The sequence below is a fragment of the Gilliamella sp. wkB308 genome (assembly GCF_001690185.1).
GTDB lineage: Bacteria > Pseudomonadota > Gammaproteobacteria > Enterobacterales > Orbaceae > Gilliamella > Gilliamella apicola_I.
The window spans coordinates 115,343-168,517 of the sequence record NZ_LZGN01000034.1; the positions used below are offsets into that span (position 1 = coordinate 115,343).

The 53,175-nt window shown below is 36.3% G+C and carries 73 protein-coding genes and 3 pseudogenes (2 of these 76 only partly in view); 50 read left to right on the top strand and 26 right to left on the bottom strand.

Annotated features, from left to right (window positions below; genetic code table 11):
• A protein-coding gene (xseA, locus tag A9G10_RS05140) for an exodeoxyribonuclease VII large subunit (protein WP_065558540.1) crosses the window boundary here: on the top strand, positions 1–585 show its 3' portion. Its footprint begins 747 nt before the window's first position; 585 of the gene's 1,332 nt are visible here — the last part of the coding sequence; its start codon lies beyond the left edge, outside the window; the stop codon is at positions 583–585.
• A 177-nt stretch (positions 586–762) separates the two neighbouring features.
• Entirely contained in the window at positions 763–2,433 is a 1,671-nt protein-coding gene (locus tag A9G10_RS05145; protein WP_065558541.1) for a molecular chaperone HscC, read from the top strand.
• 76 nt (positions 2,434–2,509) lie between these two features.
• Here the strand turns inward: A9G10_RS05145 and A9G10_RS05150 are convergent, their stop codons facing one another.
• Together A9G10_RS05150 and A9G10_RS05155 are read right to left on the bottom strand one after the other, a co-directional pair.
• The gene (locus A9G10_RS05150; RefSeq protein WP_065558542.1) at positions 2,510–5,185 is read right to left on the bottom strand and encodes a J domain-containing protein; all 2,676 of its coding nucleotides are present in this window, start codon (positions 5,183–5,185) and stop codon (positions 2,510–2,512) included.
• On the bottom strand, positions 5,182–5,880 hold the full coding sequence (locus A9G10_RS05155; RefSeq protein WP_065558543.1) for a DUF1266 domain-containing protein: 699 nt from the start codon (positions 5,878–5,880) through the stop codon (positions 5,182–5,184). Before A9G10_RS05155 ends, A9G10_RS05150 begins: the two co-directional genes overlap by 4 nt.
• A 229-nt stretch (positions 5,881–6,109) precedes the next feature.
• Here A9G10_RS05155 and dolP point away from each other — a divergent pair, with 229 nt between their 5' ends.
• Complete coding sequence (gene dolP / locus A9G10_RS05160; protein ID WP_065558544.1) at positions 6,110–6,688, top strand: division/outer membrane stress-associated lipid-binding lipoprotein; 579 nt, start codon at positions 6,110–6,112, stop codon at positions 6,686–6,688.
• Positions 6,689–6,739: 51 nt separating this feature from the next.
• On the opposite strand, the gene csdE is transcribed toward dolP, so the two are convergent.
• The 5 genes from csdE to A9G10_RS05185 all read right to left on the bottom strand — a co-directional run bounded on the left by csdE (position 6,740) and on the right by A9G10_RS05185 (position 11,008).
• Positions 6,740–7,135, bottom strand: coding sequence for a cysteine desulfurase sulfur acceptor subunit CsdE (csdE, locus tag A9G10_RS05165; RefSeq protein ID WP_065558545.1), 396 nt, complete (start codon positions 7,133–7,135; stop codon positions 6,740–6,742).
• Positions 7,136–7,204: 69 nt separating this feature from the next.
• Positions 7,205–8,416, bottom strand: coding sequence for a cysteine desulfurase CsdA (csdA, locus tag A9G10_RS05170; protein ID WP_065558687.1), 1,212 nt, complete (start codon positions 8,414–8,416; stop codon positions 7,205–7,207).
• Complete coding sequence (locus A9G10_RS05175) at positions 8,385–9,263, bottom strand: U32 family peptidase (RefSeq protein WP_065558546.1); 879 nt, start codon at positions 9,261–9,263, stop codon at positions 8,385–8,387. The genes csdA and A9G10_RS05175 overlap by 32 nt, the downstream gene beginning before the upstream one ends.
• A gap of 158 nt (positions 9,264–9,421) precedes the next feature.
• Positions 9,422–10,417, bottom strand: a complete 996-nt coding sequence (gene ubiU, locus A9G10_RS05180; protein ID WP_065558688.1) for a ubiquinone anaerobic biosynthesis protein UbiU — start codon at positions 10,415–10,417, stop codon at positions 9,422–9,424.
• 279 nt (positions 10,418–10,696) lie between these two features.
• Complete coding sequence (locus A9G10_RS05185; protein WP_065558547.1) at positions 10,697–11,008, bottom strand: hypothetical protein; 312 nt, start codon at positions 11,006–11,008, stop codon at positions 10,697–10,699.
• Between the two features lie 392 nt (positions 11,009–11,400).
• Here A9G10_RS05185 and A9G10_RS05190 point away from each other — a divergent pair, with 392 nt between their 5' ends.
• Complete coding sequence (locus A9G10_RS05190; RefSeq protein WP_065558548.1) at positions 11,401–11,610, top strand: SymE family type I addiction module toxin; 210 nt, start codon at positions 11,401–11,403, stop codon at positions 11,608–11,610.
• Positions 11,611–11,692: 82 nt separating this feature from the next.
• Here the strand turns inward: A9G10_RS05190 and A9G10_RS05195 are convergent, their stop codons facing one another.
• Both A9G10_RS05195 and A9G10_RS12780 read right to left on the bottom strand, forming a co-directional pair.
• Positions 11,693–11,962: a hypothetical protein gene (locus A9G10_RS05195; RefSeq protein ID WP_065558549.1), complete on the bottom strand. Its 270-nt coding sequence runs from the start codon at positions 11,960–11,962 to the stop codon at positions 11,693–11,695.
• Complete coding sequence (locus tag A9G10_RS12780) at positions 11,949–12,110, bottom strand: hypothetical protein (protein ID WP_179855810.1); 162 nt, start codon at positions 12,108–12,110, stop codon at positions 11,949–11,951. Before A9G10_RS12780 ends, A9G10_RS05195 begins: the two co-directional genes overlap by 14 nt.
• A gap of 422 nt (positions 12,111–12,532) precedes the next feature.
• Between A9G10_RS12780 and A9G10_RS05200 the strand changes: the two genes are divergently transcribed.
• Positions 12,533–13,078, top strand: coding sequence for an RNA 2'-phosphotransferase (locus A9G10_RS05200; protein ID WP_065558550.1), 546 nt, complete (start codon positions 12,533–12,535; stop codon positions 13,076–13,078).
• On the opposite strand, the gene A9G10_RS05205 is transcribed toward A9G10_RS05200, so the two are convergent.
• Together A9G10_RS05205 and A9G10_RS05210 are read right to left on the bottom strand one after the other, a co-directional pair.
• Positions 13,075–13,473, bottom strand: a complete 399-nt coding sequence (locus A9G10_RS05205; RefSeq protein WP_065558551.1) for a hypothetical protein — start codon at positions 13,471–13,473, stop codon at positions 13,075–13,077. The two genes, A9G10_RS05200 and A9G10_RS05205, sit on opposite strands and share 4 nt — an antisense overlap.
• Before the next feature lie 23 nt (positions 13,474–13,496).
• Entirely contained in the window at positions 13,497–13,829 is a 333-nt protein-coding gene (locus A9G10_RS05210; protein WP_081299065.1) for a hypothetical protein, read from the bottom strand.
• Positions 13,830–14,032: 203 nt separating this feature from the next.
• Here A9G10_RS05210 and A9G10_RS12985 point away from each other — a divergent pair, with 203 nt between their 5' ends.
• Positions 14,033–14,167 (top strand): SymE family type I addiction module toxin, encoded by a 135-nt coding sequence (locus A9G10_RS12985; RefSeq protein ID WP_081299067.1) that lies wholly within the window; start codon positions 14,033–14,035, stop codon positions 14,165–14,167.
• Positions 14,168–14,611: 444 nt separating this feature from the next.
• Here A9G10_RS12985 and A9G10_RS05215 read toward each other — a convergent pair whose 3' ends face one another.
• From A9G10_RS05215 to A9G10_RS12990, 5 genes and pseudogenes are all read right to left on the bottom strand, one after another.
• Positions 14,612–14,848, bottom strand: coding sequence for a hypothetical protein (locus A9G10_RS05215; RefSeq protein WP_065558552.1), 237 nt, complete (start codon positions 14,846–14,848; stop codon positions 14,612–14,614).
• The gene (locus A9G10_RS05220; protein WP_065558553.1) at positions 14,848–15,195 is read right to left on the bottom strand and encodes a TNT domain-containing protein; all 348 of its coding nucleotides are present in this window, start codon (positions 15,193–15,195) and stop codon (positions 14,848–14,850) included. Before A9G10_RS05220 ends, A9G10_RS05215 begins: the two co-directional genes overlap by 1 nt.
• Before the next feature lie 39 nt (positions 15,196–15,234).
• Positions 15,235–15,387 carry a hypothetical protein gene (locus tag A9G10_RS12785; protein WP_179855811.1) on the bottom strand — a complete coding sequence of 51 codons (153 nt, stop codon included), beginning with the start codon at positions 15,385–15,387 and terminating at the stop codon, positions 15,235–15,237.
• A 97-nt stretch (positions 15,388–15,484) separates the two neighbouring features.
• Positions 15,485–15,634 carry a hypothetical protein gene (locus tag A9G10_RS12930; protein WP_257006721.1) on the bottom strand — a complete coding sequence of 50 codons (150 nt, stop codon included), beginning with the start codon at positions 15,632–15,634 and terminating at the stop codon, positions 15,485–15,487.
• A 78-nt stretch (positions 15,635–15,712) separates the two neighbouring features.
• Positions 15,713–15,817, bottom strand: a pseudogene (locus A9G10_RS12990) (VENN motif pre-toxin domain-containing protein); the annotation flags it as partial.
• A 367-nt stretch (positions 15,818–16,184) separates the two neighbouring features.
• Here A9G10_RS12990 and A9G10_RS12995 point away from each other — a divergent pair.
• Positions 16,185–16,304: pseudogene (locus A9G10_RS12995) on the top strand (SymE family type I addiction module toxin); the annotation flags it as partial.
• Positions 16,305–16,694: 390 nt separating this feature from the next.
• Here the strand turns inward: A9G10_RS12995 and A9G10_RS13000 are convergent.
• Both A9G10_RS13000 and A9G10_RS05230 read right to left on the bottom strand, forming a co-directional pair.
• Entirely contained in the window at positions 16,695–16,877 is a 183-nt protein-coding gene (locus A9G10_RS13000; protein ID WP_179855812.1) for an RNase A-like domain-containing protein, read from the bottom strand.
• A pseudogene (locus A9G10_RS05230) lies at positions 16,834–17,127 on the bottom strand (hypothetical protein); the annotation flags it as partial. The gene A9G10_RS13000 and the pseudogene A9G10_RS05230, both read right to left, overlap by 44 nt.
• 405 nt (positions 17,128–17,532) lie before the next feature.
• On the opposite strand from A9G10_RS05230, the gene suhB reads away from it, so the two are divergent.
• Positions 17,533–18,336: an inositol-1-monophosphatase gene (gene suhB, locus A9G10_RS05235; protein WP_065558556.1), complete on the top strand. Its 804-nt coding sequence runs from the start codon at positions 17,533–17,535 to the stop codon at positions 18,334–18,336.
• A 106-nt stretch (positions 18,337–18,442) separates the two neighbouring features.
• On the opposite strand, the gene A9G10_RS05240 is transcribed toward suhB, so the two are convergent.
• Entirely contained in the window at positions 18,443–18,769 is a 327-nt protein-coding gene (locus A9G10_RS05240; protein ID WP_081299091.1) for a winged helix-turn-helix transcriptional regulator, read from the bottom strand.
• Positions 18,770–19,009: 240 nt separating this feature from the next.
• On the opposite strand from A9G10_RS05240, the gene A9G10_RS05245 reads away from it, so the two are divergent.
• The gene (locus tag A9G10_RS05245; RefSeq protein WP_143425958.1) at positions 19,010–21,199 is read left to right on the top strand and encodes a heavy metal translocating P-type ATPase; all 2,190 of its coding nucleotides are present in this window, start codon (positions 19,010–19,012) and stop codon (positions 21,197–21,199) included.
• A 77-nt stretch (positions 21,200–21,276) separates the two neighbouring features.
• Here the strand turns inward: A9G10_RS05245 and tilS are convergent, their stop codons facing one another.
• Positions 21,277–22,560, bottom strand: a complete 1,284-nt coding sequence (tilS, locus tag A9G10_RS05250; RefSeq protein ID WP_065558690.1) for a tRNA lysidine(34) synthetase TilS — start codon at positions 22,558–22,560, stop codon at positions 21,277–21,279.
• 32 nt (positions 22,561–22,592) lie between these two features.
• Complete coding sequence (gene metC / locus A9G10_RS05255) at positions 22,593–23,810, bottom strand: cystathionine beta-lyase (RefSeq protein WP_065558559.1); 1,218 nt, start codon at positions 23,808–23,810, stop codon at positions 22,593–22,595.
• 77 nt (positions 23,811–23,887) lie between these two features.
• Here metC and A9G10_RS05260 point away from each other — a divergent pair, with 77 nt between their 5' ends.
• Positions 23,888–24,526, top strand: coding sequence for a 4'-phosphopantetheinyl transferase family protein (locus tag A9G10_RS05260; RefSeq protein ID WP_065558560.1), 639 nt, complete (start codon positions 23,888–23,890; stop codon positions 24,524–24,526).
• 51 nt (positions 24,527–24,577) lie between these two features.
• Here the strand turns inward: A9G10_RS05260 and ftnA are convergent, their stop codons facing one another.
• The gene (gene ftnA, locus A9G10_RS05265; RefSeq protein ID WP_065558561.1) at positions 24,578–25,096 is read right to left on the bottom strand and encodes a non-heme ferritin; all 519 of its coding nucleotides are present in this window, start codon (positions 25,094–25,096) and stop codon (positions 24,578–24,580) included.
• A 107-nt stretch (positions 25,097–25,203) separates the two neighbouring features.
• Positions 25,204–25,977, bottom strand: a complete 774-nt coding sequence (locus A9G10_RS05270) for a tyrosine-protein phosphatase (protein WP_065558562.1) — start codon at positions 25,975–25,977, stop codon at positions 25,204–25,206.
• Positions 25,978–26,072: 95 nt separating this feature from the next.
• Between A9G10_RS05270 and pepB the strand changes: the two genes are divergently transcribed.
• Together pepB and A9G10_RS05280 are read left to right on the top strand one after the other, a co-directional pair.
• Positions 26,073–27,365 carry an aminopeptidase PepB gene (gene pepB / locus A9G10_RS05275; protein ID WP_179855815.1) on the top strand — a complete coding sequence of 431 codons (1,293 nt, stop codon included), beginning with the start codon at positions 26,073–26,075 and terminating at the stop codon, positions 27,363–27,365.
• Between the two features lie 153 nt (positions 27,366–27,518).
• Positions 27,519–28,124, top strand: a complete 606-nt coding sequence (locus A9G10_RS05280; RefSeq protein ID WP_065558564.1) for a tetratricopeptide repeat protein — start codon at positions 27,519–27,521, stop codon at positions 28,122–28,124.
• A gap of 107 nt (positions 28,125–28,231) precedes the next feature.
• On the opposite strand, the gene A9G10_RS05285 is transcribed toward A9G10_RS05280, so the two are convergent.
• Positions 28,232–28,795 (bottom strand): peptidylprolyl isomerase, encoded by a 564-nt coding sequence (locus A9G10_RS05285; RefSeq protein ID WP_065558565.1) that lies wholly within the window; start codon positions 28,793–28,795, stop codon positions 28,232–28,234.
• Positions 28,796–29,106: 311 nt separating this feature from the next.
• Here A9G10_RS05285 and A9G10_RS05290 point away from each other — a divergent pair, with 311 nt between their 5' ends.
• The 3 genes from A9G10_RS05290 (at position 29,107) to robA (ending at position 31,468) form a co-directional block, all read left to right on the top strand.
• Positions 29,107–29,778, top strand: coding sequence for a phosphoribosyltransferase family protein (locus A9G10_RS05290; RefSeq protein ID WP_065558566.1), 672 nt, complete (start codon positions 29,107–29,109; stop codon positions 29,776–29,778).
• A gap of 105 nt (positions 29,779–29,883) precedes the next feature.
• On the top strand, positions 29,884–30,459 hold the full coding sequence (gene nfuA, locus A9G10_RS05295; RefSeq protein ID WP_065558691.1) for a Fe-S biogenesis protein NfuA: 576 nt from the start codon (positions 29,884–29,886) through the stop codon (positions 30,457–30,459).
• A gap of 94 nt (positions 30,460–30,553) precedes the next feature.
• Positions 30,554–31,468 carry an MDR efflux pump AcrAB transcriptional activator RobA gene (robA, locus tag A9G10_RS05300; protein WP_065558567.1) on the top strand — a complete coding sequence of 305 codons (915 nt, stop codon included), beginning with the start codon at positions 30,554–30,556 and terminating at the stop codon, positions 31,466–31,468.
• A 61-nt stretch (positions 31,469–31,529) separates the two neighbouring features.
• Here the strand turns inward: robA and trpR are convergent, their stop codons facing one another.
• Positions 31,530–31,811, bottom strand: a complete 282-nt coding sequence (gene trpR / locus A9G10_RS05305) for a trp operon repressor (RefSeq protein ID WP_218837341.1) — start codon at positions 31,809–31,811, stop codon at positions 31,530–31,532.
• Between the two features lie 11 nt (positions 31,812–31,822).
• The gene (gene sltY / locus A9G10_RS05310; protein ID WP_065558569.1) at positions 31,823–33,760 is read right to left on the bottom strand and encodes a murein transglycosylase; all 1,938 of its coding nucleotides are present in this window, start codon (positions 33,758–33,760) and stop codon (positions 31,823–31,825) included.
• A gap of 163 nt (positions 33,761–33,923) precedes the next feature.
• Here sltY and iscR point away from each other — a divergent pair, with 163 nt between their 5' ends.
• The 35 genes from iscR to rplQ form a co-directional block, all read left to right on the top strand.
• Positions 33,924–34,373 (top strand): Fe-S cluster assembly transcriptional regulator IscR, encoded by a 450-nt coding sequence (gene iscR, locus A9G10_RS05315; protein WP_065558570.1) that lies wholly within the window; start codon positions 33,924–33,926, stop codon positions 34,371–34,373.
• 54 nt (positions 34,374–34,427) lie between these two features.
• Complete coding sequence (locus A9G10_RS05320) at positions 34,428–35,642, top strand: IscS subfamily cysteine desulfurase (protein WP_065558571.1); 1,215 nt, start codon at positions 34,428–34,430, stop codon at positions 35,640–35,642.
• A 15-nt stretch (positions 35,643–35,657) separates the two neighbouring features.
• Entirely contained in the window at positions 35,658–36,044 is a 387-nt protein-coding gene (gene iscU, locus A9G10_RS05325) for a Fe-S cluster assembly scaffold IscU (RefSeq protein ID WP_065558572.1), read from the top strand.
• A complete protein-coding gene (gene iscA / locus A9G10_RS05330) occupies positions 36,044–36,367 on the top strand; it encodes an iron-sulfur cluster assembly protein IscA (RefSeq protein ID WP_065558573.1) in 324 nt (107 codons plus the stop codon). The genes iscU and iscA overlap by 1 nt, the downstream gene beginning before the upstream one ends.
• A gap of 14 nt (positions 36,368–36,381) precedes the next feature.
• Positions 36,382–36,900, top strand: coding sequence for a Fe-S protein assembly co-chaperone HscB (hscB, locus tag A9G10_RS05335; RefSeq protein ID WP_065558574.1), 519 nt, complete (start codon positions 36,382–36,384; stop codon positions 36,898–36,900).
• 37 nt (positions 36,901–36,937) lie between these two features.
• Entirely contained in the window at positions 36,938–38,797 is a 1,860-nt protein-coding gene (gene hscA / locus A9G10_RS05340; RefSeq protein WP_065558575.1) for a Fe-S protein assembly chaperone HscA, read from the top strand.
• A gap of 14 nt (positions 38,798–38,811) precedes the next feature.
• Positions 38,812–39,150, top strand: coding sequence for an ISC system 2Fe-2S type ferredoxin (fdx, locus tag A9G10_RS05345; protein ID WP_065558576.1), 339 nt, complete (start codon positions 38,812–38,814; stop codon positions 39,148–39,150).
• A gap of 383 nt (positions 39,151–39,533) precedes the next feature.
• Positions 39,534–39,845 carry a 30S ribosomal protein S10 gene (rpsJ, locus tag A9G10_RS05350; protein WP_006120582.1) on the top strand — a complete coding sequence of 104 codons (312 nt, stop codon included), beginning with the start codon at positions 39,534–39,536 and terminating at the stop codon, positions 39,843–39,845.
• A 31-nt stretch (positions 39,846–39,876) separates the two neighbouring features.
• The gene (gene rplC, locus A9G10_RS05355) at positions 39,877–40,503 is read left to right on the top strand and encodes a 50S ribosomal protein L3 (RefSeq protein ID WP_065558577.1); all 627 of its coding nucleotides are present in this window, start codon (positions 39,877–39,879) and stop codon (positions 40,501–40,503) included.
• A gap of 16 nt (positions 40,504–40,519) precedes the next feature.
• Positions 40,520–41,122, top strand: a complete 603-nt coding sequence (rplD, locus tag A9G10_RS05360) for a 50S ribosomal protein L4 (RefSeq protein WP_065558578.1) — start codon at positions 40,520–40,522, stop codon at positions 41,120–41,122.
• The gene (gene rplW / locus A9G10_RS05365; RefSeq protein WP_065558579.1) at positions 41,119–41,421 is read left to right on the top strand and encodes a 50S ribosomal protein L23; all 303 of its coding nucleotides are present in this window, start codon (positions 41,119–41,121) and stop codon (positions 41,419–41,421) included. Before rplD ends, rplW begins: the two co-directional genes overlap by 4 nt.
• 18 nt (positions 41,422–41,439) lie before the next feature.
• The gene (gene rplB / locus A9G10_RS05370; protein WP_065558580.1) at positions 41,440–42,264 is read left to right on the top strand and encodes a 50S ribosomal protein L2; all 825 of its coding nucleotides are present in this window, start codon (positions 41,440–41,442) and stop codon (positions 42,262–42,264) included.
• Positions 42,265–42,283: 19 nt separating this feature from the next.
• A complete protein-coding gene (gene rpsS, locus A9G10_RS05375; RefSeq protein WP_065558581.1) occupies positions 42,284–42,562 on the top strand; it encodes a 30S ribosomal protein S19 in 279 nt (92 codons plus the stop codon).
• Between the two features lie 13 nt (positions 42,563–42,575).
• Positions 42,576–42,908: a 50S ribosomal protein L22 gene (gene rplV / locus A9G10_RS05380; RefSeq protein WP_034884235.1), complete on the top strand. Its 333-nt coding sequence runs from the start codon at positions 42,576–42,578 to the stop codon at positions 42,906–42,908.
• A 14-nt stretch (positions 42,909–42,922) separates the two neighbouring features.
• On the top strand, positions 42,923–43,660 hold the full coding sequence (gene rpsC, locus A9G10_RS05385) for a 30S ribosomal protein S3 (RefSeq protein ID WP_065558582.1): 738 nt from the start codon (positions 42,923–42,925) through the stop codon (positions 43,658–43,660).
• Between the two features lie 12 nt (positions 43,661–43,672).
• Positions 43,673–44,083 carry a 50S ribosomal protein L16 gene (gene rplP / locus A9G10_RS05390; protein ID WP_025314389.1) on the top strand — a complete coding sequence of 137 codons (411 nt, stop codon included), beginning with the start codon at positions 43,673–43,675 and terminating at the stop codon, positions 44,081–44,083.
• Positions 44,084–44,275: a 50S ribosomal protein L29 gene (gene rpmC / locus A9G10_RS05395; protein WP_034902373.1), complete on the top strand. Its 192-nt coding sequence runs from the start codon at positions 44,084–44,086 to the stop codon at positions 44,273–44,275. It begins immediately after the preceding gene.
• 1 nt (position 44,276) lies between these two features.
• Positions 44,277–44,537: a 30S ribosomal protein S17 gene (gene rpsQ, locus A9G10_RS05400; protein ID WP_025314391.1), complete on the top strand. Its 261-nt coding sequence runs from the start codon at positions 44,277–44,279 to the stop codon at positions 44,535–44,537.
• Between the two features lie 196 nt (positions 44,538–44,733).
• Positions 44,734–45,105 carry a 50S ribosomal protein L14 gene (gene rplN / locus A9G10_RS05405; RefSeq protein WP_025314392.1) on the top strand — a complete coding sequence of 124 codons (372 nt, stop codon included), beginning with the start codon at positions 44,734–44,736 and terminating at the stop codon, positions 45,103–45,105.
• 10 nt (positions 45,106–45,115) lie between these two features.
• Positions 45,116–45,430 (top strand): 50S ribosomal protein L24, encoded by a 315-nt coding sequence (gene rplX, locus A9G10_RS05410; protein WP_065558583.1) that lies wholly within the window; start codon positions 45,116–45,118, stop codon positions 45,428–45,430.
• 17 nt (positions 45,431–45,447) lie between these two features.
• On the top strand, positions 45,448–45,987 hold the full coding sequence (rplE, locus tag A9G10_RS05415; RefSeq protein WP_065558584.1) for a 50S ribosomal protein L5: 540 nt from the start codon (positions 45,448–45,450) through the stop codon (positions 45,985–45,987).
• A gap of 11 nt (positions 45,988–45,998) precedes the next feature.
• The gene (gene rpsN / locus A9G10_RS05420) at positions 45,999–46,304 is read left to right on the top strand and encodes a 30S ribosomal protein S14 (RefSeq protein ID WP_025314395.1); all 306 of its coding nucleotides are present in this window, start codon (positions 45,999–46,001) and stop codon (positions 46,302–46,304) included.
• A gap of 17 nt (positions 46,305–46,321) precedes the next feature.
• The gene (gene rpsH, locus A9G10_RS05425; RefSeq protein WP_065558585.1) at positions 46,322–46,714 is read left to right on the top strand and encodes a 30S ribosomal protein S8; all 393 of its coding nucleotides are present in this window, start codon (positions 46,322–46,324) and stop codon (positions 46,712–46,714) included.
• A gap of 11 nt (positions 46,715–46,725) precedes the next feature.
• Complete coding sequence (gene rplF, locus A9G10_RS05430) at positions 46,726–47,259, top strand: 50S ribosomal protein L6 (protein WP_065558586.1); 534 nt, start codon at positions 46,726–46,728, stop codon at positions 47,257–47,259.
• Between the two features lie 9 nt (positions 47,260–47,268).
• On the top strand, positions 47,269–47,622 hold the full coding sequence (rplR, locus tag A9G10_RS05435; protein WP_025314398.1) for a 50S ribosomal protein L18: 354 nt from the start codon (positions 47,269–47,271) through the stop codon (positions 47,620–47,622).
• Between the two features lie 14 nt (positions 47,623–47,636).
• Entirely contained in the window at positions 47,637–48,137 is a 501-nt protein-coding gene (gene rpsE, locus A9G10_RS05440) for a 30S ribosomal protein S5 (RefSeq protein ID WP_025314399.1), read from the top strand.
• A gap of 6 nt (positions 48,138–48,143) precedes the next feature.
• The gene (gene rpmD, locus A9G10_RS05445) at positions 48,144–48,323 is read left to right on the top strand and encodes a 50S ribosomal protein L30 (protein WP_065558587.1); all 180 of its coding nucleotides are present in this window, start codon (positions 48,144–48,146) and stop codon (positions 48,321–48,323) included.
• Between the two features lie 5 nt (positions 48,324–48,328).
• Complete coding sequence (rplO, locus tag A9G10_RS05450) at positions 48,329–48,763, top strand: 50S ribosomal protein L15 (RefSeq protein WP_065558588.1); 435 nt, start codon at positions 48,329–48,331, stop codon at positions 48,761–48,763.
• Between the two features lie 8 nt (positions 48,764–48,771).
• Complete coding sequence (secY, locus tag A9G10_RS05455; protein ID WP_065558589.1) at positions 48,772–50,112, top strand: preprotein translocase subunit SecY; 1,341 nt, start codon at positions 48,772–48,774, stop codon at positions 50,110–50,112.
• A 26-nt stretch (positions 50,113–50,138) separates the two neighbouring features.
• The gene (gene rpmJ, locus A9G10_RS05460) at positions 50,139–50,252 is read left to right on the top strand and encodes a 50S ribosomal protein L36 (RefSeq protein WP_025314403.1); all 114 of its coding nucleotides are present in this window, start codon (positions 50,139–50,141) and stop codon (positions 50,250–50,252) included.
• Between the two features lie 170 nt (positions 50,253–50,422).
• Entirely contained in the window at positions 50,423–50,779 is a 357-nt protein-coding gene (rpsM, locus tag A9G10_RS05465) for a 30S ribosomal protein S13 (protein ID WP_065558590.1), read from the top strand.
• A 15-nt stretch (positions 50,780–50,794) separates the two neighbouring features.
• Complete coding sequence (rpsK, locus tag A9G10_RS05470; protein WP_034948028.1) at positions 50,795–51,184, top strand: 30S ribosomal protein S11; 390 nt, start codon at positions 50,795–50,797, stop codon at positions 51,182–51,184.
• Between the two features lie 43 nt (positions 51,185–51,227).
• Complete coding sequence (gene rpsD, locus A9G10_RS05475) at positions 51,228–51,848, top strand: 30S ribosomal protein S4 (protein ID WP_065558591.1); 621 nt, start codon at positions 51,228–51,230, stop codon at positions 51,846–51,848.
• A 25-nt stretch (positions 51,849–51,873) separates the two neighbouring features.
• On the top strand, positions 51,874–52,863 hold the full coding sequence (locus tag A9G10_RS05480) for a DNA-directed RNA polymerase subunit alpha (RefSeq protein WP_065558592.1): 990 nt from the start codon (positions 51,874–51,876) through the stop codon (positions 52,861–52,863).
• 29 nt (positions 52,864–52,892) lie between these two features.
• Positions 52,893–53,175: the 5' portion of a 50S ribosomal protein L17 gene (rplQ, locus tag A9G10_RS05485; RefSeq protein ID WP_065558593.1), read on the top strand. Its footprint extends 104 nt past the window's final position; the window shows 283 of its 387 coding nt (coding positions 1–283); the start codon lies at positions 52,893–52,895; its stop codon lies beyond the right edge, outside the window.

Consider the following 53,175-nt stretch of genomic DNA (forward strand, 5'->3'; position numbering starts at 1 on the left):
GCAGCGACACCTTCCGCTGCCGCAGAGCTTGTTAGTCATGACAATAAAGAACAGATTCGGCGAATTCTGATACAAGAACAACATTTATCGATGGCGATGGATTATTACTTAACAAGACAACGCGAAATATTGAATAAATGGTTTCATCGACTTCAGGGGGAACATCCCCAAGCAAAGTTATCTCAACAATTAAATCGACTCATTACTTATCGACATGCGTTATATGAAAATATTCAACAATATTTGCTTAAACTAACTAATCAATATAATCGATTAGATAGAAAGTTATTGAGTGTTTCGCCAGAATATCACATCACGTTTTATGGTCAGACCTTATATCAAAAGCAACAGCAACTGATTAATATGATTAAACAAAAATTAGCAATGTCGCAACATCAATTTGTTTTACAAACCTCACAACTTAATAACTTAAGTCCGCTGGCAACGTTAGAGCGAGGTTATTCAATTACCACTAACCAACAGGATGATGTGATTTGTAACAGTCAACAAGTGAAAGTGGGTGAATGTATCACGACAAAGTTAAAAGAAGGGATTTTAGTCAGTCAAGTTACTGAGGTGAAATAAAATAATTAATTATTACGATAAAAATCATATTACTAATCTTCAATTTTATACAATAAACATACTGATTATTTTAATCAAATAAAATTGTCATTAAAATAGTAATACAGTATATAATACTGCGTTAAAAATTTTTTTTATAACTAATAATATTTAAGTACATAAGAGAATAGACGATTTATGCATCCCCCAATAGGTATTGATTTAGGTACAACAAACAGCTTAATTTGTGTTTGGCAAGATAGTAAACCGACGCTGATTCCCAACGCAATTGGAGAAGTGGTAACACCATCAGCAATAAGTATTGATGAAGATGGCTCCATTTTAGTTGGTCGAGCAGCGTTATCACGATTAACAACTCATCCCAATCAAAGTGCATCAGCATTTAAACGTTTTTTAGGATCGAATAAAGTTTTTGAATTAGGCGATAAGAAGTTTACGCCAACAGAACTTTCTGCAATTGTCCTAAAATCCTTAAAAGCTGATGCTGAAGCTTTTCTAAAACAAAACATTCATGATGTGGTGATTTCTGTCCCTGCTTATTTTAATGATGAGCAGCGCAAACAAACCCGTTTTGCAGCTGAACTTGCTGGATTAAACGCGGTACGTTTAATTAATGAACCAACTGCAGCGTCTATGGCGTATGGCTTGCATGATGAACAATCCGGTAATACATTAGTTTTTGATTTGGGTGGGGGGACATTTGATGTCACCGTACTTGAATACGCCATGCCAATTATCGAAGTCCATGCTTCGGCGGGCGATAATTATTTAGGTGGAGAAGATTTTACTCATGATATTGTTAAAGCTTGCTTAAGTGAATGGAATATTAAACAGCAAGATGTTTCAGCCGATGATTATGCCAGATTACTTGATTTAGCTGAACAGTTAAAATGCAAGTTAAACGGCGAACAGATGCAACATTTAACTTGGTTTTGGCAGGATAAAGAGTGGCAATTTGAGCTTAACGAAAATCGAGCTAAAATGATTTGGTTGCCATTATTAAATCGCCTTAGAGCACCAATCGAGCAAGCGTTAAGTGATGCCCGGTTGAAGCCGAATCAACTTGAACATATTGTGTTAGTGGGTGGTTCGTCTCAATTGGGCGTTGTGCGTGAACTGGTCACCAAATTATTTGGCAAATTACCTTATCGCCATATTAATCCGACTACTATTGTGGCACAAGGTGCTGCAGTTCAAGCAGCTTGTCGATTACGTAATAAAGATGTGGAAGAAGTTATTTTGACCGATGTTTGTCCCTACACATTAGGTATTGAAAGTGCGTCGGATAATGTTCATGGCTTATTTTCACCTATTATTGAACGCAATACGATTGTACCGACTTCAAAAGTGAAGACTTTTTATACTAGTCGTCCACAACAAAAATTGATTTCCATTGCCGTTTATCAAGGCGAAAATCCACGTGTTGAAAACAATGTGTTAATTGATGAGTTTGAAGTTCCTTTAACGCCTATGGAAAAAATACAAGGGATAGATATTCGTTTCAGTTATGATTTAAATGGATTATTAGAGGTCGATGTTGTGGTACTTGAAACAGGTAAGCAACACGGCAAGGTAATCGATCATAGCCCGATAGGGTTAACAGAACAACAAAAACAGGAAAGTCATGAACGTTTAAAATCACTGAAAATTCATCCCCGAGATCAAATGCAAAATCGTACATTATTAGCTAGATTGGAACGTGCCTGGGCGCAATCACTTGGTGATGAACGTCATTTAATTGGATCTTATCTTGAAGCATTTCTTGATGTATTAAATCGTCAAAATCCAGATGAAATTAATGAGTTTCGTTGTGATATTGAGTCTGAACTTAAAGATCTTGATAGATAATTATTCAAAGTAGTATTTATAAACTTCTCCCCTTTTATTATTGATATAAAAGGGGGAAGTTTATACACTAGTTTGTCTATTCCTTCACAGGTGGTCCATATCGGTTATTTTTTTTATAACTAGGTTTCCATAAAGGTAATAATATCAGTAATAATAGCGTATAAATAACGAAGTAACATGGTTCACCTAAATAATTATCATTTGCACGTCGTTTTAATGCGAAAATAATATTTATTCCCGAAATAATATAAGCAAATTTTGAAACTTCTTTATATATTGATGAGTCGGATAAATATCTATCAAGAAATAAGGCAGAAAAACCAATAATTAACAAACTATAAAAAATTTGTTTACAAAATCCTTTACGATTTGTTCGTCCATTTAAACGCCAAAATTGCCACCATTTATTTTCAGGTAGAGATAATGCATCAACTTGTTTTTGATTTTCACGATTTCTAGCTAAAAGTAAGGCGGCACATAAGCGTAATATCATATTATTGTCTGAATGATCTTTTAGCGCTTCTAACATCTCGATATCATCTTCTTCAATTAGACCACAGTAGTTGGCTAAACACTCATTAAGATATATTATTTTAGCCGTTAGATCATTATGTTGATATTTATCTTTATTTACTGAAGATGGAAATGACCACTGTTTTTCGAGCGAATTTGCGATTTTTTGTAAATCACCATTATCACCTGCAATTTTATTTAACGTTTGTTGTAATTTCAGTTTTTGTTCAGGTTTATATAACAAAAAGGTATTTAATATCATTAAATAATAAGGGTTTTGATTGGCAAATTTGGTTTGCCACAATTGTTCGATTTTATTTTCGATATCTTTTAAATCAATTTTTTCAGGATTGTCTATATAAGATTCGATTGAATCTGGGTAATTGATTAAAATACTATTGATTAACCCACTATTATTATCCATTAAATTATAGAGCTCAGTTTTATTTTGCCAGTTTCCATATTTGAAAATATTAATCACTGGAAGCATTTGATCATCATCGGTCAATTTAAACGTATTATTTTCTTTTCGAAGATATTTTGCTGTTTCGTAGGGGTGATTAATTATAGCCATCGTTAAAATAAATTGACGATACCACTCCCAATAAGCGTTTTTATCACACGATGAATCAGGTGGAGTTGGAAACTGGTAATAATGTTCAGATTCTAAAAAAATAAACCAGTCAAACATCTCTATATTTGCATAACGCGAAATATTATCAAGATGTTTTTTGGCACGCTCCGGAATGGCATCGAATCTATCCAACCATAAACGACCATAGTATTGTTCGTACCCATTCAAGTTAGGATCAAATTTATCTGGAATGGGCGTATTTTCATCACTATCATACAGCCAAGTTTTAAACTCCTGGACGGGTGGAATTTGTTCTAGCCATGTTAATTGTTGCTGAGCTTGGCGTTGTAAATTTTGTAGAATAAAATGCTCAAAGTCATCTTTACTCTGTTCATCAATAATTTGTTGTAATAAAGTTGGATTACCATGTCGTAACATAATGGCATGACGATATAAGCGATATAAACGATGAGTACCGTCATCAAGTAACAACAGTGCAAGAATTTGACGATAATTCCAACTTACATTTAACGACCATTTGATAAAACTCGCAATTTCAGGGGAATACTCATCAGGATCAATTTGTGCTAGTCGTGCAACCGTTGTTGCTGTTAACTGAGGAACTGCGTAAAGGTAAGTTTCTGATGTTTCTGCAGCGATACAATAAGAGTTATTCAATGCTATAATTAACAATGGAAAATAATCACTAGCATAATGCGAGCACCAGCCCGCTATCCAACTGGCTGCTTTTTCTTGATAATGACCTGAGTTATAAAGATCAAGCCAAGCCTGTAAAGACTCATGTTTTTTATCAAGCATAGTATATTGAATTGCTGCAATATATTTCCATTCGATATTGATATGTTCAGCTTGATCATCTTGAGTGATGCATTTCAACGCATAATCTAATAAGGTTTGATTAGGTATTCTTGCAACGCAGTGCCAATTAGCAAATTGAAGCATTAAGCTTTGATCATTGGGTAAATAGATGACCGTATCTTGTGATAAAAAATCATAAAGATCACTACTTCTACGTTCGTAAAATAACCATTTGGTATAATCGATATAATTTATCGTTGCATCTTGCAGAGCTCTGTTTGTGGTAGGTAACAGGGTATAGTCAAATAAATCTTCACTCTCAATATGATTTAAAAAGATATCATACCTTTCAGATTGATTGGGAGATTGTATTTTCAGTTGTTGGCGCCAACGCAAATTATCCGCTAACAGTTTGATACAAGCGTTTGATACATTGCTTGCTTCATAACTTATTTCTAATAGACGCCATTTTACCGAATCAATGATTGCCATTGGGTAATCATAAAATGAACTAATGAATTTTTGCCATTCATCGGCGTTAAAACACCTTTTTGGATCACTCAAAAGTGCTTGATAAGCAGTACAAATTTCATTTTCTTTGATTTGTTTTTCTGTAAGGGGGGGAGTGACTGCCTGCTCTTTTGATTCTTGTTGTGATTGCCCATCCATTTGTTCGGTTGACTGTGCATACTGTATTGCAAACTCATAAGCTTCACGTAAAGCTTTAAATCCAATCGGGTCTGTTTCGGGATGATGGGAGGGTAACTTGGCTCGATAGGCTTGACGTATTGCGACGGTATCAGTCGTTTTTTCTATTTCGAGTAATTGCCAAATATGTTCATTCATAACCAATCATACTCCGTCAATGATGCTGGTTTTTCAAATTTTTCAATATCAATAAACCATGGTAACCGGTTAAAGGGTGCTTGTTTGTCTTCATATAAATTTGCCATGGATGTTACGTTAGATGGGCGAGATAATTCACAGCGTAATTTTTCTAAATCGTCTTTAATCTGTAAATTATTCCAATATTGTAATCCAATAAACCAACTAACAAGGTAGTGTTGCCAAGAATGATAAAAGTATGTTGAACGTAACCCAATTCTATGCAAAATCCACAAACATTCCTCTTCAGTGACATATTTATTCGTCGTGCCAAGTCGTAAAAGATAAGCCATCCGTGCATAATCCCAACTACGAATTCCCGCAGTATTACAGATAGGAAATGTTTGCTCAACAAATTTAAGTATCACTTTATGATAGTCAGTTTGACGTTCATAAAAACTGAGCCAATCAAATTCAGACAATTGAGAATATTTAGAATAGAATTCGGATAATAATGGCGCATGTCCATCATCAATCATGGTGAAAACGCAATCAAGTAAAGTTTCCCGAGAATCTATTTCCCAACTCTCTTTCAAATCTATAAAATCATCATTAGGATAAAAAAAAGGTGAGGTATAGCTTGCTCTATATCTTTTATTTAATATTACCATTGGCGCTGACAAACCATATAGCCAATCAATATAATCCTGTTCCATATTAGCCTATAAAATATCAATACATAGTTTAGTGTATAAAGATAACAGATTTTTTAAATAGACGTCAGTCTGTTTTACTGTTTTTCGTTTATTATTTTTAAAAAAATAAACAATAATTATTATGAATAACAGTAAAATTGATTTGCAAATTACTTTGTGCAAGGCATAATAAAATCAATTTATTTTGTCATCAGTTACACATTACTAAGCCATAAATGAAGGAGTTATAATGAGAAAAATTGCCTTAACGGTAATATTAATGTCTGGCTCATTGATGTTACAAGGCTGTGTTGCTGCGGTAATTGGAGCCGGTGCAACGGCTACAGCCAAAGTTGCTTCAGATCCGCGTACAACCGGGACTCAAGTTGATGATACAACGCTGAATTCACGAATGGGTATGAAATTAAAAGAAAATACATCAGCTTTTATTGGTTCACGTATTTCAACGAGTGCTTATGACGGTAATATTCTTTTAACCGGACAAGCAAATAATGAGCAGAGTATGAAAGCCGAAAATCTTGCTCATGAAGTTGAAGGTGTCAAAAAAGTATTTAATCAAATTCGTATCGGTGAGTCTGTTGGTGCAGGAACCATTACCAATGACGCATGGATTACAACCAAAGTTAAATCACAATTAGTCTTAAATTCGGCAACAAAAGCCAGAAATATTAAAGTCGTTACCGAAAATGGCGAAGTTTTTTTAATTGGTATTGTCAGACCTGATGAGGGTAAAGCTGCTGCAGTTGTTGCCAGTAAAGTAGCTGGTGTTAAAAAAGTTATCACACTTTTTACTTATTTGGATAAGTAAAAAAATTGAAATCGATGAAAGGGCGGAAAGTGATTCCGTCCTTTTATTATTCTAATTAACAGATTGAATTCGTTCTATTAATTTATCTAATCCTTTTAGGCGAGATTGACTAAGCTCGTCGGTAATTTTAAGTTTACTTAATTCAAACTGAAAATCGATAGCCTGAATTTGCTTTGCTGTTTTATGATTTGCAATGATAAGTAAAATTGCGAGTAAGCCTTTAACAATTCGACCCTCACTATCACCTTGAAAAACAAAAGTATCATCAGCTTGTTTTTGAAAAGTAAGCCAAACTCGATTTTCACAACCATTGACTTGGTTATTATCTGTTTTTAAATCGGTTGGAAAGTCAGGCAATTGTTTTGATAACACAATGATTTGCCGATACCGATCTTGCCAATTTTGTTGCTTCAATAATAATTCCGTTAATGATTGCTGTGATAGCATAATATAGACCTATTTGTCGTTTACATAATGATAAATATTTAAAGTTAACAAAAGCAGGTGATAATACAATTAATCCAAGATTTGTATAGCATGTTGTAATGCAACTATAAAACGATCGATATCTTGTTTGTTATTATAAGGCATCAAAGAAAGACGAATGACACCTTGGCAACCTAGCTTTTGCATTAATGGTTGAGCACAAAGTTCACCAGTGCGTATTGCAATGTTTTGTTCACTTAATAAGATAGCAATATCATTATGATGAATATTGTGGATATTAAATGTGATGATTGAACTATTATTTACACTGTAAAATTGAATATTGGTTAGTTTACTAAGTTGTGATTTTGCATAATCGGCTAATTGTTCGGTATATAATTGTGCTTGATTAAAATCCCAACTTTTTAGCCATTCAAACGTTGCATTAAAGCCTAGCATTCCGGCGATATTGGGTGTGCCTGCTTCAAATTTATAAGGATGTTGCTCAGGTACAAAGTGATCAAAAGAGACACTTTTTAGCATTTTACCCCCACCATGCCAAACGGGCATAGTCTCAAGCAAAATTTGTTTACCATATAATACACCGAGTCCTGTTGGACCATATAATTTATGTGCTGAAAATGCATAAAAGTCAATATTAAGCTTATTAACATCAATGGGATGATGAACAATACCTTGAGCACCATCCACCACTAAAATGGCATTATATTGGTGAACTATTTGGCTAATTGCTGCTAAATCCGGACAAAATCCTGTCACATTGGACATTTGTGTAATGGCGACAATTTTTGTGCGTTCGGATAGAAGTGAAGTCAGATCATCAATGATCGATGACCATTTAATCACTTTGGCGCCCGTTTGCTCTGCAACAATTAGCCATGGCAATAAATTGCTATGGTGCTCTAATTCACTAACAATAATCTCATCACCTGCTTTTAGCAAAGGTCGAGCATAGCTTTGTGCAATAAGATTAATGGATTCGGTCGTACCACTTGTCCAAATAATTTCACTGCTGGTTGAAGCGTTAATCCAATCAGCGACATTTTGCCGAGCTTGATTTAATATTTCAGTCACTTGTAAGGCATTAGGGTGCAAACTGCGTTTAACAGTTGCAGTATTGTGTGCATAATATTCCTGTGTCGCATCGATCATCGCTTGGGGCTTGAGTGAGGTTGCGGCTGAATCAAGATACACGTTTTCATTGTTCAGAGCAGGAAATTCTGCTCTAAACATTTGAGGAGAAAACTTTTTACTGGTTAAGTTCAAGTCCTGCAATTCCATTCCAATACCCATTACAGTCTCGTTTATGCTCTATATGTAGCGGATTTAATCCTTCTTCGTTCGATCTAAACTGTTTCACAATATCCAGTGTTTCCAAGCCAAGTGGTGAAATACGAACAATATCAACTAATCCTTTCATCTCTTTGAGTTGATTACCTAAATTATAGCAATAACCGCTTTGTGTTTGGATTCCATTTAAAACAAACACTTTTTGTTGTTCTTGTGAGAATACTTCACGCCCAACAGGATATTTGATACAACATGTTTCGCATTTATCTTTGGGTTTATCTTCTGAACGTGCTGTAAAACAACGAGCCGAATAGGCTAACGGCAAGTAACCGTAACTGAAAACTTCAACGTCAAAATTTCGCTCGATATTGAAACTATCAAACTGATTCAGTACATTTGCTAACCAATCCCGAGAAAGTTCAACGGGCATACACCAACGTACCATACCTTGTTTTTGTAATAGTTTTAACGTGTAAGCGTTATAGCAATTAATCGCAGGGCCGGCAACAAAAGGCAATTTATTTTCTTGAGCAATATTAATTGCGGCTAAATCATTGGCTTCAATTAGAAAATCGCCATTATTAACGAGTAATCTTAATTCATTTAACTCAGAAGGTGCTTCAAGCAAAGCCAACGTTGAAAGCACAACTTGTTTACCTGATTTAGCGACTTCTTTAGCTAATTCAAGCCAATTAGGGACTTTCATTTCACGGCGTTTAGTACAAACTGTTTCGCCCATATAAATAATATCGGCTTCACTTTCTTTTGCCGCATGATAAAAAGCTTCTGTTTCGGTTTTAGGCCAATAGTAAAGCACGGGGCCTAATGCATATTTCATAGTTTTGCTCACTATATTGATTTATGTTAGATCATTTATAAAATCATTCAAGATGATATTTTATTTAATAAATTCAATAAGGTAAATTAAGGTGATACCACTTCACTTTTAATAAGTGTCTTTTCCAATAATATGAATTTAAAGTCTAAAATACTTAACTATTGCCATTTACGGTGATAAGCACCTAATGTTGTTTGCGTTCCTTCCGACACTGAGCCTAATGTATCCATCCAATGTTGTTCAGCTTGAAATGATTGTGGGTTGGCTTTATAACGGTCAATTGCTTGTCGCCATACTTTGGTTACTTGCTCAACATAAGCTGGACTGCGTTGACGTCCTTCAATTTTGACCGATGCAATATTGGCAGCAAATAGCTCGGGTAATAGCTCAATGGTATTTAAACTGGTTGGTTCTTCAATTGGATGATAAAGTTGTTCTCCAACAAAATAACGTCCTTTACATAGGGTTGGATAACCGGCATTTTCACCTTTTTTATGGCAATCAATCAATACGTTATTCAAACGAGATTCAAGACCTTTGTCGGTCTCTTCCCATCGCACAAATTTAGCCGGAGAACATGCCCCAACCGTATTAGGTGATTCACCTGTTAAATAAGACGATAAATAGCAACGTCCTTCAGCCATTATACATAAACTACCAAAGGCAAAAACTTCTAAAGGGACGGGAGAAACTTTTGATAACTGTTTAACTTGATGCATCGACAGAACACGAGGCAATACAATACGATGAACCTGAAAATTATTATAATAAAACTTAATTGACTCTTCATTGGTTGAAGAGGCTTGAACGGAAACATGGCGTTCAAGATTAGGGTACTTTTCGGCAGCATAATCAAGCATAGCAAGATCAGCAATAATTAACGCATCAGCATCAATGTTCGCAGCGGTATCAACCGCATGTTGCCAACGCTGAAAATTTTCAGGATGTGCAAAAGTATTTATCGCAATATGCAATTTTTTACCACGTTTATGTACATAATCAGCGGCTTCAATTAATCGCTTCTCATTGAAATTTAAACCAGCAAAATGACGCGCATTGGTATCATCTTTTAAACCAATATAAACAGCATCAGCGCCATTATCTATGGCTATTTTAAGTGATGGCAATGAACCTGCTGGACAAAGAAGTTCCATAATAATTTCTAACTCCTGTTTTGTATTTGATACGCGTGTATTATGCAATAAATTATGTTCTAATGCGAATAGAAAGCGATTTTCTAAATGAAAAATTGAATTCAATCAGGCAACCTGTCACCATTACCACAAAAAAGGCAAATTAATTGTTGAATTTGTAAAGTCGATCGCATCGATAAGAATATAATTAGTTTAATTCTTCCGATCTATGTCACAGAACTGAGCTAAATTGTTATTTGAACGTCACGCTTCATTTACTAGATAATATAAAGCTCTACACTATCTACTAATTTTTTTTATTGTTTGTTCAAGTGATAATGATTGATTGTTATCTTTTAAAAAGAAAAACTGATGTGTAAAATCATAACCAGCAACAGAAAACATCAGTAATGAAGGATACAAAAATTGACATAATGGTTTTTCTTTCATTGCATTTTTTACAGCCAAATTATATTTATCAAAATTTAATTGGAGTAAATTACCATCAATATATATAAACTCCTGTTTGTCTGATAAATAATATGATGATTCATATAAATTTCTCCTCAATGTTTTTGAATAACCTCTTTTTTTCAATATTACCTTTAACATCAGAATAACTCATTAATTATGCCTTAGAATAGTTATCTTCATTTAAATAAATGATCAAAATAAGAAATAGTCATCACATTATAAGGATCCATAAACCGTCATCATCAAAATCTATTGATAAAAAAACTATCAATTAATTTCGTAGAACAGCTTGTTGATGATATCCAATGCGATTTCACGGGTTACAGCATCTGCACCGCCGGCAATAATCCCTGTCACTATCGAGGATAGAATGATTATCAAGTACAAGACGAAGCACAGGGACTCAGCAAGACTGGCTAAAAAGAAGAATGAGTAGATAATAAAACAAGCAGTAAAATTAATCAGCACAGATTAAAGGAATTGATGCACCGCAAACTTGCTAACCACAACTAACTTACACGGAGTTAACTATGGCTAAGACATTTTCTACACTAAAATTAACCACAGACAAAGCACTGGCGCCACAACCCAAAGAGCGATTTTATACCGTCGGTTACGTGCCACAAGGCATAAAACCCAACCCCAAACCACAACTGACCATTAAAGGCAGGCGGCTGGAGCAGATAGGCTTTTATGTGGGCAGCCCTGTTGTCATTCAGATTGAACAGGGCAAGTTCTAAATTTTAAGATGAAACTATAACTTCCGTTAAAAATAAGATCGAGAATTATAGTTCATGATACTTAAAATGTTATAATAATTTATTATAAGTATTTTTTAGGTATGTTTAATAACTGTGAATCAACAGACCAATCAATAGGTTTACTTTTTTGATAATTCCATTTTGCTCCTGCTTGTATCCATTTATCTCGATATTTCTTAATACCCGTTAAACTGGCATCTTCGTATCCAAACTCAACTCCACAACACTCACAAATATTATATGTAGGAGAATGACCATCTTCTCCCCATTGAGGCTCTGATTGCTCGAGCCCACAAACACGACATATATATGCTTCATTATTTTTGTGCATTAAAATACTCCAAATTAGTTTTATATCCATGATCTGCTGGATTGGGTTTAAACATCGTTCTAGGTGTTCCATCTGCATTTTTTATTGCAAAAATATTTTTTGATGGATTGTAGTATAGCGTATCCCCATTTTCTCTAACTTTTTTCAAAGTTCCTTCAGGTGGATTTCTTACAAAATTATGGGTAGCATCAACGTATTGTTTTGAATTTTGAAATTCAGGAAACTCATGTTTATCCCAATGATCGTAAGCATTTTTAACAGATTCTTTTTAATTTGTTTCTGTCCAAATTTTATCTTCTGGACGCTTACCTAAATTAGCATTAATATCTTTTTCTTTTTTTACATGTTAACCAAATTTGCTAATTTCGTTTCTTTTCTGATTGGCAACCTGATTATACAGTATTTTATCTTTAGTCTCTTTTGACCATGGCTGGTGCAACTCGGCTTTTATATGGCCCCTGTTATCATTATGATTGAAGAAGGCAAATTGGTGATAAAGTTTGATTTGCAAATTTAAAAATAAATGGTAGATTTTCCCATTACTATGTGGTAATTATTCAGGAAATAAATATGAGCAAACAACTAGATAAAATAAGTAAATTTTTAAGCTATATTTTGAGACATCAACCAGAAGCTATTGGAATCACATTAGATTCCAATGGTTGGGTTAATATTGATAACCTAATCATGCAAGCTAATCAACATGGAGAACATCTTACTAGAGAGTTGATTGAGCTAGTTGTTAAAACAAATGATAAAAAACGTTTTACGATTTCTGATGATGGTTTAAAAATACGTGCAGCTCAAGGACATTCAACTCAACAAGTAAACATTAGCCATTCTGAACGAATGCCTCCAGAATTTTTATATCATGGCACTGCAACCCGATTTATTGATTCCATTAAAAAGCAAGGATTAGTTGCTGGAAGTCGTCATTATGTTCATTTATCTGGTGATGAGAAGACTGCTAATAAAGTCGGAGAAAGACATGGAAAACCGATAGTATTAAAAGTAAAAACCTTGCAGATGTATCAACAAGGTTTTAAATTTTATTTGGCTGATAACGGGGTCTGGTTAACTAATACTGTTCCTAATACTTTTTTAATATTTGACTAAATCTTATCTAATTCAGCCTGTTCTGCTTTAAATTGGGCTGATTCTTCTTTGGCTTGTTTTAACCATTCATCAAAATCACAAACACTACCTCTGTTCTCCCATCCAGAAGAAGCAAAAGCATGAACAAAGTATACTGTAGGATTTCCTGATTTATCTGAGCCATCAAAACAAACAATATCATCAGTATTAGAAGCCTTGGCAAATGGTATCAATTTTCTAGTTGGATATTGTTTTTTTAATTCAAATAACCATTGTTTAGCAAAATTTTCAAATTCATATAAAAACCACCATGGCTCCAAATCAATAACCTCTTGTTTAGAAAAAATTTTTAAAAAAGATAAAGGATATTTAAACCCTTCAGGTAATTCTTCTTTCGAATACAAGTAATGAGCCATATTTTTACTCCTTAGCTTTACCACTAATGCGAGGGGGAAGTATTTGAACCAAAGGGATTATTTTTACTAAATCCACCTGACTGTTTATTAATCCTTCCAGTTATTGCTTCTCCCCAAGTTGTAGGTATAAACCCTTTTTGGGGATCAGAAAATCTATTTACTACAGATGGTGAAAGTTTATCATTAAAATTTCTAACATTAGCTTTAATATCTATACCAGCTTCTCTAGCTGCTGCTATTCTTGTGTTATCCATAGTTGTAAATTTGCCGTCAGGCATTTTAATTACATCAACTGGATCTCCTTTCCAACCATTAGTTTTCATGTTTGTAACAAGATCATCATAAGTATATTTCATATCAGTCCCTCGTTCTACTTTATTATAAGAAACCGTATTCTGTGAAAATCTAATTTCATTAGGATTTAGATTGGATATATTATTAACAGCCCCCTTTCCAGCATTAATCTCTTGTTCTTTTGCTACATGTTCACCAAATTTGCTACTTTCGTTGGCTTTCTGATTGGTAGCCTGATTATCCAGTATTTTATCTTTAGTCTCTTTTGACCATTGAGGGGAGATGGCTGGTGCAATTCGGCTTTTATGTAGGCTGCCCTGTTATCATTCAGATTGAGCAGAGCAAGTTAATTATTGAACTTGAAGCAAGTCTAAAAAGTAACAAAAGCTCCACCGTTTAAATGCTCGTAGTAGCTTAAACAATCATTCGTCGATAGTTGATATTTTAAATTTATCAGGAAGGCATCGAGAATAACTATCCAATATATTACCCCCCAAGGAGTAAATTCTAAATAAAATTTACCGCTATTCCATAAACAGAGCTTACAGAGAACAAATATTTCTTTTAAGTGATTTCACATTTCATTGTCATTTTCAGAATGCGCCTCATTCAACACAGTTTCAAGATCATCCAAAACCATGCGAGAGACGTCACAACATCATTACACTGTTGGCAAATCTAAGCCGAACCAGTCACCATCACCACTAAAAAGGTAAATTAATCGTCTAACTTGTGAAGTAGATCCCAGAGCTAGTAAATAATTACCCAGTTCTGCAAGATAGATTGCAGAACATAAAATTATATGTAAGAAAAAATAAATAAGTAAAATATAAAATTTTAATGATTAATCTTTCCAACCATAGTCACTCTTTACTATTTGATAAAATCTGTCATATGCATCTTGTTCACTAGAACACTCTTCTACATAACCAATTGTTCCTCTATCATTTTGCATTATTTTCCAATTACCATTATTATTAACAACACATAAGCAATCACCATTTTTTAAACCATCAAGACTATACATCATCTTAGGGACATGCCGTTCATCTAAAATTTTCTGCAATTCGTTCTTTGTCATTATCTTGTTACCTCTTTTAAATAGCCATTATCTAAATACCATTGGACTGGTTTGGACAACTTATATTGCGTTCCTTGGCCTGGTTGCCCAAACCATGGAAGTGCTTTTGCTTTAGAAACATCTTCAATTGGTTTTAATATCTCATAAACATTATAAGGTGCATTAAGAGAAGATGAAGGCAATGCTCTTTCTTCAAATAAAACGCCTTCAGGAGAAATGAAAGTTCCCTTTGGTGTCCCATATCTATCAACAAAATCATCTGGCTTTAAAGTCACTTTTTCAACTGGTCCATAAGCCCCATTATTTGGTGGCCAAATACCTAAATCTTCCTGAACTTTACCTTCCAATTTACTGTGTTCACCAAAATTACTTGATTTATTGCCTTTTTAGTTTTTTACAACATTAGATTCTACATTACCTTTGATTATACTTTGAAGATGTGTATTTGTACCACCTGCACCTAATCGATCTATCATCTTATTAAGGGCTGTCATTGACTCTTCATTACTCAAATCAGATAAATAATTTGTTTGCTTCATTTGATAACTGCACTAGATTAGTTCTATCTGTATCTATTATAGTGATATCAGTTGCAGCTAAAATCGCCATTGCTGTGCCGATTGGTATGGGTAAATATTATCCAATTTGTTCTGGTGCTTGCATCCATAATTCAGCATAATCGCTACCGTTTGGTATTCCCTTACCTTTCATTAAGTCACTAAGTGCTTGCTCGGTTTCTTCTTGTGTTAAAAAACCATGAGCATAACCATGCAAAATCGAATCCATGTTTTCACCTGTTGAATTAACTATAGGCACGGGAATTTGATTACCACCATCTCCCCAACTATTACCATTATCCTCAACCGCATTCTTTCCTGCTGCTATACCCGTGCTGACATCACCGCCTACACTGGCAATAGCCAGTCCGGTGGCGAGTTGGGAAAGGGCAATAATATTATTAAAAGAAATGGCATAGGGGCTTTCGGATGAACTTAAGCATAAGGTAAAAGGTAGTTAAACCGCTGACGATTCACCAGCAGAAATCGGTAAAAGAGAATTTGGACATTATGATTTTAAAACATCAGGCTAAACAGTTGATTGGTTGATTAAAACTGGGCGATTAAAGAAGAGAAGTTACACAAGATAGTAAATAACAGCGCAGATTAACGGTGTACCACCACCGCTAACATGCTAACTACAACTAGCTATTACAGAGTTAACTATGGCTAAGACATTTTCTACGCTAAAATTAACCACAGACAAAGCACCTGCGCCACAACCCGCTGAGCGGTTTTATACCGTGGGTTACATGCCATAAGGCACAAAACCCAACCCAAGACCACAACTAACAATTAAAGGCAGGTGGCTGGAGCAATTTGGTTTTTATGTGGGCTGCCTTGTTATCATTAAGATTGAGCAAAATGAATTCATTATTGAAATTGCAATGCAGATCTAAAAATAGGTAAGAAGAGCCCCACTGGTTAAGGTGGGGATTACTTAATTTTATAATTCATGATTTATAAATAACTAGATGCAAATTATTTACAACTATAAATTCCGTAAAATGGATAGCATATGTAATAACCAATCTTTACATGATGGCCACTCATTTAGATAATAATAATTACAATCAATATAATCTAATATAATTCTTTGTAATTCCTTTTCATTACATAAAGATTCAATCAACGATTGAATTTCTTTTATCATTTCGTGTTGTTCTTCATTAGTTTCTGTCTTTTTGTAGGACAACAGAGCTTCTTTAGCCCCCCAAAGATTTCTTCAAAATCTTGATTCAAATAACATCTCAAATAATAAGATAATGCAGGATAATTTTCTTTTGCAATCATGGTGTTGGATATCCCGTAATAATTCTATAATCAGTAGGCATTGAAGGATCTCTAGCTATAATAATTCTAGCGTTTGATACCTGAGTTGCACTAGTTTGACCTTTTGAAACACTAATACCTATTGTCGATGATGATTTATAGACGATCTCTAAATGGCCTTTTTGGCTTCCCAAGGACAAAATCAGCCTTCTTCAAATGATCTTGAATGACATCTTTACCGCTACCTGTATTCATCTTTTTTTCGTAAAATTCATTTAATCCATCAATTTCTTTTTGTGAAAGCTTATCTGTTGTATATAAAGCATCTACCGTTTTACCTTTATTAGGATCAGAGGTAATGACAAAGTCGGGAGATGCGCCTTTTGTTGCTCCTGACGGAGGAGTATAACGCTCCATTTTACCTAATGCATGTTCAAGCTGCGCAGCAGCATCTGCTTCAGCTGATTTTAGTTTTCCACTTCTAGTGGAGTTTGATTTATTTCATTCAAACCATTTTTTAGTATCTGCCCATTCGTCCCTTTTACAGCATTAATTTTTTGTCCTTTTTGATTATTTATAGAATTAATTATTTTGAATTAATTTATAATTACTATGATAGTCTACTATTATCAATAGTTGCCATTATTAATCGATTAATATTACTAATTTATAAAATAGGTACAAACCTAACCACATGTATATAAGGATTGAAGTTAATTAAAATGTTTTAGCTTCATTCCCAACATAATCTGGCAATAAGCTGATAAAACCTTTATACTATGCCGTAAATTTTGGTATCACTTTTAAAGTTTGCCAAACAACCCGTTCTTTAACATCATCAATTGGAAGAAAATTATGCATCCGATGCTTAATATCGCTATTCGTGCTGCTCGCAAAGCAGGTAATGTTGCCATTAAGGCTTATGAAAATCCTAGTTCAATCGAAATTGATACTAAAGGTGCTAACGATTTTGCAACCAATGCAGATCGTGCTGCTGAAGCTTTAATTATTGAAACAATTAAAAAAGCGTATCCAGATCATACTATTATCGCTGAAGAAAGTGGTCTTGCTAAAGGTAGTGATGCCGATACGCAGTGGATAATCGACCCAATTGATGGTACCACCAATTTTATTAAGAATATCCCACATTTTGCTGTGTCTATCGCTGCTCGAGTAAAAGGTAAAACCGAAGTGGCAGTGGTTTATAATCCAATGAGCAATGAATTGTATACTGCTGCACGTGGTAAGGGTGCTCAGCTAAATGGCTATCGTATTCGTGTCAGCAATGCTAAAGATTTAAATGGAAGTATACTGGCAACCGCATTTCCATTTAAAGCGAAACAATATAGCGATAGCTATTTTGCAGTTTTACAAAAATTATTTACTAAATGCGGTGATTTTCGTCGCAGTGGTTCTGCAGCGTTAGATTTGGCTTATGTGGCTGCAGGTCGTTTAGATGGATTTTTCGAAATCGGTTTAAAACCTTGGGATATTGCGGCAGGTGAACTCATCTTACGTGAAGCTGGTGGTGTCATTACCGATTTTGCCGGTGGTAATAATTATATGGTATCTGGTAATGTTGTGGCTGGTAATCCACGAGTCGTGAAAGATTTATTAGTGTCTACTCAAAACGATTGGCCAGAAAAATTACGTAATTAATTTCTATTATGAACAGCGTTGTAATAACGCTGTTTCCTCTTTATTGCTTGTCTTTTTTGATCGCTAAGGAAAAGTAATTGATGCAAAGCATCTTGTATTAAAGTGATTATTGTTTAGGTTGGTCAGCTATTGCTGCCATTGTACAATTGATATTTAGCCCTTGGCGATTTAAACAATGGCTTCCCCATTGATACATTGCTTCTAGTACAGGTTTAATACTTTTGCCAAAATCTGTTAAGGAATATTCTACTTTTGGAGGGACGACAGGAAACACTTTTCGGTTGATTAATTGATTGGATTCGAGTTCACGTAATTGCTGAGTTAACATTTTAGGTGTGGCGCAAGGAATTTCTTTTCGTAACTGAGAAAATCTTAATGTTTTGTTTGTCATCAGTTTCCATAAAATTAATGATTTATATTTACCACCAATCATATTGATAGTTGTTTCAACCGGACAGTAAATAATAGATTCCAAGCTTTGCTCGTTGTTACAGGTTTTAGCTAAATGATTTTTCACTTAATGCCTCAATAGTATCTTTTTGGATAGTATATATCAAAATAGTGCATTCTTGTTATTCGAATAATTAGTATTAAACTATTTGTTAAGTAATCAAAAAAATTTGTTGAGAATGTTTTTTAATCTTAACAACCCTATCACCAAAGGATGCGTCAAATGAAAACAGTTGAATATAATTTTTATGTTGAAGATATGAGCTGCGCATCATGCGTTAGTCGTGTAGAAAAGGCGATAAAAAAGGTTGATGGAGTGATTGATGTTAGCGTGAATCTAGCAACTGAAAAAGCAACCGTTAAAGCAAATTCAAATGTTAATTTAGCAACACTGATGTCAGCGGTAGACAAAGCAGGTTATCATGCGGTGAAAATGACCGATCAGCAAACGCATGCAAAAGATACTGAAAAACAAGCATCACTTTGGCCGATTGTGGTGTCCATTTTATTCGCTATTCCTTTTGTTTTACCAATGTTACTCGAGCCATTTGGTTTCCATTTGATGATGCCTGCATGGTTACAACTTATTCTGGCTTCGATTGTTCAATTCGGTCTTGGTGCTAAATTTTACCGAAGTGGTTTTAGTGCTTTAAAAGCTTTCACTGGTAATATGGATTTATTAGTGGCTATAGGTACCAGTGCGGCTTATGGTTTATCGTTATATCAATTAATTACAGGGCATTATGATCATCTCTATTTCGAATCATCTGTTGTAATTATAACTTTAATCTTAGTGGGTAAATGGTTAGAGTCAAGAGCGAAACATCAAACCACACAAGCGATCGAAGCACTTTCAGCATTAAGACCTGAAGTCGCTTTAGTCAGACAAGGGGATCACGAAATTAGTTTACCGATTAGCCAAGTTAAAGTGAATGATATTGTCGTGATTAAACCCGGTGAACGTATTCCGGTTGATGGTATTATTATAGAAGGCACATCCAGTAGTGATGAATCGATGTTAACCGGGGAAAGCTTTCCGGTTAATAAAACTGTTAATGATGTGGTCACGGGTGGTACCATTAATGGTGAAGGACTAATAATCGTTAAAACTATTGCTATCCAAGCTGATTCAAAACTGTCTAAAATTATTGAAATGGTCGAATCAGCACAAGCTAAAAAAGCACCTATTCAGCGAATTGTCGATCGTATCAGCGCAATTTTTGTTCCAGTTATTTTGGTCATTGCTTTGATTACCTTATTGGCTTGGGGAATTATTTATCATGATTGGCAACAAGCATTACTTCATGCCGTTGCTGTATTGGTGATTGCTTGCCCATGTGCTTTAGGACTGGCAACGCCCACAGCGATTATGGTTGGCACGGGTGTGGCTGCACGTCAAGGTATTTTGATTAAAGATGCTGAAGCTTTAGAAACATTGCATAATGTTAACACTGTCGCATTTGATAAAACAGGCACCTTAACACAAGGTAAACCTGACTTGGTGGAAATCGATGTCGTTGGAACTGAAACACCCGATCAGATTTTATCACTTGCTGCATCGATGCAAGCAGGTAGTGAACATCCATTAGCAAAAGCTATTTTATCTAAAGCTAAAAAGTATGATTATGCGAAAAATATCACATCAGTAACAGGATCGGGCGTCATGGCAACGATTGATAATACCGAATACTATTTAGGCAGTTTGCGTTGGATGAAATCGTTAAACGCCTATTTTGTAAACATGGATGATAAAATAGATGAGCTAACCGGTAAAGGGTACACTATTTCATTTTTGGCTAAACAACAAGCTGAAGATAGTGTCGTGATACTTGCTTTATTTGGCTTTGCTGATGTGATTAAACCTGAAGCGAGAAATGCAATTGATGCATTACATCAATTGCATGTTAATACCGTCATGCTAACTGGTGATAATCAACCAGCGGCAAATTATGTGGGTCAACAATTAAACTTAGATAAAGTGATAGCAGAAGTGTTACCGCAAGATAAAGCCAACTATATTTATCAATTGCAAAAAGAGAGCCATACCAACACCAATAATCAAGTAGCAATGGTAGGGGATGGCATTAATGATGCGCCAGCGTTGGCGGCTGCTGATATCGGCATTGCCATGGGAACAGGTACTGATGTGGCAATGCATACAGCAAGTATTACTTTAATGCGAGGTAATTTATACCTTATTGCTGATGCTATTGATATTTCGCGTCGAACATATAATAAGATCAAACAAAACTTATTTTGGGCGTTTTTCTATAATTTAATTGGTATTCCATTGGCGGCATTCGGTTTTTTAAATCCAATGATTGCTGGCGCTGCTATGGCTTTAAGTAGTGTTAGTGTGGTGACTAATGCATTATTATTGAAACGCTGGAAGCCAAGAGCAGAAACAAAATAACCTTTAACTTAAGGGGCAATGGATGATGTCCCTTAATGATTTGATAGCTGACTGATAATAAGTAAGTGGCTTATTTCCTAAGTGACACGAAAATCAATTTGTGATCCTTTTCCTTGCTCAGTCACAAACACGCCGACAGCACAAACAAGCTGTTCATTATAATATATCAAAGGGATGCGTGTTCGCATCCAAGGTGGAATATGGTGTTCTTGCCATAGTTTTTTGATTGCTCTTGAGCCTTGACGATTAACGATTTGTAGCTGTCCTTGAGCATGAAAGCGTACGGTAACGTGTTCGTCTCTGTTCGGTAGACGACACGTTAAATCGTGTTGATAAAGAGCATGTAACTCACCGATATGATCGGGTAAAACTAAAGGTGAAGTCAGATCCCAATTTATGACTTGTTGTTCAGTATCTTCATAAATTGGCAATAGATAAAGTAAATTTTGATAACGGCGAATTTGCTTATGGTGTAAAACGAATTGCGGATTAGCATCGTTCTTTGCTTGCACAACGGTTTGCCAAATAAGTGCTAGTTGTTTTTGGCTTGGCATCATCACGTGTTGATGTCGTAGCCACATGCGTAAAATGGCATTGCGTTTATATTCTGAATAATCGCGTAATGGCGACAATCTTAGCTGACCTTGCTGGGTTAATACTTGATGAAAATCGTTAAGTAACAGCTCGTTAATTAAAGCTTCTTGTTGTTGGCAAAGCGATGCGCTTCGGGCAACCATTTGTGAAAACTGAGGCCAACGTTGATCAATAATTGGCAAAACATTTAATCTAAGAAAATTACGATCATAATGGTCATCTTGATTACTTTCATCTTCTATCCAAGTTAATTGATGCCAATTGGCATACGCTTCTATTTGTTTACGTGATATAGTGAGTAACGGTCGAAGGTGTTGGTGGCTTTCAACAGGCATGGCTGATAACCCAGATGGCCCGCTTCCTCTTTTTAAGGCTAATAAAAACGTTTCGCATTGGTCATCAAGATGTTGTGCTGTGCATAACATTTCATCACTTTTCAAATGATGATAAATCGTTTGATAACGAGCATTTCGAGCTTGTTCTTCAATATTGCCTGCCGAGATATCAAGCTTAACCTTTTCAATAATAAAAGGGATTTGCCATTGTTGGCATTGTTGTTGGCAATGGCTTGCCCAATAATCCGCATTTTGACTTAAACCATGATGAATATAAATTGCTCGTAATGCTAAATCAGCTTGTTGCTGTTTCAATTTGACTAGTGCATGTAACAACACAGTGGAATCAATCCCGCCACTATAAGCTATCAATAGCTTACGGTGTTTTTTTAAACAGGTTGAAATTGTCTGTGTGATGGTTTGATCAATCATTAGTAGACTTTGGTTATCCATGTTTTTCCTGATTATACTAAGCTTTGTAGTGCATTGGCTTTATGATTATGCTGATTGATTCTTTCTAAACCAGCAGCAAGATCAGCAATTAAATCTTCAGGATCTTCAAGACCGATATGTAATCGGATGAGTGTGCCTGTAAAACCAATACCCGAAACAGGTCTAATTTTAGCTAGTTCTTCCGGTTGATTGGCTAAAATTAATGACTCAAATCCGCCCCATGAGTAAGCCATAGAAAAATGGGTTAAATTATCCAGAAAATCGGAAAGTTGAACATCACTTAGGCGATCATGAAGTATAAATGAAAATAGTCCACTTGCTCCCGTAAAATCACGCTTAAAAAATTCATGTCCTTTACAACTTTCTAATGCTGGATGATTCACTGTTGCAACTTGCGGGTGATTAGCCAACCATTTTGCTATTTTTAATCCACTTTCGTGATGTTGTTTTAATCTGATAGCTAAGGTGCGTAACCCTCGTGCTGCCATATAAGCCGTATCGGCATCGCACATTTGTCCCATCAAATAAGAGCGTTCTCGTAGTCTATCCCAGCATCTTTCATTAGCAACTGCAGTACCTAACATTGCATCAGAATGACCAATTAAATATTTTGTACCTGCCTGAATTGAGATATCAATATCATGATCTAAGGCTTTAAATAATACACCAGCAGCCCAAGTCGTATCCATCATAATAATAATATCAGGATTTACATGGCGAATTGCTTTTACAATGGCCGGTACATCATGCACTTCCATGGTAATGGAGCTTGGCGATTCTAAAAATACCACTTTGGTATTCGGTTTGATATGGTTAGTGATATAGCGACCAACTAAAGGTAAAAAGTAATCGGTTTCGACGCCAAGATCTTTTAAAATATGATTGCAAAATTCTTGAGTTGGTTCGTAGCTGGCTTCGGATACAAGGATATGATCCCCTGTTTTTACAAAAGCTAAAATGGCATTAGCAATTGCAGCTGCACCACATGGATAAAGATAACATCCGGCTCCGCCTTCAATTTCAATCATAGCATCCTGAAGTGAAAAGTGGGTTAATGTGCCTCGGCGTCCATAGAATAGTGCCCCTTTGGCTCGATTTTCTGTTGCTTCTTTTTTGTCAGCAACAGTGTCGAAGACTAATGAAGAAGCACGCTGAATCACCGAATTTACAGCGCCTTGGGTATAGCGTTTTTTGCGACCAGCATTCACTAATTTAGTTTGTAATGACATGATGTATCCTTAGCTATCTGAGAAATTTTAATAACAGTTAGCATAGCATGCTGTTAAAATAGTAAAAAATAATTTTTATGAATACTGGCTTTTCAATTATGCTAATCGTCCAACTTGCCAATTTAAATACGGCGACAATTAATTATGCGTTGTTATCAGAGCAAATCATCAATGATGCCAATCAGATGAATGGGCAACGTAAAAAACAGTTTTTAATCTGTCGTTCAATATTAGCAGATTTGCTTAATCAGTATTGTCATACCTTTACCTTGCCACCAATCGTAATTGGTGAAAATAGTCGCCCATGTTTTTTAGATCAAACTCTTCCCGATTTTAATATCAGCCATAGCCAAGATAGGGTAGCTGTCGCGATATCTTTAAACGGTAAAGTAGGTTTAGATATTGAACTTGCTCGCCAGCGTAAACACTATTTAAAAGTAGCAGAAAACTTTTTTGATAATGATGAATATCAATGGATGATAGCGCAAACAGATACATTATCGGCTTTTTGGCAACTATGGACGTTAAAAGAGTCTGCTTTAAAGCTGTATGCGAAAGGAGTTTGGCAAATGAAATCTGTGAAAATTGACCTTAATCACCAATTGATTCATGCTCCTTTTGCAAGTCATTTTTATTATCAATATCAGCAGGTTGACGATGTCCATTTGGCGGTCAATAGTAGTATGCCAATAACAAGGTTTATCTTACAACGTTAAAGGCGCTAATCTGCCACATAAAAAATGTAGCAGATTAATATGTTGAATTAATTAATCGTTAGTTGTTAATAAACCTGATTCACTTAACGTTTTGTTAAAATCTTTATCCATAAAGAATAGGTCTCGCTTATTTTCGCCGACCAATTCGAGTTTATCGACAATGCTTTTGAAAAGTTTTTCTTCTTCATGTTGTTCAGAAACATACCATTGTAAAAAGTTAAAAGTCGAAAAATCTTTCTGTGTTAACGCATAATCAACCAGCGCATTAATTGCTTTGGTAATTTTAAGTTCGTGCTGATAAGCCACTTTAAATAATTCAAGTAAAGAAGGATATTGTGATTCTGGGGCTTCAATTTTGCCAATTAAAGCTAAGGAGCCACAATCTAAAACATAATCAAATAAACGCTCCATATGTTGGCGTTCTTCACCCGCATGATCTCTTAAAAACTTTCCGAAAGATGGAAAATTTTGGTCATCACACCAAGCACTCATTTGTAGGTACAGATTTGAAGAGTAAAACTCTAAATTTAATTGCTCATTAAGCTTTTTGACCATTTGATCGGTTAACATTTTTATTTCCTCACATTGCTATTTTATGACTTCACATTTCAATCGATAACATCGTTGATGTGATTATTATTTATGTATAGATTAATTATCTATATCGTTAATATTGTCTAAATAAGATAAAGATCTTGAAGTACTTTTCTTTTGTTATTATCTAATTGATATTCCTGAGCTAACCAATTATCAATAGTCTGATAACGCTGTTTAATTGCCGTTATTGCGGCGGTTAGGTACGCTTCTTTAGCAGCAAAAATCACTTTTTGATTTTCAAGTTCGGTTGCCGTTAATTGGTTTTTATTCTGGTTAAGAATGGTGTCACGAAAATTTTTTAATAATTGTTCGGTAAGTAAATAGTCTTGCATTACCACGTCTTCACTCACGCCTAATGCAAACAGTGTTAAGGCTACACCAATGCCGGTTCTATCCTTGCCGACAGCACAATGCTGAACTAAGGGCTGCCCATTACCATTTAATAAAATGTCAGTGAGTTTTTGATAAGCAGGATTATTGAAAGGTAATAATTGATAAAGTTTGATCATAAAATCAAAGGGTGATGTTTTTTTAATGGTAAAAATATCATCTTCAATTTCAGAGGTTAAACTGGCTGTCACTTCATCACTTAATGGATTTGCCGGGACATTAATATAGTTTGCATTACGCCATAAATTGTCGGGATAGTGGTTGATTTCGTTTGGATCTCGATAGTCTAAAATGTAGTGTAAATTTAATTCATTTGCTAAGAAGTCTTTTTCTTGTTCGTTAATACGTGAAAATTCACCTGCGCGATATAATTTTCCTTTGCGTATTTGACGTCCATCTTGTGTTTTGATTCCACCTAAATCACGAAAATTAATTCCATTTTTAATTGGTACAGCAGATGTCATAACGGATCCTTATTTATTCTTAACCTGCTTGCTATATTAGCATGTTTCTGATTAGAATTAAGCCATTGTTTTATTTTTATCAATAATTGGAGTTTCTGCTTATGTCGATGTTATCTATTTTACTTTCTGAAAAACCTGCACCCTCGCAATGGGGTAAAGATGCACTACTGAGTTTTTCAGATGAATCAATTACCATTCATTATAAAACTGAGCATCGCTTAGGAGCAATTCAACGTGCAGGGCGTAAACTCGATAATCAAGGAATCAAATCGGTTAAACTCAGTGGTCAAGGATGGGATTTGGAAGCGTGTTGGCATTTTTGGTTGGGTTATCGTAATGCAAAAAACAACAATAAAGTCACTTGGGCAAAACTGGATAGCAAAGATAAAGCAGAATTAACACATCGTCTGGCCATTATTGATTGGTGTCGAGATATTGTTAACCAACAAGCAGAAACATTAAGCCCGCTTGAATTAGCTACGCAAAGTGCCAAACTCATCAGTCAATATTCGTCAGATGTAACATACAAAATTATTTCCGGTGAAGCATTAAAAGAGCATGATTATATGGGGATCTATACTGTTGGCAAAGGCTCAGATAGACCGGCAGCGCTACTTGAACTTGATTATAATCCTGGTAAAAATCCAACAGCACCGATTACTGCTTGTTTAGTGGGTAAAGGGATCACATTTGATTCTGGTGGTTATAGTTTAAAACCAAGTAGTTTTATGGAGTCGATGCGCTCAGATATGGGCGGAGCAGCGCTAGTCGCTGGTGCATTAGCACTGGCTATTGCACGAGGCATAAATCACCGTATTAAACTCTATCTATGTTGTGCAGATAACCTAGTGAGTGGTAGCGCTTTTAAACTCGGGGATATTATTTGTTATCGTAATGGTAAAACAGTTGAAATCGATAATACCGATGCTGAAGGGCGTTTAGTGTTAGCCGATGGGTTGATTTGTGCCGATAATGATAAGCCACGTTATATTATCGATTGTGCAACATTGACCGGTGCAGCTAAAATTGCGGTAGGTAATGATTATCAATCACTACTTTCATTTGATGATAAATTTGCTCAATTGTTATTGGCAAGTAGCGATATTGAAAATGAAGCATTTTGGCGTTTACCGTTAGCCGAATTTCATCGTTCTCAATTCCCTTCATCATTTGCCGACATGTCCAATTCTGGATTGCCAAATACAGCAGGGGCAAGTACTGCTGCGGCATTTTTATCACATTTTATTAAAAATTATCAGCAAAACTGGTTACATATCGACTGCTCAGCCACTTTCCGTAAAAGTGCAACTGCATTATGGGCAACGGGAGCAACAGGTGTTGGGGTCAGAACTATTGCTCACTTATTGAGTAAATTAAAAAAAGCATGATTCATTGTTAAGGGATGTAATATCTATTTATTAAAACCGATTAGTTTAATAATTCTTAATAATTTTTGTTATTGCTAATTTAAATTTTTTTTCTAAAATAGGCAGAGTTTAAAATTTGTCAAATATTTATAATTTAGAGATATAAGGAAAGTTATGAAAAAAGTATTTTTTATTTTGTTAACAGTATTGTTTTCAAGTACAACCTACGCTGGCGAGTGTGAAAAATATTGGAATGCAGAAGAGTATGATAAAGCTTTTGATGCTTGCCAAAAAGAAGCCGAACAAGGTGATAAGAAAGCTCAATTTTATTTGGCTCAAGCTTATGAGGAAGGTTTGGGCGTTGAGGAAGATTTCGATAAGGTATTACATTGGGTAACTAAATCAGCAGAACAAGGATTTGATCAGGCACAATATTATTTAGCACTAATGTATGATGAAGGTGAAGGTGTTAAAGAAGATGATCAAAAAGCTGTTTATTGGTATACAAAAGCTGCCGAACAAGGTTTAGTTGATGCTCAATATAATTTAGCGATTATGTATGATGAAGGTGAAGGTGTCGAAAAAAATAAAGAAACAGCAGTGTTTTGGTATAAGAAAGCAGTGGAGCAAGATTCGCCAGAAGCGTTAAATAATTTAGGTGTCATGTATTACTATGGTGAAGGAGTAGAAAAAAATAGATCGTTAGCCATTAAGTACTTTAAGAAAGCCTGTAGTCTTGGTATAGATGAAGCTTGTGATAATAAAAGCTTACGACGATAATATAAAATAAAAACAAATAGAATTAATTAAAAATATAGTCAAATTGAACTGTCTTAAATCGTTAAGACAGTTCTTTTGAATAAATGAAGTAAAATAAATAAAATCATTTATTCTGTTATGATAATAGCTTTTTTAATATAAATTGGCTCAATCGGTACATTTTGATGGGGGCCCATCCGTTTAGTTGGCACATTGACAATTTTATCAACAACATCCATTCCTTTTATCACTTTTCCAAATACTGCGTAACCATAATCTTTGGATGGATCGTGGTTGAGAAAATGATTATCGACGACATTAATAAAAAATTGGCTCGTTGCACTATCGATGACACCGGTTCTTGCCATTGCGATCGTACCACGCACATTTTTTAATCCATTATCTGCTTCGTTTTTAATTGGGGCATTTGTTTCTTTAAATTTTAATTCACCGTCTGCTCCACCACCTTGAATCATAAAATTGGGGATCACACGATGAAAAGTAGTGTTTTCATAGAAACCACTTTTAACATAATCAAGAAAGTTTTTGGTCGTAATTGGTGCGTGCTCATTGTCTAATTCAATTTCAATATCCCCCATACTGGTTTGCAATAATACTTTTGTATCTGCTAACGCAATGGGTGAAAGTAAAATTAAGCACAGCGCGATGATTAATGATCTGATTTTATTCATTATATTTGTTCCTTAGTCCATTTGTTTGTTGATTATACCGAATATAAAATTTATTTAAATAACAATTATGCAAAATACAAAAAAATTTTGTGAGATAGTTCGAACTATTATTTATTTAATATTTTTCAATAGATTAAATAGGATATCATAAGTAGGTTTTTGTATTTGAGTATTATTTTTATGGCTGAAAAAAGTATTGTTAAAACGATGATGCGATGGTCTGAAAATAAACTCTTTGTATTGACGTTTTATCCTTTATTGGATGATTGTTTAAAATTTATAGATGACATTATTTCTAAAGTTGGAGAATTATGCGTTGCTTCTTATGCAATATGCCATTATATTTGGCACACCATGGAATTTGTTATCAATGTTCAAAAAACATACCGAAATTAAACAAGGTATGTCCTCAATGTAGTTTACCGCATTCTTTATCCACTCAGATTTGCTATCGTTGTCTTGAAAATAAACCCCATTGGGATACATTAATTGCGACTAGCGACTATATTAATCCGTTAAAAAAATTAATTCAGCAATTAAAGTTTTATCATAAGACGGAATTGACGTTGGCACTGGCAAGATTAATGTTTTTAACATGGTATAAAAAACGACTTGCAAATGAAATCATAAAACCGGATTTAGTCACTTGCGTTCCTTTACATCATATACGTTATTGGTCAAGAGGATTTAATCAAGCAGAATTGTTGGCAAAAGTGATAGCCAAATGGTTAAATTGTGATTTTTATCCTCATTTACTCTATCGACATCAACGAGCAATAGATCAGAAAAAGCTTTCATTAAAAGAACGTAAACAAAATGTAGAAACACTTTATGAATGTCGAAAAAATCTTTCTCAAAAATCGGTAATGCTTATTGATGATATTGTCACTACGGGAAACACAATAAATGCTGTTAGTCAGCAATTAAAAAAATGCGGGGCAATCAATATTCAAGTAATTTGTTTATGTCGCACAGTATTGTAAAATTGTAAACAGTCCCTATAATAACCAACATAGTTAGTCAACTATTATAACAAATCAATTAGGTAGGTTATTACCTAATTGCATCTAAAGTGAGGGGTTATGTCTATTATTACCATTTCTGAATCAGCTCAGCAACATTTCAAAAAACTACTAGCCAATCAACCACAAGATACACAAATTCGTGTCTTTGTCATGAATCCTGGTACGCCAAGTGCAGAGTGCGGTGTTTCTTATTGTCCTGCTGATACTGTAGAAGATAGTGATATAGAAGAAAAGTTTGCAGATTTTTCGGTATACATTGATGAAATGAGTGCACCATTTTTAGAAGAAACCGTTATCGATTATGTTACGGATGAATTGGGTTCGCAATTGACGTTAAAAGCGCCAAACTCCAAAATGAGAAAAGTCAGCGATGATGCCCCTTTAATTGAACGCGTTAATTATACGATTCAAACTCAAATTAATCCTCAACTTGCTAGTCATGGTGGTATGGTAAGTTTAATTGAATTAACAGAAGACAATTATGTTGTCCTTCAATTTGGAGGGGGGTGTAATGGTTGTTCAATGGTTGATTATACGTTGAAAGAAGGAATTGAAAAACAATTATTAATGGAATTTCCTGAACTTGCAGGCGTAAAAGATGTGACTGAGCATCAAGCAGGAACACACTCTTTTTGTTAAGAAAAACTAAATAATTTGGATTTAAATCTTGCTTATTGCTAAGATTAAGTCATAATCGCATGATGTCTGCCAGTTCACTTTATGATGGGGTTTTATGAATCAAGTCAGCATTATTTCAGATCTTATCGTTTGGATTGAAAAAAATCTGGAGCAGCCTTTGTCTATTGATCATGTTGCTCAAAAATCAGGTTATTCAAAGTGGCATTTACAACGTATGTTTAAAGAGGTAACCGGTCAGGTACTTGGTACTTACATTCGTCATCGTAGGTTAACTTATGCAGCACTTTCTTTACGAATGACGAGTAAGCCGATTTTAGATATTGCTATGCAATATCGTTTTGATTCTCAGCAAACATTTACCCGTTCTTTTAAAAAACAGTTTAATGAAACCCCAGCAAGTTATCGACGCGCTGAATTTTGGGATCCCACAGGATTAACGCCAGCAATTGAACTTAATAAAACTCAGCTTACATTACCCGAACCCAAATTCGTTAATATGCCAAAACAGACATTTTGGGGTATTACTTATAAAAATAACTGTAATTTAAGTAAATTATTAGAGGAAGAAAATAAGTTGCGAGGTCAATTTTTTCACAATTATCTTTCTCGTTATACCCATAAAAATGAAATTCTGCCGGATAAAATTTATGCTTTTAACCGGATCTTGAAAAGTAAAGAAAATGCTAATGAACAAGAGTTACTTTATACCATAGCGTTAGAACACAATAATCATCTTGAATATATTGAACAGTTTGTTAGCGAAGGTGGTTTGTATCTTTGTTTTAAATATATTGGCAGACCTGAAAACTTTAAAGATTTTATTTCTCAAGTGCATTTAGCTGCGATGCCCGCTTTAAAAGTTCATTTACGTGCAGGATGTTTAATTGAAATCCATCATAATCGAGATAAAAATACGGTTGAAACGGCAAAAGATATCCAACGTATGGAATGCGATTATTGTGTGCCAGTTGCAACAGAAAATGAAGTTCTTCTAAAGAAAAATTCGTAGTAAATCTTAGTTGTTATCTGTATTCAATCTTGTGACAAATTGTAATAACCTAGCATTATGATCAATTTAACAATGTTTTTTCTAACCATTGTCTAAATTCAGGTGATGCTTCTTTCAAACTATTTGATCCACGAGTGACAGTAGCAATACCAATTCCTAATTGTTCTTTAAGCTGTCTTTGATTTATTGAACCATCAAGTAAAGAGTGAATTATTTTCACTCGAGTAATTAAAGCATCACGTTCATCTGCGGTTAGCAGCAGTTTAAATATATCCAGTGAATAGCCATCATTAAATGCTTGGTGTAGTATTTCAACTGTTTGTTTCCATTCTTGAGTTTTCATAATGCCCACCATTAATAGGTTCTGTTAAATTCGTTTGCGGTAAAAATATTATGCCTTTTTTGACCTAACAAATTTTGATAAATATAATCATAAACTAAAACATTTTTAACATAATTACGTGTTTCAGTAAAAGGAATACTTTCAATAAAAGCTACTGCATCAAGTTTACCATCACTATTATTTAACCATCGTTTAACTCGACTTGGTCCAGCATTATAAGCTGCTGACGCCAAAATACGATTTTTAGCATTTTGTTGATAAACATTATTGAGAAAATATGTCCCTAATTCTATATTTGTCATTGGATCAGAAAGCTGAGATGTTGATGTGTAACTAATTGAGCTAACTTTTTTTGCTGTTTCTTTTGCTGTCGCAGGCATTAATTGCATTAAACCTTTTGCCCCAGCAGGTGATTGTATCGTGGCATCAAAAGCGCTCTCTTGACGCGATATAGCCAGCGCATAAGAAAGAGATATCTCTTTACCTTTTAATGCCTGTTTATATATATCTTCATACATAATAGGTAAGCGCTCTGTCCAATTATTCCAAAGTTTTCCAGATATTGTTGCTTGAATACTAAGATCTCCCCAACCTTTATGATAAGCATATTGAGCTAAATCTAAATATTCATTATTTTCAACGTGATTATTCAACATAAATCGCCATTCGCGTGTTGATTCTGCTAACATCTTCCAGAAACGTAATTCTTTAACTCGTTTTATAACAGTTTGATTATCATACTTAGATTTTAAATTTGCTATCTCGGCTTGTGTTATTTTTCTGGATTGATTGTTAAGAGAATATTTTTGCTTAAGCAATTGTGCGCTGACCATGCCATAAAATCCACGATTAGCCGATAATTTTTTCAAAATGATGTTGGCTTCATTTTTTTTGTTTTGGTCTAAATAGACGCGAGCTTGCCAATATTGCCATTCTTCTTTTAGTTTATCTTCGGGTGTTAATTGTGATAACCAATAAGCAATATCTTTGTAATTATTTTCATCAATCGCAACACGAATGCGTTTTTCAACTAACATTGTATCATGATACTTGGCAATGTAATCATCACGCCATTTAATTTGCTCATTTGTCGCAGAATCACTGAAAAATCTGTTTGCTAAATTTTTTTGTAATGCAATGAGTTCGGTTTCGCTTAAATGTTGCTGCTGTACCAGTTTTGGCAATAGTATTTGCGCAAAATTCATATCCGCTTTAACTACTCGAGGAAAAGAAGCCAATACAATTTTTTTAGTAAAATTGCTGGTTTTGATATTTTTAGAGAAATCCTCTAATTTTCTCGGATTATCTAATAAAGCATATAAATTACTTTTGGTTGTTTTATAGTCACTATCTAATAAGTTGGTTAAATATCGTGCTAATTTTAAATTATTCGCTTCTATAGCAAGTTCAATTCGTAACAAAATGATATTGTTTGTTTGTTTTCCTGCATCTTTCCATACATTAAGAAGAGGATCACAGGCAGAAGGTAATTCTTTTCCTGTTAGCCACAATGATTCTACTGTTTCTATAACAGATTGATTACCCTGTTGTAACAAAGCGTATTGATAACGGCAGTTGGATTGAATTGAGTTATCTTTAGGAAAGTCAACAATAGCAGCCCAATCTTGACGATTAGTCAATTCTGATAAGAAAGATTGATTTAATGATGCTGTTAACGGAAATTTATTATACTGAGTGACAAAATTGCTCACCATGTCAGGGGAAACCGTTTTAATATTTTTTTGAAAATATTGTATTGCAGCATAAGGATACAGTGGATAATCTTTTAGCTCTTTTAAAAGAGCTGTTTGTTCATCAAGATTGAGTGATTGATATGAGTTAAGCCATTTTTTGTAATTAGCTCGTAAATCTTGCTGCGTATTAACCGCGATTGCACTTTTAGTAAAGAGTAATCCTATTATCAAAATACACTTTAATAGTGATTTCATTGCTCAACTCCTATATCAAATTAGTTTACTAGATTAGCATATTTCACCATTGTTCGTCGATGAAAGAACTTAAGGTTTAATTCCCACTAAAATAGTCAACTAAATACTTGACTAAAATTGAAGGATATATAAAATACCTTCCATATATAAAGGGGAATAAATAATGAAATTGACATCAAAAGGGAGATATGCAGTAACTGCAATGTTGGATATTGCATTACATTCTGGTTTAGGACCCGTATCACTTGCAGATATCTCAGAACGTCAACAAATCTCACTTTCCTATCTTGAACAACTATTTGCCCGTTTACGTAAACATGGTCTGGTCTCTAGTGTTCGGGGGCCGGGTGGTGGCTATGTGCTTAGTCGAAGCATGGATCAAATTGCGATTAGTTCAATTGTTAAAGCCGTCGATGAAACAGTTCACGCAACAAAATGTTATGGTCATGATGGATGTCAAGGTGGCGTGAGATGTTTAACTCACACGCTGTGGAATGACCTAAGTGAACGTATCGATGAGTTTTTAACAAGTATCACTTTAAGTGAATTAGTCAATAATAAAGAAGTAAAAGAAGTGGCTAGTCGACAAAGCAATCTAATATCAATAAATTAAGCAATAAATTAAGCAATAAAATTTGTACACAGAATTTGTCATTGGGAGTATTTAATGAAACTACCTATTTATATGGATTATGCAGCAACAACGCCTGTCGATCCTAGAGTTGCTGAAAAAATGATGCAGTATCTAACCTTGGATGGTATTTTCGGTAACCCCGCATCTCGTTCTCATAAATTTGGTTGGCAAGCAGAAGAAGCGGTTGATATTGCAAGAAATCAAATAGCCGATCTCATCGGTGCCGATTCACGAGAAATCGTTTTTACTTCTGGCGCGACTGAAGCGGACAATTTAGCCATTAAAGGTGCTGCACACTTTAATCAAGCTAAAGGTAAACATATTATTACGTGTAAAACTGAACATAAAGCCGTGCTTGATACTTGTCGTCAACTTGAGCGCGAAGGTTATGAAGTAACGTATTTAGCACCTGAATCTGATGGAATATTAGATTTAAACAAACTCGCAGCGGCAATGCGTAGTGATACGACAGTGGTATCAATCATGCATGTTAATAATGAAACAGGCGTCATACAAGATATCGAAAAAATTGGTGAAATGTGTCGTGAAAGAGGCATTGTTTTCCACGTGGATGCAACGCAAGCTGTTGGTAAATTACCGATTGATGTAACCAAATTAAAAGTAGACTTGATGTCTTTTTCAGGTCATAAAATCTATGGTCCAAAAGGTATCGGTGGGCTGTATGTAAGACGTAAACCTCGTGTTCGTATTGAAGCACAAATGCATGGTGGTGGTCATGAACGTGGTATGCGCTCTGGTACGCTACCTGTGCACCAAATTGTTGGTATGGGTGAAGCATATCGGATAGCAAAAGAAGAAATGGCTACTGAAATGCCACGTCTATTGGCTCTCAAAAATCGGTTATGGAACGGTTTAAAAGATATAGAAGAAGTTTATCTAAATGGATCTTTAGAACACAGTGCACCAAATATTTTAAATGTCAGTTTTGCTTATATTGAAGGTGAATCGTTAATGATGGCATTGAAAGATTTGGCTGTATCTTCTGGCTCAGCCTGTACGTCAGCGAGTTTAGAACCTTCTTATGTATTGCGGGCACTAGGTCTCAATGATGAATTAGCACATAGCTCAATCCGTTTTTCACTAGGTCGATTTAGTACTGAAGAAGAAGTGGATTATGTTATTGAGTTAATCAAAAACTCTATTGATAAATTAAGAAACTTATCTCCGCTTTGGGAAATGTTTAAAGATGGTGTTGATTTATCAAAAATAAAATGGTCAGCCCATTAAAATTAGGAGTAAATTATGGCATACAGTGAAAAAGTAGTCGATCATTACGAAAACCCTCGCAATGTCGGGTCGTTTGATCAAAACGATCCGAATGTTGGTAGTGGTATGGTTGGTGCGCCAGCCTGTGGCGATGTCATGCGACTTCAAATTAAAGTGAATGATGATGGCATTATTGAAGATGCGAAATTTAAAACTTATGGCTGTGGTAGCGCAATTGCTTCAAGTTCGTTAGTTACCGAATGGATTAAAGGTAAATCTTTAGATGAAGCGCAAGCGATAAAAAATACGGATATTGCTAAAGAACTTGCTTTACCGCCAGTTAAAATTCACTGCTCAATTTTAGCTGAAGATGCAATCAAAGCGGCAATTGATGACTATAAAACTAAAAAAGGGCAAAGTTAATGGCTATTACATTAACCACAAGTGCAGCTGATCGTGTTCAAGCTTTTTTAACTAATCGTGGAAAAGGTATTGGTCTAAGATTAGGCGTTAAAACATCAGGTTGTTCGGGTATGGCTTATGTTTTAGAGTTTGCTGATACGATTAATGACGATGACAGTGTATTTGAAGATAAAAATGTCAAAGTTATCGTGGATAAAAAAAGCTTAGTCTATATTGATGGCACAGAACTTGATTTTGTTAAAGAAGGATTAAATGAAGGTTTCAAATTCAATAATCCTAATGCACATAATGAGTGTGGTTGTGGCGAAAGCTTTAATGTTTAACTGAGGCATCAAGCGTGAATAATTATTTTGAGTTATTTCATCTACCTATTCAATTACCTGTCGATACACAACAGTTAACATTACAATATCAGCAATTACAAAGACACTATCACCCTGATAATTTTGCAACGGCATCGGATAGTGAAAAAATGGCGATTATTCAGAAATCAGCCATGATTAATGATGCTTATCAAGTATTAAAAAATCCTATAAAAGCAGCTGAATATTTCCTATCTTTGCAAGGTTTTGATGTGGCAACGGAACAACATATTATTCATGATGCAGATTTTTTAATGGAGCAATTTGTTTTGCGTGAAAAACTAGATGATATTGAAAGTCAGTCAAACTTTGAGCTATTAGATAGTTTTGGATCTGAGATATCAGGACGCAAAAAAGATATTTATAATCAATTGTTGAACAATATATCGCAACAAGATTGGCAATCCGCACTTAATCAAATCTACAAGATTCGTTATCTTACTCGATTAATAGAACAGATCGAAAAGTTACAAGAAAAGCAATATGCTTTATAATTTAAGATAAATAACACATCAAGTAGAGATAAGTTAAATGGCATTATTACAAATTAGTGAACCAGGTCAAACACCAGAACCCCATCAGCGTCGGATTGCGGTTGGCATTGATTTAGGTACGACCAATTCACTAGTTGCAACCGTTCGAAGCGGTAAATCTGAAGTTCTGCCAGATTTAGAAGGCGATTTTTTATTGCCTTCAGTTGTACATTATGGTGTTGATCATGATGATAATACGATTATTACAATTGGAAAAAATGCTAAAAACAGCGCTACTTCTGATCCAAAAAATACAGTAAGTTCAGTGAAGCGATTAATGGGAAGACGTCTTTCGGATATAGACACATCTCATTTTCCTTATCCATTATCCATGACAGAAAATGGTGTGCCATTACTAAATTTACCTAATAAGCAAGTTAACCCTATACAAGTGTCTGCTGAAATCTTGATTGCTCTAGCAGATCGGGCTAAAGCGAGTTTAAATGGTGAAATCGATGGTGTCGTCATCACCGTTCCCGCCTATTTTGATGATGCTCAGCGACAGGCAACAAAAGATGCCGCTAAATTAGCAGGTTTACACGTTTTACGCTTATTGAATGAACCTACTGCTGCAGCTATCGCTTATGGTCTTGATTCTGGAAAAGAAGGCATAATTGCTGTATATGATTTAGGTGGTGGGACTTTTGATATCTCTATTCTGCGTTTGCATAAAGGCGTTTTTGAAGTCCTTTCAACAGGGGGGGATTCTGCTCTTGGTGGTGATGATTTCGATCGTTTACTTGCAGAGTATATTAAAAACGAATTAGGGTTGCTTGATCATCATGATGCACAGTTGAATCAGAGAATGCTTCATCAAGCGGTTGACATAAAAATTGCACTCAGCCATCAAGATTCTGTCACGATAACATTAGATAATCAGGTCTTAACTATAACCCGACATCAATTTGAACAACTCATTGAACCGCTAGTTAAACGTACCTTAGCCGTTTGTCGGCGTGCATTAAAAGATGCTGATATTGATATCGATGAAATTGTTGAAGTGGTCATGGTGGGGGGATCTACCCGAATTCCGTTTGTGCGTGAATCGGTCGGTAATTATTTCAAAACAAAACCTTTAACTTCTATCGATCCAGATAAAGTCGTCGCTATTGGGGCAGCCATTCAAGCGGATATTTTAGTGGGTAATAAACCCGATTCCGATATGTTGTTGCTTGATGTAATTCCTTTATCTTTAGGCATCGAAACAATGGGCGAATTGGTTGAAAAAATTATTCCTCGTAATAGTACGATTCCTTGTGCAAGGGCGCAAGAATTTACAACGTTTAAAGATGGTCAGACCGCTATGATGATTCATGTTTTACAAGGTGAACGTGAAAATGTAGCAGATTGTCGATCGTTGGCGCAATTTATCTTACGTGGTATTCCGCCAATGCCTGCTGGTGGCGCACATATTCGTGTCACTTTCCAAGTGGATGCTGATGGATTGCTGAGCGTAACGGCAATGGAAAAATCAACAGGCGTTGAAGCCGCAATACAAGTTAAGCCATCTTATGGGCTAACTGATAAAGAAATTGCAACTATGATTCAAGATTCAATCAATTATGCTCAACAAGATAAGCAAACTAGAATGCTTGCTGAACAAAAAGTTGAAGCAGCCAGAGTCCTTGAAAGTTTACAAAATGCATTAGATAAAGATGCTGACTTATTGAATGAGCATCAACTTAATCAAATTTTAAATGCAAAACATCGTTTACAAGCGGTAAGCGAATCTGATGATATATACGAAATTGAAAAGCAAATTAAAATTGTTGATAACGTGACGCAGGATTTTGCGGCTAAGCGTATGGATAGATCCATTCGTCAAGCTTTAACCGGTCATAAAGTTGATGATATTTAACTAACGAGATTATTATGCCAAAAATTACTTTTTTACCAAATGCTGAACTTTGCCCTGAAGGGAAAACAGTTGAAGCGCAAGAAGGTGAATCTATTTTAGAAGTCGCTTTACGTAACGATATTGAAATTGAGCATGCTTGTGAAATGTCATGTGCTTGTTCAACTTGCCATTGTATTGTCCGTAAAGGTTTTGACTCACTTGAAGAGAGTGATGAACAAGAAGATGATATGTTAGATAAAGCGTGGGGCGTTGAACCGCATAGTCGACTAAGTTGTCAGGCGCGTGTTGCCGATGAAGATCTTGAAGTTGAAATTCCAAGATATAGTCTTAATCATGCCAAAGAAGATCATTAGCCTTGTCGCCATCACATCATGGCGACAGATTCCTCATTATCATCATTTTATTAAGTAATCACTACAACTTGTTTGATTAGCTTGAAATTTAATCAATAAAAAGGGTTTATCATTATTTTTAAGCTGATCAATAAAGCATCTATTATTAATTATTTCTTGCATTAGTTAATAATTTACGTATAATCATCGCCACTTTGTTTGTTGAATTTTTGATAAGCAAATGCGTATGAAGATATAATCCTTATTTAATAATATTGAATTATATCAACAATACTCCCGATCTGGGGGTTACGAAAAGAACGGATTACACTCTCCTGTCAATCGAAACAGGGTAAGAGGAGTAGTCTTTTGTTATAACTTTTAAATAGTGGAGCTCTGGTCTCATGTCGAACCAAAGAATCCGTATCCGGTTAAAAGCGTTTGATCATCGTTTGATTGATCAATCAACTGCTGAAATTGTAGAAACTGCGAAGCGCACTGGTGCGCAAGTTCGTGGTCCTATTCCATTACCGACACGCAAAGAGCGTTTCACCGTATTGATTTCTCCGCACGTTAATAAAGACGCGCGTGATCAATATGAGATTCGTACTCATAAACGTCTAGTTGATATTGTTGAGCCAACTGAAAAAACAGTTGATGCTTTAATGCGCCTAGATCTTGCTGCCGGTGTTGATGTGCAGATCAGTTTAGGTTAATCCTAAGCTGAATGATTGAGAGGTCTAAACAATGATTGGTTTAATCGGTCGTAAAGTAGGAATGACACGAATCTTCACCGAAGAAGGTGTTTCTATTCCTGTCACCGTAGTTGAAGTTCAAAGCAACCGCGTTACTCAAGTTAAAACTTTAGAGAACGATGGTTATCAAGCTATTCAGGTTACTACTGGCAGCAAAAAAGCAAGCCGTGTAAATAAACCTGAAGCAGGTCATTTTGCTAAGGCTGGCGTTGAAGCTGGTCGTGGTCTATGGGAATTCCGTTTTGAAGAAGGCGAATTTACTGTAGGGCAAAGTATTAACGTTGATATTTTCACAGACGTTAAAAAAGTTGATGTTACTGGAACATCTAAAGGTAAAGGTTTTGCTGGCGTAACTAAACGTTGGAACTTCCGTACTCAAGATGCAACTCATGGTAACTCTTTGGCACACCGTGGTCATGGCTCTATCGGTCAAAACCAAACTCCAGGTAAAGTGTTCAAAGGTCGTAAAATGGCAGGTCACTTAGGTAATGAACGTGTAACTGTTCAAAACTTAGATATTGTACGTGTTGATGCAGAACGTAACCTTTTATTAATTAAAGGTGCAGTTCCAGGCGCAATCAATAGTGACGTAATTGTTAAACCGGCAATCAAGGCTTAACGTCGAGGAGATAGAGATGGAATTAGTAGTAAAAGACGCGAAAGCGCTTTCTGTTTCCGAAACTACCTTCGGACGTGAGTTTAATGAAGCGTTAGTTCACCAAGTAGTTGTTGCTTATGCATCTGCTGCTCGTCAAGGCTCACGCGCACAAAAAACTCGTGCAGAAATCGCTGGTTCAGGCAAAAAACCATGGCGTCAAAAAGGCACAGGTCGTGCTCGTTCAGGTTCTATTAAGAGCCCAATCTGGCGTAGTGGTGGTGTAACATTTGCAGCAAAACCACAAGATCATAGCCAAAAAGTTAACCGTAAAATGTATCGTGGTGCATTAAAGAGTATTTTCTCTGAATTAGTGCGTCAAGAACGTTTAGTTGTGGTTGAAACATTTACTGTTGAAGCACCTAAGACTAAATTATTAACTCAGAAATTAAATGATATGAATCTTAATGATGTGCTTATCATTACAACTGAAGTTGATGAGAATCTTTTCTTAGCAGCACGTAACTTGCATAAAGTTGATGTGCGTGATGTGGCAGGTATTGATCCAGTTAGTTTGATTGCATTTGACAAAGTGGTTATCACTGTTGATGCCGTTAAACAAGTAGAGGAGATGTTAGCATGATTCGTGAAGAGCGTCTGCTTAAAGTCCTGCGAGCACCACATGTTTCTGAAAAAGCATCTATTTCAATGGAAAAAACAAATACATTAGTATTGAAAGTTGCTAAAGATGCTACTAAGAGAGAGATTAAAGCCGCAGTTGAACAACTATTTGAAGTTAAAGTAGATGACGTTAATACACTTGTTGTTAAAGGCAAAGTAAAACGTCGTGGTCAACAACTTGGTCGCCGTAGCGACTGGAAAAAAGCTTACGTAACTTTAGCAGAAGGTCAAAACTTAGACCTTGCTGGCGTCGCTGAGTAATTCGGAGGAGTAAGAACAATGGCAGTTGTTAAGTGTAAACCTACATCTCCGGGTCGTCGCCACGTTGTTAAAGTGGTTAACCCAGAGTTGCATAAAGGTAAGCCTTATGCACCGTTGCTTGATTCAAAAAGCAAAACTGGTGGTCGCAATAATAATGGTCGTATCACTACCCGTCATATCGGTGGTGGTCATAAACAACATTATCGTATTGTTGACTTTAAGCGTAATAAAGATGGTATTCCAGCAGTTGTTGAACGTTTGGAATATGATCCGAACCGTAGTGCAAATATTGCATTGGTTTTATATAAAGACGGTGAACGTCGTTATATTTTAGCGCCTAAAGGCTTAAAAGCAGGTGATCAGATCCAATCTGGTGTTGATGCATCGATTAAAACAGGTAACTGTTTACCAATGCGCAATATTCCAGTCGGTTCTACCGTGCATAACATTGAAATGAAACCAGGTAAAGGCGGACAACTTGCTCGCTCAGCTGGTAGCTATGTTCAAATCGTTGCGCGTGATGGTGCATATGTAACATTACGTCTACGTTCAGGTGAAATGCGTAAAGTATTATCTGATTGTCGTGCCACTATTGGTGAAGTCGGTAATTCAGAACATATGCTTCGCGTATTAGGTAAAGCGGGTGCAACGCGTTGGCGTGGTGTTCGTCCTACTGTTCGTGGTACAGCAATGAACCCGGTAGACCATCCACATGGTGGTGGTGAAGGTCGTAACTTTGGTAAACATCCTGTGTCTCCATGGGGTCAAAAAGCCAAAGGATTGAAAACGCGTAGCAACAAACGTACTGATAAGTATATTGTTCGCCGTCGCAATAAGAAATAATTAATATAGAGGATTAGCTATGCCACGTTCTCTCAAGAAGGGTCCTTTTATTGACCTACACTTGCTGAAGAAGGTAGAGAAAGCGGTGGAAAGCGGGGACAAGAAACCAATTCGTACTTGGTCCCGTCGTTCAACGATCTTTCCTAACATGATCGGTTTGACCATCGCTGTCCATAATGGTCGTCAGCACGTTCCAGTTTATGTTACCGACGAAATGGTTGGTCATAAATTGGGTGAATTCGCGCCGACTCGTACTTATCGCGGTCACGCTGCGGATAAGAAAGCTAAGAAGAAATAAGTAGGAGAAAGAGATGGAAACAATTGCAAAGTACCGCCACGCTCGTTCTTCTGCACAAAAAGTTCGCTTAGTTGCAGATCTTGTTCGCGGTAAAAAAGTGTCTCAGGCACTTGATATTTTAACGTACACCAATAAAAAAGCGGCTGTACTTGTTAAAAAAGTATTAGAGTCTGCTATTGCTAATGCAGAGCATAACGATGGTGCTGATATTGATGATCTAAAAGTTGCGAAAATTTTCGTAGACGAAGGCCCAACCATGAAGCGTATTATGCCTCGTGCGAAAGGTCGTGCAGATCGAATTTTGAAGCGTACGAGTCACATCACCGTGATCGTCTCAGATCGCTAGGCTGGAGAATAGCAATGGGTCAAAAAGTAAATCCAAATGGTATCCGATTAGGCATTGTCAAGCCTTGGACATCTACATGGTATTCGGGTACAAAGACATTCGCTGATAATTTAGAAAGTGATTTTAGAGTGCGTGAATTCTTAAACAAAGAATTAGCACAAGCGTCAATCTCTAAAATTGTAATCGACCGTTCAGCAGAAACTAACGTTCGCATTACTATTCACACTGCTCGTCCAGGTATCGTGATTGGTAAAAAAGGTGAGGACGTTGAAAAATTACGTAATGCCGTAGCTTCTATTGTCAATAAGTATAAAGACAAAAGAGAAAAACGTGATGTTGCAGTACAAATTAATATTGCTGAAGTTCGTAAACCTGAACTTGATGCAAAATTAGTTGCTGACAGCATTACTTCTCAGTTAGAACGCCGTGTTATGTTCCGTCGTGCAATGAAACGTGCGGTACAAAACGCAATGAAAGCGGGTGCTAAAGGTATCAAAGTTGAAGTAAGTGGTCGTTTAGGCGGCGCTGAAATTGCTCGCTCAGAGTGGTATCGTGAAGGTCGTGTACCTCTACATACACTACGAGCTGACATCGACTACGGAGTGTCTGAAGCATTAACTACCTATGGTATTATTGGTGTTAAAGTGTGGATCTTCAAAGGTGAGATCCTTGGTGGTATGGCTGCCGTTGAACAAGCAGAAAAACAACCTGCTGCTCAACCGAAAAAGCAGCGCAAAGGCCGAAAACAATAAGGAGCGTCGCTGATGTTACAACCAAAGCGTACAAAATTCCGTAAAGTGCACAAGGGCCGCAATCGTGGTCTAGCTGTGAGTACTGACGTAAGTTTCGGTACATTCGGTCTTAAGGCTGTGGGTCGTGGTCGTTTGACTGCGCGCCAGATCGAAGCAGCACGTCGTGCAATGACTCGTGCAGTTAAGCGTCAAGGTAAAATCTGGATTCGAGTTTTCCCTGATAAACCAATTACTGAAAAACCACTTGAAGTGCGTATGGGTAAAGGTAAGGGTAACGTTGAATACTGGGTTGCTCAGATTCAACCAGGTAAAGTCCTTTATGAAATGGACGGAGTACCGGAAGAAGTTGCTCGTGAAGCATTTGCGTTGGCAGCTGCAAAACTGCCAATTAAAACCACCTTTGTGATTAAGACGGTGATGTAAATGAAAGCAAAAGAGCTACGCGAAAAAAGCGTTGAAGAGTTAAATACTGAACTTCTTAATTTATTACGTGAGCAATTTAACTTACGTATGCAATTAGCTGGAGGTCAGTTAACACAGACTCATATGTTAAAACAAGTGCGTCGTAATATTGCACGAGTTAAAACGTTATTAACTGAAAAGGCGGGTGCGTAATATGACTACTGAAGTAAAAATTCGTACTCAGCAAGGTCGTGTTATTAGCGACAAAATGGATAAATCTATTACTGTAGCTATTGAACGTAAAGTGAAGCATCCGTTATATGGTAAGTTCATTAAACGTACGACTAAATTGCATGTACATGATGAAAACAACGAGTGTGGTATTGGTGATACTGTAGAAATTAAAGAGTGTCGTCCATTATCAAAAACCAAATCTTGGACTCTTGTTCGAATCGTAGAAAAAGCAGTTAGTTAATCTAATCGATTAAAAACTGTACATAATATAATAAACGGCTAAATGCAGCCGTTTATTTTATGCTATCCATTTTATTTGAGTGGTGTTATACTATGCGCCCTCACATATGTGGGTTTTTGGTTGTCTATTCTTATCCATGGTAGTTGAGGTGGATGAAGGTAGATTAGACAATAATTTATTTATACGGAGCATTAAAATGATCCAAGAACAGACTAGGCTAGATGTTGCCGATAACTCTGGCGCACGTAGTGTAATGTGTATCAAGGTTCTCGGTGGATCGCACCGTCGTTATGCAGCGGTTGGTGATATCATCAAGGTTACCATTAAAGAAGCAATTCCACGTGGTAAAGTAAAAAAAGGTGATGTACTTAAAGCTGTTGTCGTGCGCACTAGAAAAGGTGTTCGTCGTCCTGATGGATCTGTCATTCGTTTCGATCGCAATGCTTGTGTTATTTTAAATAATAACAGTGAGCAACCGATTGGTACGCGTATTTTTGGACCGGTCACTCGTGAACTTCGTTCTGAGAAGTTTATGAAGATCATTTCATTAGCACCAGAAGTACTGTAAGGAGCGGGTAATGGCAGCGAAAATCCGTCGAGAAGATGAAGTTATCGTGTTAACCGGTAAAGATAAAGGTAAACGCGGTAAAGTAAAAAGCGTTTTGTCTACAGGCAAAGTGATTGTTGAAGGTATTAATTTGGTGAAAAAACACCAAAAACCCGTACCTGCATTAAATCAAGAAGGTGGAATTGTTGAAAAAGAAGCAGCTATTAATGTTTCTAATGTGGCAATTTTTAACCCAGCTACAGGCAAAGCAGATCGCGTAGGCTTTAGAATTGAAAATGGCAAAAAAGTCCGTTTTTATAAGTCTACTAATGAATTAATTAATTAAGTAATTTGGAGTGTACGATGGCGAAACTGCATGATTACTACAAAGCACAGGTAGTAAATAAACTGCAAGAACAGTTTGGCTACAAATCTGTCATGCAAGTCCCTCGGATCGAAAAGATCACCTTGAATATGGGTGTGGGTGAAGCAATTACTGATAAGAAATTATTAGATAATGCGGTTGCAGATTTAGCAGCAATCAGTGGTCAAAAACCACTAGTCACAAAAGCACGCAAATCAGTTGCTGGTTTTAAAATCCGTCAAGGGTATCCTATTGGTTGTAAAGTCACTTTACGTGGCGAACGTATGTGGGAATTTTTTGAACGTCTAGTTTATATTGCTCTACCTCGTACTCGAGATTTCCGCGGTTTAAGCGCAAAATCTTTCGATGGTCGTGGTAACTATAGCATGGGTGTTCGTGAACAAATCGTTTTCCCTGAAATCGATTATGATAAAGTTGATCGTGTTCGTGGTTTAGATATTACTATCACAACAAGTGCACAATCAGATGAAGAAGGCCGAGCTTTATTATCTGCCTTTAACTTCCCATTTCGTAAGTAAGGTAGGGCATAATGGCTAAACAATCAATGATTGAACGCGATAAGAAACGCGTAAAGCTAGCAGAAAAATATTTTGCAAAGCGTCAAGAATTAAAAGCGATTATCTCTGATCTTAATGCATCAGATGAAGATCGTTGGAATGCAGTGCTTAAATTGCAAACGCTTCCTCGTGATTCTAGTCCATCACGTCAACGTCGTCGTTGTCGTCAAACCGGTCGTCCTCATGGCGTCCTTCGTAAGTTTGGTTTAAGCCGTATTAAGGTTCGTGAATCAGCCATGCGTGGTGAGATTCCTGGTCTTAAAAAGGCAAGTTGGTAATCAGGGGAGTGTTATAGATGAGCATGCAAGATCCTATAGCAGATATGTTGACCCGTATTCGTAACGGTCAAGCTGCGAATAAAGTTGCAGTCACCATGCCTTCCTCTAAGCTAAAAGTGGCAATTGCCAATGTGCTAAAAGAAGAAGGTTACATCGGGGACTATAAAGTTGTTGGTGACACTAAGCCAGAATTGGAAATTTCATTAAAATATTTCCAAGGTAAGGCTGTAGTAGAAAGTATTAAACGTGTTAGCCGTCCAGGTTTACGTATTTATAAACGTAAAGATGAATTGCCAAAAGTTATGGCTGGATTAGGTATCGCAGTTGTTTCTACTTCTAAAGGTGTTATGACTGATCGAGCAGCACGCCAAGCAGGTCTTGGTGGTGAAATTATCTGCTACGTAGCGTAAGGGAGAAAAAAATGTCTCGTGTTGCAAAAGCACCTGTCGTTGTTCCTGCTGGCGTAGAGGTAAAACTCAATGGTCAGGTAATTACGATTAAAGGTAAAAATGGCGAGTTAACTCGTACAATTAATAATGCTGTTGTTATTAATCAAGAAGAAGGTCAAATTAAATTTGCTCCTCGTGACGGCTTTGCGAATGCTTGGGCTCAAGCTGGTACTGCACGTGCGTTGATTAATGCAATGGTTATTGGTGTTACTGAAGGTTTTACTAAAAAACTTCAGCTAGTTGGTGTCGGTTATCGTGCACAAGTTAAAGGTAATGCTATTGGTCTATCTCTTGGATATTCACATCCAATTGAGCATCAATTACCTGCTGGTGTGACCGCAGAATGTCCATCACAAACTGAAATCATACTGAAAAGTGCTGATAAACAGTTAATTGGACAAGTGGCAGCAGATATCCGTGCTTATCGTCGTCCTGAACCTTATAAAGGTAAAGGTGTTCGTTACGCAGATGAAGTTGTGCGTACTAAAGAAGCTAAGAAAAAGTAAGGTAACACTATGGATAAGAAATCAGCTCGTATCCGTCGTGCAACTAAAGCGCGTCGCAAGATGCATGAACTACTTGCAACTCGCTTAGTGGTTCACCGTACTCCGCGTCATATTTATGCGCAGATTATCGCACCAAACGGATCAGAAGTACTGGCAGCTGCTTCTACATTAGAAAAAGCTATCAGTGAAAGTTTAAAATACACCGGAAACAAAGATGCAGCAGCTGCAGTTGGTAAAGCAATCGCAGAGCGAGCATTAGCGAAAGATATCAAAGAAGTTTCTTTTGATCGTTCGGGTTTCCAATATCATGGTCGAGTTCAGGCGCTAGCAGATGCTGCTCGCGAAGCTGGCCTACAGTTCTAAGGTAGGAGTTAAAGATGTCAAACATCGAAAAACAAGCTGGTGAACTGCAGGAAAAACTAATCGCAGTTAACCGAGTTTCTAAAACCGTAAAAGGTGGTCGTATTTTTAGTTTTTCTGCACTAACAGTTGTTGGTGACGGTAATGGCCGCGTAGGTTTTGGATATGGTAAAGCACGTGAAGTGCCAGCAGCAATCCAAAAAGCAATGGAAAAAGCACGTCGTAATATGATCAACGTTGCTCTAAATAACGATACTTTACAGCATCCTGTTAAAGGTGCTCATACAGGTTCTCGTGTTTATATGCAACCAGCATCAGAAGGTACTGGTATTATCGCCGGTGGTGCAATGCGTGCTGTATTAGAAGTTGCTGGTGTTCGTAACGTTCTAGCTAAAGCATATGGTTCAACAAACCCAATTAATGTGGTTCGTGCAACGATTGATGGCTTAGAAAATATGAAATCACCAGAAATGGTTGCTGCTAAGCGTGGTAAAACCGTCGAAGAAATTTTGGGGTAATTAACCATGGCAAAGACAATTAAAATTACACAAACTCGTAGTTCTATTGGACGCATACCGAAGCATAAAGCAACGTTAGTCGGACTAGGATTACGTCGTATTGGTCATACTGTTGAGCGCGAGGATACTCCTGCTATTCGTGGTATGGTAAACCAAGTTTATTACATGGTCAAAGTTGAGGAGTAATAGTAATGCGTTTAAATACTTTATCTCCTGCTGAAGGTTCAAAGCATGCACCAAAACGTCTAGGCCGAGGTATCGGTTCTGGATTAGGTAAAACAGGTACCCGTGGTATCAAAGGTCAAAAATCACGTTCAGGTGGCGGCGTTCGTCGTGGCTTTGAAGGTGGTCAAATGCCTTTATATCGTCGATTACCAAAATTTGGTTTTACTTCTCGTAAAGCTCTAGTTACAGCACAAGTTCGCCTTTCAGATTTAATGAAAGTTGAAGGTGATGTTGTTGACCTAAATAGCTTAAAAGTTGCAAATGTGATTAATTCACAAATCGAATACGCAAAAATCATGTTATCTGGTGAAGTCACAAAACCAGTAACAGTTCGTGGTATTCGTGTAACGAAAGGTGCTAAAGCTGCAATTGAAGCTGCTGGCGGAAAAATTGAGGAATAATTAGAAAGATGGCAAAGCAACCAGGATTAGATTTTCAAAGTGCCCGTGGTGGTGGGGGTGAACTTAAGAAGCGTTTACTATTTGTGCTTTTAGCACTGATTGTTTTTCGTTTAGGTTCTTATATTCCAGTTCCTGGCATTGATACTAAAGCGTTATCGGACATACTTTCACAAGCGTCATCTAATGGTATTGTGGATATGTTCAATATGTTCTCTGGTGGTGCTTTAAGCCGTGCTTCAATTTTTGCATTAGGGATAATGCCGTATATTTCTGCATCTATTATTGTGCAGTTATTAACGGCCATTAACCCTAAATTGGCAGAATTGAAGAAAGAAGGTGAATCAGGTCGTAAGAAAATTAGCCAGTATACTCGTTATGGCACATTGGCTTTAGCTATTGTACAAGCAGTTGGTATTGCGACTGGTTTACCAAATATTCCTGGTTATGAGCGTGTTGTGACTAATCCAGGATTTTCTTTCTATTTTATTGCATCGGTTAGTTTAGTTACTGGCACTATGTTTCTTATGTGGCTTGGTGAGCAGATCACGGAACGTGGAGTAGGTAATGGTATTTCAATCATTATTTTCTCTGGAATCGTGGCGGGTCTTCCTCATGCAATATATGAAACAATTGAACAAGCTCGTTCTGGTGAATTGAATCCGATTCTATTATTAGTTGTCGCAGCTTTAGTGATAGGTGTGACTTATTTTGTTGTTTTTGTTGAGCGTGGTCAACGTCGAATCGTAGTTAACTATGCCCAACGTCAACAAGGGCGTCGCGTTTATGCAGCGCAAACATCACATTTACCATTAAAAATTAATATGGCAGGCGTTATTCCTGCGATATTTGCCTCAACAATTATTATGTTACCATCTATGATGGCATCTTGGTTTCAAGGAAATGGTGAAGGCTGGAGATATGTATTTGTACTTATTGGTCAATATTTCTCTCATGACCAACCGTTATACATAATCTTTTTTGCGGCAGCGATTATCTTCTTTTGTTTCTTCTATACAGCGTTGGTTTTCAACCCTAGAGAGACAGCAGATCAGCTTAAAAAATCTGGTGCATTTATTCCAGGTATCCGCCCAGGTGAGCAAACATCTAAATATATTGACAAAGTAATGACACGTTTAACATTAATAGGCGCAATCTACATTACTTTTGTATGTTTGGTACCAATGTTTATGACAAGTGCAATGAAAGTTCCAGTCCAATTTGGCGGAACATCTTTATTAATTGTGGTTGTTGTAATCATGGATTTTATGGCACAAGTACAGACTTTAATGATGCCAAATCGTTATGAGTCAGTGTTAAAGAAAGCGAACCTTAAAGGCTATGGCCGATAAGTTAGCCAGAAGTTACGGAGAAAAAAATGAAAGTTCGTGCTTCAGTCAAGAAATTATGCAGAAATTGTAAAATCATTAAACGCAATGGCATTGTTCGTGTTATTTGTGTTGAAGGTAAACATAAGCAACGTCAAGGTTAATTTATTTAGCCTAAAAGTTGAACTTTTGCATATTTTACTTGCCAAAGTATAGTAAAGCTGGCTAGAATAGCCAGCCTAAATTTTATTTGCAGACTTACTGTTTGAGTATCCTGAAAACGGGCTTTTCAGTATGGTGAGTTTGTTAAACATTAACAATAAAGGAGTGCATAGTGGCCCGTATAGCAGGCATTAACATTCCTGATCAGCAACATGCTGTAATTGCGTTACAAGCAATTTATGGTATCGGTAATACTCGTGCTAAGACAATTTGTGCTGAAGCAGGTATTCCTGAACATGTTAAGATCAGAGAACTATCTGAAGATCAGATTGAGAAGTTACGTGAACAAGTCGCTAAATTTACTGTTGAAGGTGATTTGCGTCGTGAAGTAACTATGAGTATCAAGCGTTTATTAGACCTTGGTTGTTATCGTGGCATCCGTCATCGTCGTGGACTTCCAGTTCGTGGTCAACGCACTAAGACTAACGCTCGTACCCGTAAGGGACCGCGTAAGCCAATCAAGAAATAATTGAGGTGATAATAAATGGCAAAGACACCTGTTCGTACACGTAAACGTGTAAAAAAACAAGTTTCTGATGGTGTAGCTCATATTCATGCATCATTTAACAATACAATCGTAACTATTACCGATCGTCAAGGTAATGCGTTGGGTTGGGCAACCGCTGGTGGTTCTGGTTTCCGTGGCTCTCGTAAGTCAACTCCGTTTGCAGCTCAAGTTGCAGCAGAACGTTGTGCAGAAGCCGTAAAAGATTACGGAATTAAGAATCTGGAAGTTATGGTAAAAGGACCTGGTCCTGGTCGTGAGTCAACAATTCGTGCATTAAATGCAGCGGGTTATCGCATCACTAATATTACTGATGTTACTCCGATTCCTCATAACGGTTGTCGTCCACCAAAGAAACGTCGTGTTTAATGTTTATTAAACATTGAATGTTTAGGATTATTGGAGAAATAAAATGGCAAGATATTTGGGACCAAAGCTCAAATTAAGTCGTCGTGAAGGTACTGATTTATTCCTTAAATCTGGTGTTCGAGCGGTTGACAGTAAATGTAAGTTAGAACAAGCTCCTGGACAACATGGTGCGCGTAAACCGCGTTTATCAGATTATGGTGTTCAGTTACGCGAAAAACAAAAAGTTAGACGTATTTATGGAATTTTAGAACGTCAATTCCGTAATTACTACAAAAATGCAGCACGTATTAAAGGTAATACAGGTGAAAACCTATTAGGTCTTTTAGAACGTCGCTTAGATAACGTTGTTTATCGTATGGGATTTGGTGCAACTCGCGCTGAAGCTCGTCAATTAGTTAGTCATAAAGCTGTTCTTGTTAATGGTCATGTTGTGAACATTGCATCTTATCAAGTTTCACCTGAAGATGTGATCAGCGTTCGCGAAAAATCAAAAAAACAAGCACGTATTAAAGCTGCTTTAGAGTTAGCTGAGCAACGTGAAAAACCTACATGGTTAGAAGTTGATGCTAGCAAAATGGAAGGTGTATTTAAACGCTTACCAGAACGTTCAGATTTATCTGCTGACATCAACGAACATTTGATCGTCGAACTTTACTCTAAGTAAAGTTTAGCACTTAAGAGAGGACATAATGCAGGGTTCTGTAACAGAGTTTTTAAAACCTCACCTAGTTGATGTTGTTCAATACACTCAAACTCATGCGAAAGTGACTTTAGAGCCACTTGAGCGTGGTTTTGGTCATACTTTAGGTAATGCACTACGCCGCATTTTATTATCATCAATGCCTGGATATGCAGTAACCGAAGTTGAAATTGACGGTGTTCTGCATGAGTACAGTACTAAAGAAGGCGTTCAAGAAGATGTACTTGATATTTTGCTTAATTTGAAAAAATTAGCAGTACGTGTACATACCAAAGATGATGTTATGCTGACTTTAAACAAATCAGGCATTGGTGCGGTAACTGCATCTGATATCACTCATGATGGTGATGTTGAAATTGTTAATCCTGATTTAGTGATTTGTCATCTTACTGATGCAAATGCTTCAATTAGTATGCGTATTCGTGTACAACGAGGACGTGGTTATGTCCCTGCTTCTGCTCGCGTTAAGTCAGAAGATGAAGAGCGACCAATTGGTCGTTTATTAGTTGATGCATGTTATAGTCCTGTCGAGCGTATCGCTTATTCTGTCGATGCAGCTCGTGTGGAACAACGCACCGATTTAGATAAACTGGTTATTGATATGGAAACTAATGGTACTATCGATCCAGAAGAAGCTATTCGTCGTGCGTCAACTATTTTGGCTGAACAACTTGAAGCTTTCGTTGATTTACGTGATGTACGTCAACCTGAAGTTAAAGAAGATAAACCGGAATTTGATCCGATTCTTCTACGTCCAGTAGATGATCTCGAATTAACTGTTCGGTCTGCTAATTGCTTAAAAGCAGAAGCAGTTCATTATATTGGTGATTTAGTACAACGTACAGAAGTTGAGCTACTTAAAACCCCTAATCTTGGTAAGAAATCACTTACTGAAATTAAGGATGTGCTCGCATCTCGTGGTTTGTCTTTAGGCATGCGTCTTGAGAACTGGCCACCAGCAAGTATTGTTGAAGACTAAAATAAAATTTATATAAGAAGGATAAAGTTATGCGCCATCGTAAAAGTGGTCGTCAACTGAACCGAAATAGCAGCCATCGTCAAGCAATGTTTCGTAACATGACTAGTTCACTTGTTGAACATGAAATCATCAAAACTACATTGCCTAAAGCAAAAGAGTTGCGTCGTGTTGTTGAACCGTTAATTACGCTAGCCAAAAGCGATAGCGTAGCTAATCGCCGTTTGGCTTTTGCTCGTATCCGTGATAAAGATACAGTGAAAAAATTATTTTCAGATCTAGGCCCACGTTTTGCTACCCGTCCAGGTGGTTATG

What these genes read in the sequence shown, in the direction of transcription:
- rpmC (WP_034902373.1), top strand. Translation starts at nt 44,084, where the DNA reads ATGAAAGCAAAAGAGCTACGCGAAAAAAGCGTTGAAGAGTTAAATACT.
- trpR (WP_218837341.1), bottom strand. Translation starts at nt 31,811, where the DNA reads ATGAAAACTCAAGAATGGAAACAAACAGTTGAAATACTACACCAAGCA.
- ubiU (WP_065558688.1), bottom strand. Translation starts at nt 10,417, where the DNA reads ATGGAACTTCTTTGTCCAGCAGGTTCATTGCCATCACTTAAAATAGCC.
- rpmD (WP_065558587.1), top strand. Translation starts at nt 48,144, where the DNA reads ATGGCAAAGACAATTAAAATTACACAAACTCGTAGTTCTATTGGACGC.
- rplX (WP_065558583.1), top strand. Translation starts at nt 45,116, where the DNA reads ATGGCAGCGAAAATCCGTCGAGAAGATGAAGTTATCGTGTTAACCGGT.
- A9G10_RS05195 (WP_065558549.1), bottom strand. Translation starts at nt 11,962, where the DNA reads ATGCACAAAAATAATGAAGCATATATATGTCGTGTTTGTGGGCTCGAG.
- rpsK (WP_034948028.1), top strand. Translation starts at nt 50,795, where the DNA reads ATGGCAAAGACACCTGTTCGTACACGTAAACGTGTAAAAAAACAAGTT.
- rpsN (WP_025314395.1), top strand. Translation starts at nt 45,999, where the DNA reads ATGGCTAAACAATCAATGATTGAACGCGATAAGAAACGCGTAAAGCTA.
- robA (WP_065558567.1), top strand. Translation starts at nt 30,554, where the DNA reads ATGAATCAAGTCAGCATTATTTCAGATCTTATCGTTTGGATTGAAAAA.
- dolP (WP_065558544.1), top strand. Translation starts at nt 6,110, where the DNA reads ATGAGAAAAATTGCCTTAACGGTAATATTAATGTCTGGCTCATTGATG.
- A9G10_RS05240 (WP_081299091.1), bottom strand. Translation starts at nt 18,769, where the DNA reads ATGATTGGTGGTAAATATAAATCATTAATTTTATGGAAACTGATGACA.
- fdx (WP_065558576.1), top strand. Translation starts at nt 38,812, where the DNA reads ATGCCAAAAATTACTTTTTTACCAAATGCTGAACTTTGCCCTGAAGGG.
- rpsS (WP_065558581.1), top strand. Translation starts at nt 42,284, where the DNA reads ATGCCACGTTCTCTCAAGAAGGGTCCTTTTATTGACCTACACTTGCTG.
- A9G10_RS05145 (WP_065558541.1), top strand. Translation starts at nt 763, where the DNA reads ATGCATCCCCCAATAGGTATTGATTTAGGTACAACAAACAGCTTAATT.
- A9G10_RS12785 (WP_179855811.1), bottom strand. Translation starts at nt 15,387, where the DNA reads ATGAAGCAAACAAATTATTTATCTGATTTGAGTAATGAAGAGTCAATG.
- rpsD (WP_065558591.1), top strand. Translation starts at nt 51,228, where the DNA reads ATGGCAAGATATTTGGGACCAAAGCTCAAATTAAGTCGTCGTGAAGGT.
- A9G10_RS05175 (WP_065558546.1), bottom strand. Translation starts at nt 9,263, where the DNA reads ATGAAATATGCATTAGGCCCCGTGCTTTACTATTGGCCTAAAACCGAA.
- rplF (WP_065558586.1), top strand. Translation starts at nt 46,726, where the DNA reads ATGTCTCGTGTTGCAAAAGCACCTGTCGTTGTTCCTGCTGGCGTAGAG.
- rpmJ (WP_025314403.1), top strand. Translation starts at nt 50,139, where the DNA reads ATGAAAGTTCGTGCTTCAGTCAAGAAATTATGCAGAAATTGTAAAATC.
- sltY (WP_065558569.1), bottom strand. Translation starts at nt 33,760, where the DNA reads ATGAAATCACTATTAAAGTGTATTTTGATAATAGGATTACTCTTTACT.
- rplW (WP_065558579.1), top strand. Translation starts at nt 41,119, where the DNA reads ATGATTCGTGAAGAGCGTCTGCTTAAAGTCCTGCGAGCACCACATGTT.
- rpsQ (WP_025314391.1), top strand. Translation starts at nt 44,277, where the DNA reads ATGACTACTGAAGTAAAAATTCGTACTCAGCAAGGTCGTGTTATTAGC.
- rplV (WP_034884235.1), top strand. Translation starts at nt 42,576, where the DNA reads ATGGAAACAATTGCAAAGTACCGCCACGCTCGTTCTTCTGCACAAAAA.
- A9G10_RS05210 (WP_081299065.1), bottom strand. Translation starts at nt 13,829, where the DNA reads ATGAAATATACTTATGATGATCTTGTTACAAACATGAAAACTAATGGT.
- csdA (WP_065558687.1), bottom strand. Translation starts at nt 8,416, where the DNA reads ATGGAATTGCAGGACTTGAACTTAACCAGTAAAAAGTTTTCTCCTCAA.
- rplR (WP_025314398.1), top strand. Translation starts at nt 47,269, where the DNA reads ATGGATAAGAAATCAGCTCGTATCCGTCGTGCAACTAAAGCGCGTCGC.
- rplN (WP_025314392.1), top strand. Translation starts at nt 44,734, where the DNA reads ATGATCCAAGAACAGACTAGGCTAGATGTTGCCGATAACTCTGGCGCA.
- A9G10_RS05185 (WP_065558547.1), bottom strand. Translation starts at nt 11,008, where the DNA reads ATGTTAAAGGTAATATTGAAAAAAAGAGGTTATTCAAAAACATTGAGG.
- A9G10_RS05285 (WP_065558565.1), bottom strand. Translation starts at nt 28,795, where the DNA reads ATGAATAAAATCAGATCATTAATCATCGCGCTGTGCTTAATTTTACTT.
- csdE (WP_065558545.1), bottom strand. Translation starts at nt 7,135, where the DNA reads ATGCTATCACAGCAATCATTAACGGAATTATTATTGAAGCAACAAAAT.
- A9G10_RS05320 (WP_065558571.1), top strand. Translation starts at nt 34,428, where the DNA reads ATGAAACTACCTATTTATATGGATTATGCAGCAACAACGCCTGTCGAT.
- A9G10_RS05155 (WP_065558543.1), bottom strand. Translation starts at nt 5,880, where the DNA reads ATGGAACAGGATTATATTGATTGGCTATATGGTTTGTCAGCGCCAATG.
- A9G10_RS05480 (WP_065558592.1), top strand. Translation starts at nt 51,874, where the DNA reads ATGCAGGGTTCTGTAACAGAGTTTTTAAAACCTCACCTAGTTGATGTT.
- tilS (WP_065558690.1), bottom strand. Translation starts at nt 22,560, where the DNA reads ATGATTGATCAAACCATCACACAGACAATTTCAACCTGTTTAAAAAAA.
- hscA (WP_065558575.1), top strand. Translation starts at nt 36,938, where the DNA reads ATGGCATTATTACAAATTAGTGAACCAGGTCAAACACCAGAACCCCAT.
- rplE (WP_065558584.1), top strand. Translation starts at nt 45,448, where the DNA reads ATGGCGAAACTGCATGATTACTACAAAGCACAGGTAGTAAATAAACTG.
- A9G10_RS05200 (WP_065558550.1), top strand. Translation starts at nt 12,533, where the DNA reads ATGAGCAAACAACTAGATAAAATAAGTAAATTTTTAAGCTATATTTTG.
- rpsC (WP_065558582.1), top strand. Translation starts at nt 42,923, where the DNA reads ATGGGTCAAAAAGTAAATCCAAATGGTATCCGATTAGGCATTGTCAAG.
- rplD (WP_065558578.1), top strand. Translation starts at nt 40,520, where the DNA reads ATGGAATTAGTAGTAAAAGACGCGAAAGCGCTTTCTGTTTCCGAAACT.
- rplO (WP_065558588.1), top strand. Translation starts at nt 48,329, where the DNA reads ATGCGTTTAAATACTTTATCTCCTGCTGAAGGTTCAAAGCATGCACCA.
- A9G10_RS05215 (WP_065558552.1), bottom strand. Translation starts at nt 14,848, where the DNA reads ATGACAAAGAACGAATTGCAGAAAATTTTAGATGAACGGCATGTCCCT.
- A9G10_RS05205 (WP_065558551.1), bottom strand. Translation starts at nt 13,473, where the DNA reads ATGGCTCATTACTTGTATTCGAAAGAAGAATTACCTGAAGGGTTTAAA.
- A9G10_RS05260 (WP_065558560.1), top strand. Translation starts at nt 23,888, where the DNA reads ATGAATACTGGCTTTTCAATTATGCTAATCGTCCAACTTGCCAATTTA.
- rpsJ (WP_006120582.1), top strand. Translation starts at nt 39,534, where the DNA reads ATGTCGAACCAAAGAATCCGTATCCGGTTAAAAGCGTTTGATCATCGT.
- metC (WP_065558559.1), bottom strand. Translation starts at nt 23,810, where the DNA reads ATGTCATTACAAACTAAATTAGTGAATGCTGGTCGCAAAAAACGCTAT.
- A9G10_RS05245 (WP_143425958.1), top strand. Translation starts at nt 19,010, where the DNA reads ATGAAAACAGTTGAATATAATTTTTATGTTGAAGATATGAGCTGCGCA.
- iscU (WP_065558572.1), top strand. Translation starts at nt 35,658, where the DNA reads ATGGCATACAGTGAAAAAGTAGTCGATCATTACGAAAACCCTCGCAAT.
- rplP (WP_025314389.1), top strand. Translation starts at nt 43,673, where the DNA reads ATGTTACAACCAAAGCGTACAAAATTCCGTAAAGTGCACAAGGGCCGC.
- A9G10_RS05270 (WP_065558562.1), bottom strand. Translation starts at nt 25,977, where the DNA reads ATGACATCTGCTGTACCAATTAAAAATGGAATTAATTTTCGTGATTTA.
- A9G10_RS05150 (WP_065558542.1), bottom strand. Translation starts at nt 5,185, where the DNA reads ATGAATGAACATATTTGGCAATTACTCGAAATAGAAAAAACGACTGAT.
- A9G10_RS05190 (WP_065558548.1), top strand. Translation starts at nt 11,401, where the DNA reads ATGGCTAAGACATTTTCTACACTAAAATTAACCACAGACAAAGCACTG.
- A9G10_RS12930 (WP_257006721.1), bottom strand. Translation starts at nt 15,634, where the DNA reads ATGGATTCGATTTTGCATGGTTATGCTCATGGTTTTTTAACACAAGAA.
- secY (WP_065558589.1), top strand. Translation starts at nt 48,772, where the DNA reads ATGGCAAAGCAACCAGGATTAGATTTTCAAAGTGCCCGTGGTGGTGGG.
- rpsE (WP_025314399.1), top strand. Translation starts at nt 47,637, where the DNA reads ATGTCAAACATCGAAAAACAAGCTGGTGAACTGCAGGAAAAACTAATC.
- rplB (WP_065558580.1), top strand. Translation starts at nt 41,440, where the DNA reads ATGGCAGTTGTTAAGTGTAAACCTACATCTCCGGGTCGTCGCCACGTT.
- iscR (WP_065558570.1), top strand. Translation starts at nt 33,924, where the DNA reads ATGAAATTGACATCAAAAGGGAGATATGCAGTAACTGCAATGTTGGAT.
- A9G10_RS05280 (WP_065558564.1), top strand. Translation starts at nt 27,519, where the DNA reads ATGAAAAAAGTATTTTTTATTTTGTTAACAGTATTGTTTTCAAGTACA.
- A9G10_RS05290 (WP_065558566.1), top strand. Translation starts at nt 29,107, where the DNA reads ATGCGTTGCTTCTTATGCAATATGCCATTATATTTGGCACACCATGGA.
- ftnA (WP_065558561.1), bottom strand. Translation starts at nt 25,096, where the DNA reads ATGTTAACCGATCAAATGGTCAAAAAGCTTAATGAGCAATTAAATTTA.
- rpsH (WP_065558585.1), top strand. Translation starts at nt 46,322, where the DNA reads ATGAGCATGCAAGATCCTATAGCAGATATGTTGACCCGTATTCGTAAC.
- suhB (WP_065558556.1), top strand. Translation starts at nt 17,533, where the DNA reads ATGCATCCGATGCTTAATATCGCTATTCGTGCTGCTCGCAAAGCAGGT.
- rplC (WP_065558577.1), top strand. Translation starts at nt 39,877, where the DNA reads ATGATTGGTTTAATCGGTCGTAAAGTAGGAATGACACGAATCTTCACC.
- iscA (WP_065558573.1), top strand. Translation starts at nt 36,044, where the DNA reads ATGGCTATTACATTAACCACAAGTGCAGCTGATCGTGTTCAAGCTTTT.